This is a genomic window from Massilioclostridium coli (assembly GCF_900095865.1).
Lineage (GTDB): Bacteria > Bacillota > Clostridia > Oscillospirales > Ruminococcaceae > Massilioclostridium > Massilioclostridium facile.
The window spans coordinates 57,672-115,342 of record NZ_FMIZ01000005.1; the positions used below are offsets into that span (position 1 = coordinate 57,672).

The 57,671-nt window shown below is 46.5% G+C and carries 59 protein-coding genes and 3 pseudogenes (2 of these 62 cut by a window edge); 57 read left to right on the top strand and 5 right to left on the bottom strand.

The genetic code is table 11. The features are described from left to right. The 32 genes and pseudogenes from BQ2683_RS00785 to BQ2683_RS12780 all read left to right on the top strand — a co-directional run. A protein-coding gene (locus BQ2683_RS00785; RefSeq protein ID WP_069986841.1) for a DUF6017 domain-containing protein crosses the window boundary here: on the top strand, positions 1 to 776 show its 3' portion. Its footprint begins 208 nt before the window's first position; the window shows 776 of its 984 coding nt (coding positions 209-984); the start codon falls outside the window, past its left edge; the stop codon is at positions 774 to 776. Positions 777 to 799: 23 nt separating this feature from the next. After that, entirely contained in the window at positions 800 to 1,018 is a 219-nt protein-coding gene (locus tag BQ2683_RS00790; protein WP_005422968.1) for a DUF5348 domain-containing protein, read from the top strand. 94 nt (positions 1,019 to 1,112) lie between these two features. Then, complete coding sequence (locus BQ2683_RS00795) at positions 1,113 to 1,589, top strand: PcfB family protein (protein ID WP_069986842.1); 477 nt, start codon at positions 1,113 to 1,115, stop codon at positions 1,587 to 1,589. After that, positions 1,586 to 3,367: a VirD4-like conjugal transfer protein, CD1115 family gene (locus BQ2683_RS00800; RefSeq protein WP_069986843.1), complete on the top strand. Its 1,782-nt coding sequence runs from the start codon at positions 1,586 to 1,588 to the stop codon at positions 3,365 to 3,367. The genes BQ2683_RS00795 and BQ2683_RS00800 overlap by 4 nt, the downstream gene beginning before the upstream one ends. Beyond that, positions 3,364 to 3,576, top strand: a complete 213-nt coding sequence (locus tag BQ2683_RS00805) for a condensin complex subunit 2 (protein ID WP_069986844.1) — start codon at positions 3,364 to 3,366, stop codon at positions 3,574 to 3,576. Before BQ2683_RS00800 ends, BQ2683_RS00805 begins: the two co-directional genes overlap by 4 nt. 209 nt (positions 3,577 to 3,785) lie before the next feature. Beyond that, positions 3,786 to 3,914, top strand: a pseudogene (locus BQ2683_RS12760) (Maff2 family mobile element protein); the annotation flags it as partial. Positions 3,915 to 4,171: 257 nt separating this feature from the next. After that, the gene (locus BQ2683_RS00810) at positions 4,172 to 4,684 is read left to right on the top strand and encodes an RNA polymerase sigma factor (protein WP_003533443.1); all 513 of its coding nucleotides are present in this window, start codon (positions 4,172 to 4,174) and stop codon (positions 4,682 to 4,684) included. Continuing rightward, on the top strand, positions 4,677 to 5,381 hold the full coding sequence (locus BQ2683_RS00815) for a zf-HC2 domain-containing protein (RefSeq protein ID WP_005946129.1): 705 nt from the start codon (positions 4,677 to 4,679) through the stop codon (positions 5,379 to 5,381). Before BQ2683_RS00810 ends, BQ2683_RS00815 begins: the two co-directional genes overlap by 8 nt. Before the next feature lie 116 nt (positions 5,382 to 5,497). After that, positions 5,498 to 5,998, top strand: a complete 501-nt coding sequence (locus tag BQ2683_RS00820; RefSeq protein ID WP_004853592.1) for an RNA polymerase sigma factor — start codon at positions 5,498 to 5,500, stop codon at positions 5,996 to 5,998. Next, positions 5,976 to 6,173, top strand: coding sequence for a helix-turn-helix domain-containing protein (locus BQ2683_RS00825; RefSeq protein WP_005921293.1), 198 nt, complete (start codon positions 5,976 to 5,978; stop codon positions 6,171 to 6,173). Before BQ2683_RS00820 ends, BQ2683_RS00825 begins: the two co-directional genes overlap by 23 nt. A 42-nt stretch (positions 6,174 to 6,215) precedes the next feature. Then, positions 6,216 to 6,641 carry a hypothetical protein gene (locus BQ2683_RS00830; RefSeq protein WP_005921288.1) on the top strand — a complete coding sequence of 142 codons (426 nt, stop codon included), beginning with the start codon at positions 6,216 to 6,218 and terminating at the stop codon, positions 6,639 to 6,641. Between the two features lie 67 nt (positions 6,642 to 6,708). Further along, positions 6,709 to 7,011 (top strand): hypothetical protein, encoded by a 303-nt coding sequence (locus tag BQ2683_RS13530; protein ID WP_187118749.1) that lies wholly within the window; start codon positions 6,709 to 6,711, stop codon positions 7,009 to 7,011. Positions 7,012 to 7,080: 69 nt separating this feature from the next. Beyond that, positions 7,081 to 7,479 carry a plasmid mobilization protein gene (locus tag BQ2683_RS00835; protein ID WP_035394351.1) on the top strand — a complete coding sequence of 133 codons (399 nt, stop codon included), beginning with the start codon at positions 7,081 to 7,083 and terminating at the stop codon, positions 7,477 to 7,479. Further along, positions 7,451 to 9,070, top strand: a complete 1,620-nt coding sequence (locus BQ2683_RS00840; protein ID WP_162840610.1) for a relaxase/mobilization nuclease domain-containing protein — start codon at positions 7,451 to 7,453, stop codon at positions 9,068 to 9,070. Before BQ2683_RS00835 ends, BQ2683_RS00840 begins: the two co-directional genes overlap by 29 nt. A 173-nt stretch (positions 9,071 to 9,243) precedes the next feature. Then, positions 9,244 to 9,438, top strand: coding sequence for a hypothetical protein (locus tag BQ2683_RS12770; protein ID WP_006573562.1), 195 nt, complete (start codon positions 9,244 to 9,246; stop codon positions 9,436 to 9,438). Beyond that, a complete protein-coding gene (locus tag BQ2683_RS00850) occupies positions 9,428 to 10,168 on the top strand; it encodes a phage replisome organizer N-terminal domain-containing protein (protein WP_005933730.1) in 741 nt (246 codons plus the stop codon). The genes BQ2683_RS12770 and BQ2683_RS00850 overlap by 11 nt, the downstream gene beginning before the upstream one ends. Then, entirely contained in the window at positions 10,165 to 11,004 is an 840-nt protein-coding gene (locus BQ2683_RS00855; RefSeq protein WP_069986845.1) for an ATP-binding protein, read from the top strand. The genes BQ2683_RS00850 and BQ2683_RS00855 overlap by 4 nt, the downstream gene beginning before the upstream one ends. Positions 11,005 to 11,016: 12 nt before the next feature. Next, the gene (locus tag BQ2683_RS00860; protein WP_005946147.1) at positions 11,017 to 11,208 is read left to right on the top strand and encodes a transposon-encoded TnpW family protein; all 192 of its coding nucleotides are present in this window, start codon (positions 11,017 to 11,019) and stop codon (positions 11,206 to 11,208) included. Between the two features lie 134 nt (positions 11,209 to 11,342). Beyond that, positions 11,343 to 12,950 (top strand): recombinase family protein, encoded by a 1,608-nt coding sequence (locus tag BQ2683_RS00865; RefSeq protein ID WP_005933734.1) that lies wholly within the window; start codon positions 11,343 to 11,345, stop codon positions 12,948 to 12,950. Between the two features lie 87 nt (positions 12,951 to 13,037). Then, positions 13,038 to 13,133, top strand: a pseudogene (locus tag BQ2683_RS13595) (Maff2 family mobile element protein); the annotation flags it as partial. A gap of 16 nt (positions 13,134 to 13,149) precedes the next feature. Next, complete coding sequence (locus tag BQ2683_RS00870) at positions 13,150 to 14,019, top strand: VirB6/TrbL-like conjugal transfer protein, CD1112 family (RefSeq protein WP_069986846.1); 870 nt, start codon at positions 13,150 to 13,152, stop codon at positions 14,017 to 14,019. A gap of 21 nt (positions 14,020 to 14,040) precedes the next feature. Continuing rightward, a complete protein-coding gene (locus tag BQ2683_RS00875) occupies positions 14,041 to 14,451 on the top strand; it encodes a PrgI family protein (protein WP_069986847.1) in 411 nt (136 codons plus the stop codon). Further along, positions 14,399 to 16,828 (top strand): VirB4-like conjugal transfer ATPase, CD1110 family, encoded by a 2,430-nt coding sequence (locus tag BQ2683_RS00880; protein ID WP_069986848.1) that lies wholly within the window; start codon positions 14,399 to 14,401, stop codon positions 16,826 to 16,828. The genes BQ2683_RS00875 and BQ2683_RS00880 overlap by 53 nt, the downstream gene beginning before the upstream one ends. Continuing rightward, on the top strand, positions 16,825 to 17,706 hold the full coding sequence (locus tag BQ2683_RS00885; protein WP_069986849.1) for a DNA-methyltransferase: 882 nt from the start codon (positions 16,825 to 16,827) through the stop codon (positions 17,704 to 17,706). The genes BQ2683_RS00880 and BQ2683_RS00885 overlap by 4 nt, the downstream gene beginning before the upstream one ends. Before the next feature lie 38 nt (positions 17,707 to 17,744). Further along, on the top strand, positions 17,745 to 19,826 hold the full coding sequence (locus tag BQ2683_RS00890; RefSeq protein ID WP_069987135.1) for a CHAP domain-containing protein: 2,082 nt from the start codon (positions 17,745 to 17,747) through the stop codon (positions 19,824 to 19,826). Positions 19,827 to 19,868: 42 nt separating this feature from the next. After that, positions 19,869 to 20,126, top strand: a complete 258-nt coding sequence (locus BQ2683_RS00895; protein ID WP_069986850.1) for a DUF4315 family protein — start codon at positions 19,869 to 19,871, stop codon at positions 20,124 to 20,126. Then, on the top strand, positions 20,116 to 20,817 hold the full coding sequence (locus BQ2683_RS00900; RefSeq protein WP_069986851.1) for a DUF4366 domain-containing protein: 702 nt from the start codon (positions 20,116 to 20,118) through the stop codon (positions 20,815 to 20,817). Before BQ2683_RS00895 ends, BQ2683_RS00900 begins: the two co-directional genes overlap by 11 nt. Next, entirely contained in the window at positions 20,814 to 22,913 is a 2,100-nt protein-coding gene (locus BQ2683_RS00905; RefSeq protein WP_069986852.1) for a DNA topoisomerase 3, read from the top strand. The genes BQ2683_RS00900 and BQ2683_RS00905 overlap by 4 nt, the downstream gene beginning before the upstream one ends. A gap of 202 nt (positions 22,914 to 23,115) precedes the next feature. After that, positions 23,116 to 26,832, top strand: coding sequence for a YodL domain-containing protein (locus BQ2683_RS00910; RefSeq protein ID WP_083256316.1), 3,717 nt, complete (start codon positions 23,116 to 23,118; stop codon positions 26,830 to 26,832). 3 nt (positions 26,833 to 26,835) lie between these two features. Further along, positions 26,836 to 27,780, top strand: a complete 945-nt coding sequence (locus BQ2683_RS00915; RefSeq protein ID WP_069986853.1) for a hypothetical protein — start codon at positions 26,836 to 26,838, stop codon at positions 27,778 to 27,780. Positions 27,781 to 27,782: 2 nt separating this feature from the next. After that, positions 27,783 to 27,989 carry a transposon-transfer assisting family protein gene (locus tag BQ2683_RS00920; RefSeq protein WP_069986854.1) on the top strand — a complete coding sequence of 69 codons (207 nt, stop codon included), beginning with the start codon at positions 27,783 to 27,785 and terminating at the stop codon, positions 27,987 to 27,989. After that, the gene (locus tag BQ2683_RS12780) at positions 27,986 to 28,351 is read left to right on the top strand and encodes a cysteine-rich VLP domain-containing protein (protein WP_076939100.1); all 366 of its coding nucleotides are present in this window, start codon (positions 27,986 to 27,988) and stop codon (positions 28,349 to 28,351) included. The genes BQ2683_RS00920 and BQ2683_RS12780 overlap by 4 nt, the downstream gene beginning before the upstream one ends. Before the next feature lie 180 nt (positions 28,352 to 28,531). On the opposite strand, the gene BQ2683_RS00925 is transcribed toward BQ2683_RS12780, so the two are convergent. The 3 genes from BQ2683_RS00925 to BQ2683_RS00935 all read right to left on the bottom strand — a co-directional run bounded on the left by BQ2683_RS00925 (position 28,532) and on the right by BQ2683_RS00935 (position 30,767). After that, on the bottom strand, positions 28,532 to 29,881 hold the full coding sequence (locus BQ2683_RS00925) for a relaxase/mobilization nuclease domain-containing protein (protein WP_069986855.1): 1,350 nt from the start codon (positions 29,879 to 29,881) through the stop codon (positions 28,532 to 28,534). Next, complete coding sequence (locus BQ2683_RS00930; protein ID WP_069986856.1) at positions 29,842 to 30,171, bottom strand: plasmid mobilization protein; 330 nt, start codon at positions 30,169 to 30,171, stop codon at positions 29,842 to 29,844. Before BQ2683_RS00930 ends, BQ2683_RS00925 begins: the two co-directional genes overlap by 40 nt. Before the next feature lie 239 nt (positions 30,172 to 30,410). Next, positions 30,411 to 30,767, bottom strand: a complete 357-nt coding sequence (locus BQ2683_RS00935; RefSeq protein WP_069987137.1) for a helix-turn-helix transcriptional regulator — start codon at positions 30,765 to 30,767, stop codon at positions 30,411 to 30,413. A gap of 174 nt (positions 30,768 to 30,941) precedes the next feature. On the opposite strand from BQ2683_RS00935, the gene BQ2683_RS00940 reads away from it, so the two are divergent. From BQ2683_RS00940 to dnaJ, 17 genes and pseudogenes are all read left to right on the top strand, one after another. Continuing rightward, entirely contained in the window at positions 30,942 to 31,253 is a 312-nt protein-coding gene (locus BQ2683_RS00940; RefSeq protein ID WP_033120020.1) for an ArsR/SmtB family transcription factor, read from the top strand. Between the two features lie 84 nt (positions 31,254 to 31,337). Continuing rightward, positions 31,338 to 32,351 carry a permease gene (locus BQ2683_RS00945; protein ID WP_069986857.1) on the top strand — a complete coding sequence of 338 codons (1,014 nt, stop codon included), beginning with the start codon at positions 31,338 to 31,340 and terminating at the stop codon, positions 32,349 to 32,351. A gap of 104 nt (positions 32,352 to 32,455) precedes the next feature. Then, a complete protein-coding gene (locus BQ2683_RS00950; RefSeq protein ID WP_069986858.1) occupies positions 32,456 to 32,830 on the top strand; it encodes a thioredoxin family protein in 375 nt (124 codons plus the stop codon). A 55-nt stretch (positions 32,831 to 32,885) separates the two neighbouring features. Then, positions 32,886 to 33,299: pseudogene (locus BQ2683_RS00955) on the top strand (arsenic resistance protein); the annotation flags it as partial. Next, on the top strand, positions 33,296 to 33,505 hold the full coding sequence (locus BQ2683_RS00960; RefSeq protein WP_069986859.1) for a hypothetical protein: 210 nt from the start codon (positions 33,296 to 33,298) through the stop codon (positions 33,503 to 33,505). The pseudogene BQ2683_RS00955 and the gene BQ2683_RS00960, both read left to right, overlap by 4 nt. A 411-nt stretch (positions 33,506 to 33,916) precedes the next feature. Then, complete coding sequence (locus BQ2683_RS00965) at positions 33,917 to 34,357, top strand: RNA polymerase sigma factor (RefSeq protein ID WP_069986860.1); 441 nt, start codon at positions 33,917 to 33,919, stop codon at positions 34,355 to 34,357. Then, positions 34,338 to 34,589, top strand: a complete 252-nt coding sequence (locus BQ2683_RS00970) for a helix-turn-helix domain-containing protein (RefSeq protein ID WP_069986861.1) — start codon at positions 34,338 to 34,340, stop codon at positions 34,587 to 34,589. The genes BQ2683_RS00965 and BQ2683_RS00970 overlap by 20 nt, the downstream gene beginning before the upstream one ends. Before the next feature lie 431 nt (positions 34,590 to 35,020). Next, complete coding sequence (locus BQ2683_RS00975) at positions 35,021 to 35,281, top strand: excisionase (RefSeq protein ID WP_329735910.1); 261 nt, start codon at positions 35,021 to 35,023, stop codon at positions 35,279 to 35,281. 107 nt (positions 35,282 to 35,388) lie between these two features. After that, positions 35,389 to 36,609 (top strand): tyrosine-type recombinase/integrase, encoded by a 1,221-nt coding sequence (locus tag BQ2683_RS00980; protein ID WP_069986862.1) that lies wholly within the window; start codon positions 35,389 to 35,391, stop codon positions 36,607 to 36,609. Positions 36,610 to 36,662: 53 nt separating this feature from the next. Continuing rightward, on the top strand, positions 36,663 to 37,757 hold the full coding sequence (gene ychF / locus BQ2683_RS00985; protein ID WP_069986863.1) for a redox-regulated ATPase YchF: 1,095 nt from the start codon (positions 36,663 to 36,665) through the stop codon (positions 37,755 to 37,757). A gap of 134 nt (positions 37,758 to 37,891) precedes the next feature. Then, positions 37,892 to 38,692, top strand: coding sequence for a Cof-type HAD-IIB family hydrolase (locus BQ2683_RS00990; RefSeq protein WP_069986864.1), 801 nt, complete (start codon positions 37,892 to 37,894; stop codon positions 38,690 to 38,692). A 55-nt stretch (positions 38,693 to 38,747) separates the two neighbouring features. Continuing rightward, complete coding sequence (gene prmA / locus BQ2683_RS00995; protein WP_069986865.1) at positions 38,748 to 39,668, top strand: 50S ribosomal protein L11 methyltransferase; 921 nt, start codon at positions 38,748 to 38,750, stop codon at positions 39,666 to 39,668. 305 nt (positions 39,669 to 39,973) lie between these two features. Continuing rightward, positions 39,974 to 40,495 carry a methyltransferase family protein gene (locus BQ2683_RS01000; RefSeq protein WP_069986866.1) on the top strand — a complete coding sequence of 174 codons (522 nt, stop codon included), beginning with the start codon at positions 39,974 to 39,976 and terminating at the stop codon, positions 40,493 to 40,495. A gap of 457 nt (positions 40,496 to 40,952) precedes the next feature. After that, positions 40,953 to 42,002 (top strand): heat-inducible transcriptional repressor HrcA, encoded by a 1,050-nt coding sequence (hrcA, locus tag BQ2683_RS01005; protein WP_069986867.1) that lies wholly within the window; start codon positions 40,953 to 40,955, stop codon positions 42,000 to 42,002. Continuing rightward, complete coding sequence (gene grpE / locus BQ2683_RS01010) at positions 41,986 to 42,525, top strand: nucleotide exchange factor GrpE (RefSeq protein WP_069986868.1); 540 nt, start codon at positions 41,986 to 41,988, stop codon at positions 42,523 to 42,525. Before hrcA ends, grpE begins: the two co-directional genes overlap by 17 nt. A gap of 68 nt (positions 42,526 to 42,593) precedes the next feature. Next, entirely contained in the window at positions 42,594 to 44,453 is a 1,860-nt protein-coding gene (dnaK, locus tag BQ2683_RS01015) for a molecular chaperone DnaK (RefSeq protein ID WP_069986869.1), read from the top strand. A gap of 88 nt (positions 44,454 to 44,541) precedes the next feature. Then, positions 44,542 to 45,675, top strand: coding sequence for a molecular chaperone DnaJ (gene dnaJ / locus BQ2683_RS01020; RefSeq protein ID WP_069986870.1), 1,134 nt, complete (start codon positions 44,542 to 44,544; stop codon positions 45,673 to 45,675). Between the two features lie 411 nt (positions 45,676 to 46,086). Here dnaJ and BQ2683_RS01025 read toward each other — a convergent pair whose 3' ends face one another. Further along, entirely contained in the window at positions 46,087 to 47,154 is a 1,068-nt protein-coding gene (locus BQ2683_RS01025) for a hypothetical protein (RefSeq protein ID WP_069986871.1), read from the bottom strand. 318 nt (positions 47,155 to 47,472) lie between these two features. Between BQ2683_RS01025 and pduL the strand changes: the two genes are divergently transcribed. The 7 genes from pduL (at position 47,473) to BQ2683_RS01060 (ending at position 53,605) form a co-directional block, all read left to right on the top strand. Beyond that, positions 47,473 to 48,051 (top strand): phosphate propanoyltransferase, encoded by a 579-nt coding sequence (pduL, locus tag BQ2683_RS01030; RefSeq protein ID WP_069986872.1) that lies wholly within the window; start codon positions 47,473 to 47,475, stop codon positions 48,049 to 48,051. A 275-nt stretch (positions 48,052 to 48,326) separates the two neighbouring features. After that, positions 48,327 to 48,620, top strand: a complete 294-nt coding sequence (locus BQ2683_RS01035) for a hypothetical protein (RefSeq protein ID WP_069986873.1) — start codon at positions 48,327 to 48,329, stop codon at positions 48,618 to 48,620. A 288-nt stretch (positions 48,621 to 48,908) separates the two neighbouring features. Further along, the gene (locus tag BQ2683_RS01040; protein ID WP_069986874.1) at positions 48,909 to 49,535 is read left to right on the top strand and encodes an ECF transporter S component; all 627 of its coding nucleotides are present in this window, start codon (positions 48,909 to 48,911) and stop codon (positions 49,533 to 49,535) included. Positions 49,536 to 49,575: 40 nt separating this feature from the next. Beyond that, positions 49,576 to 50,553 (top strand): permease, encoded by a 978-nt coding sequence (locus tag BQ2683_RS01045; RefSeq protein WP_069986875.1) that lies wholly within the window; start codon positions 49,576 to 49,578, stop codon positions 50,551 to 50,553. 8 nt (positions 50,554 to 50,561) lie between these two features. Beyond that, complete coding sequence (gene mnmL / locus BQ2683_RS01050) at positions 50,562 to 51,506, top strand: tRNA modification radical SAM protein MnmL/YtqA (RefSeq protein WP_069986876.1); 945 nt, start codon at positions 50,562 to 50,564, stop codon at positions 51,504 to 51,506. Between the two features lie 17 nt (positions 51,507 to 51,523). Next, the gene (locus BQ2683_RS01055; protein WP_069986877.1) at positions 51,524 to 52,240 is read left to right on the top strand and encodes a DNA alkylation repair protein; all 717 of its coding nucleotides are present in this window, start codon (positions 51,524 to 51,526) and stop codon (positions 52,238 to 52,240) included. Between the two features lie 15 nt (positions 52,241 to 52,255). Then, entirely contained in the window at positions 52,256 to 53,605 is a 1,350-nt protein-coding gene (locus BQ2683_RS01060) for a CCA tRNA nucleotidyltransferase (RefSeq protein ID WP_069986878.1), read from the top strand. Positions 53,606 to 53,995: 390 nt separating this feature from the next. On the opposite strand, the gene BQ2683_RS01065 is transcribed toward BQ2683_RS01060, so the two are convergent. Beyond that, positions 53,996 to 57,148, bottom strand: a complete 3,153-nt coding sequence (locus BQ2683_RS01065) for a glycosyl hydrolase (protein ID WP_069986879.1) — start codon at positions 57,146 to 57,148, stop codon at positions 53,996 to 53,998. 395 nt (positions 57,149 to 57,543) lie between these two features. Here BQ2683_RS01065 and BQ2683_RS01070 point away from each other — a divergent pair, with 395 nt between their 5' ends. Beyond that, positions 57,544 to 57,671, top strand: partial view of an AraC family transcriptional regulator gene (locus BQ2683_RS01070; protein ID WP_069986880.1) — the beginning only. It continues 883 nt past the right edge of the window; only the first 128 of its 1,011 coding nucleotides appear in the window; the start codon lies at positions 57,544 to 57,546; its stop codon lies beyond the right edge, outside the window.

Consider the following 57,671-nt stretch of genomic DNA (forward strand, 5'->3'; position numbering starts at 1 on the left):
AAGCCGGATATATCACAAGGCGGCAGGGACGCGACGAGAAAGGCAAAATGACCGCTATCGAGTACACCATTTACGAACAGCCGCAGCCGCCGGAATTGGATTGCCCGGTATTGGAAAAACCAACAGCGGATAACCCGATATTGGAAAATCCGACAACGGATAATCCGACGTCGGAAAATCCAACGCAATTAAATAAAGATATATCAAGAACTAACTTACCAAAAAAAGAAAAATCAAATACGGATTTATCAATTACCCATTCCATTCCTATCCATTCCCTAAATCCCTTGCCTTATGACGGGGACGAAGCGGCAGAGCCGCCGGAACGGAAAAGAACGGAAAGGAACGACGCTTACCGAGTGTATGAGGAAATTATCAAAGACAATATCGCCTATGACATTCTCTTGCAGGACAGAAGCCTTGACCGCGACCGTCTGAATGAGATTGTTGACCTTATGCTTGAAACCGTCTGTACGGCACGAAAGAAAATCCGTATTGCCGGGGACGATTACCCCGCCGAGCTTGTGAAGTCAAAGTTTATGAAGCTGAACAGCGAACATATCCGCTTTGTGCTTGACTGTATGCAGGAGAATACAACAAAGATCCGCAACATCAAGCAGTACCTAAAGGCGGTGCTTTTCAATGCCCCGTCTACCATTGACAGCTACTATACTTCCCTTGTCGCTCACGATATGGCAAGCGGCGCACTTGCACCGAGGAAGCCGAAGTACGGCGACCCGGACTACTACACCTACAACGAGGGCGAAAGCCTGTAAACGAAAAAAGGAGGATTTACCACATGGCACAGAAAACAGGAGCTTTGATTTTTGACGAAACCGCTGACCGCTACGATATTCGCTTTGATATTGCCGACTATTACGGCGGCTTGCATTGCGGCGAGTGCATGGACGTATTCACAGGCGGCAAATGGAAGCCGACCCGGATTGAGTACGGGGACAACTGGTATCTTGTAGGTATCCGCGCCGAGGACTTGAACGGGCTGCGGGTACGGATTTAACGGGGCGGCGTGAAGAACGGACGCCCCTTTTTCACGCCCAAAAGCGGCGTGCCACCCTAACACTATCACTACCGGGAAAGGAGGACGGTAAACATTGCAGGACGAAATCAACGAAAAAGTGGTTGCGCTCTCTGTCAAGGGAGCAAAGCTGACCGCTGAAATGCTGCAAAAGGCAATCAAAGCCATGCTTGCACAGGCAAAAAAGCAGCAGGAAAAACAGCCCCACGGGAAGCAGACCCTAAAGCAGCTTGCGAAACAGAACGCGGGGCTATCCAACATTGAGATAACCGAGGGCAATATCAAAGCTTTTGAGCAGACGGCAAAAAAATACGGTATCGACTTTGCCCTAAAGAAAGACAGCACCGAAACGCCGCCCCGTTATCTCGTCTTTTTCAAGGGGCGGGACGCGGACGCTCTGACCGCAGCCTTTAAGGAGTTTTCCGCAAAGAAGCTGAACAAGGAGCAAAAGCCCTCTATCCGAAAGGCACTTGCCACATTCCGGGAAGCAGCAAAGCAGCTTAACGCGAACCGTCAAAAGACAAAACACAAGGACAGGGAGGTATCGCTATGAAGCCGAATATCAAGAAGCTGCTTATCCTAAACGCCCCCTATCTGCTCTTTGTGTATCTCTTTGATAAAGTCGGACAGGCGGTGCGGCTCTCGCCGGGGGCTGACCTCTCCGGCAAGCTGCTTTCCATTGGCAGTGGCTTTTCTGCCGCCTTTTCAAATGCCCTGCCGAGTTTTGCCCCTATGGATTTGCTTATCGGCATTGTCGGGGCTGTCGTTATCCGGCTTGCGGTCTATGTGAAAGGCAAGAACGCAAAGAAATACCGTAAGGGCATGGAGTACGGCTCTGCACGTTGGGGCAATGCCGAGGATATAAAGCCATATATCGACCCCATGTTTGAAAATAACGTGCTGCTGACGCAGACCGAAAGGCTGATGATGAGTAGCCGCCCGAAGCACCCGAAATATGCACGAAACAAAAACGTACTTGTAATCGGCGGCTCCGGCAGCGGCAAGACGAGGTTTTTTGTAAAGCCCAACTTAATGCAAATGCACAGCAGCTATGTTGTAACCGACCCAAAAGGAACGGTTTTAATCGAGTGCGGGAAGCTCTTGCAGCGGGGCGGGTACAAAATCAAGGTGCTAAACACCATCAATTTCAAGAAATCCATGCGGTACAATCCCTTTGCCTATCTGCGCAGCGAAAAGGATATTTTGAAACTGGTAAATACCATTATCGCCAACACCAAAGGCGACGGGGAAAAATCCGGCGAGGATTTTTGGGTGAAATCGGAACGGCTTTTTTACTGCGCCCTTATCGGCTACATCTGGTACGAAGCCCCGGAGAACGAGAAAAACTTTACGACGCTGCTTGAAATGATAAATGCGTCGGAAGCCCGCGAGGACGACCCGGAATTTCAATCCCCCGTTGACCTCATGTTTGAACGCTTGGAGGAAAAAGACCCGGAACATTTTGCGGTGCGCCAGTACAAGAAGTTTTTGCTGTCTGCCGGAAAAACAAGAAGCTCTATCCTCATTTCCTGCGGTGCGCGTCTTGCCCCCTTTGACATTCGGGAACTGCGCGAGCTGATGGAAACCGACGAAATGGAGCTTGACACCTTAGGCGACCGAAAGACCGCGCTTTTTGTTATTATCTCCGACACCGACGACACCTTTAACTTTGTTGTATCAATCCTTTACACACAGCTTTTCAATCTGCTTTGTGACAAGGCAGATGATGTGTACGGCGGGCGGCTACCTGTTCATGTGCGCTGTCTGCTTGACGAGTTTGCAAATATCGGGCAGATACCGAAGTTTGAAAAACTCATTGCCACGATAAGGAGCCGCGAAATCTCCGCGTCCATCATCTTGCAGAGCCAGTCGCAGCTAAAGGCTATCTACAAGGACAACGCCGATACCATTGTCGGCAACTGCGATACGACCCTGTTCTTGGGCGGCAAGGAGAAAACGACCCTTAAAGAAATGTCGGAAATCTTGGGGAAAGAAACGATTGACAGTTTTAACACTTCCGAAACGCGAGGACGGGAACTTTCCCACGGGCTGAACTATCAGAAGTTAGGCAAGCAGCTTATGAGCGAAGATGAAATTGCGGTCATGGACGGCGGGAAATGTATCTTGCAGCTACGCGGGGTGCGTCCGTTCTTCTCCGAAAAATACGATATTACCAAACACCCGAAGTACAAGTACCTTTCCGACTTTGACAAGAAAAATGCCTTTGACATGGAAAAGCACTTGCGCCGCCGTCCTGCAATCGTAAAGCCGGACGAGGTATTTGACTATTACGAAGTTGACGAAGCAGATTTGCAGGAGGATACAGAATGAATAAGCGTATCAGAAAGAAAAAGGCAAAACAGCAGCTAATCCGGGCTATCAGCGGGCTTGTGGAAGCAGCCGAGGAAATGCAGCGGGAACAGGAACGCAGGACAATACAGGCAGGTATTTCCTATATCAAGTATATCGAAGCTGTCCGGGAACGGCAGTACGGCATTATGCCTGTCTACACACCACTTTTTGAAAAGGAGGGAGCTTAAAGTAAAAACAATAAACACGGGCTACATGGTACGCGCCCCTACTCCTTGCGCGTATCGCGGCAGGAAGCCGCACCCTTACAACTGAATACCGCCGCGCCGCAGAAATTACGCAGCGCGGGGACTTATGACCGCGGCAGTTATCGAAAACTGACCGCCGTTTTTTATGCCCTTTTTCGGGCAGCCGCAAAGCGGCAGAAAGGAGTTTTATTATGGCATTTTTCAACAGCGCAGTAGGCGTTTTGCAGACACTTGTTATCGCTCTCGGAGCAGGTCTTGGCATTTGGGGCGTTATCAACCTCTTGGAGGGCTACGGAAACGACAATCCGGGCGCGAATGCTCATGTACGGTAGAGAAGCACAAAGCAAAACAAGGATAGCCAGCCCTGCCACTATTCCGAAGTCAGGGGAACGCAATAGAAAAATTCATAGCTGTATGCTATACTTAATTAGCATTTGAACATATCAAGCTGACACAGCAATCTCTTTACTTGCCGTTAATGCGCGTCTACCAATAGTCCGCACAAAGCAAGAGTAGCGTAAAGGTATAAAAATTTCAAACTTCTTTGTAACGAAATTCCGATTTCTCCGTCTAACCTATGAAGCTGAAGGAGGTGATGACAAGTATGGACTATGAAAAGCTCTATAAAGCCTACTATTTACAGGTATACTCGTATACTATTTCTCTTGCCAAAAATCGTGAGATAGCAGAGGAAATCACGCAGAACACATTCTATAAGGCTGTTTCTACAACATCACAATTCAAAGGTAAGTCAGATGAATTGACATGGCTCTGCTCCATAGCAAAAAACCTTTACCATGATGAAATGCGAAGCCGTCAGCGAGTAGCTGATGTGAGTGAAATCAATGACTTGCCATCAAATGAAAATGTTGAGAACTCAGTTGCAGATTCTGACATGGCGTTCCGCATACACCTCGTTCTTCACCGTTTGGAAGAACCATACAAAGAAGTCTTTCAGCTTCGCGTATTCGGGGAACTATCTTTTTCACAAATCGCTGCAATTTTTGGAAAAACAGAATCATGGGCGAGAGTTACTTATCATCGTGCAAAGCTAAAAATTCAAGAAAGGATGGATGAAAAGCATGAGTAAACAATGCGATATTGTTCGAGATATTCTTCCGCTGTATGTTGACGGTGCTTGCAGCGAAGCAAGCGCAGAGATGGTAAAAGAGCATTTGAACGCCTGTGCTGACTGTAACGCAATTTATCAAAAATTGCTTTCTCACACGAGCGAAGATGTTCTTCACGAAGAAAGCGAAAGCGTTATTATGCGCCATGAGGCAAAAGAAAAGCAGAGAGGCAGAAAAAAGATAACGATTGCTGTTCTCGTTTCCATCGCTCTTTGTATCATTGCAATTTTTACAGCTCTCTTTCTGTTACCTATAAACATTGCTTATGAGCCTGTCAAAATCGACTTCCCATTTGAGGTTGAAGATGTCGAAAACGTTGAAATGTACCACTATGACGGAGTGCCTGCATCAGCAGAAAAGAAAGTAGTTGTTGCTGAAAATGATATAAAGACCCTGTATGATAAGTTCAAGGGCTTATCCCTAAAAGACAAAACGACTGAGGAAACTGCCGGAGCAGATGTGACCAGCTTTAGATTTAACCTCTCAGATGGAACAAGCTACGATTTGATTTACGCCTGCTATGGGGTTAAAAACGGCGAATTGAAGTCAGCAGCAGGCGGTTTTAAGTATTTCACAAGTGCGGATATCGGCTCTTATTGGAACAATTTGAATACGGAACTTGAGGCAATTCCTATCAATGAGAGTGAATTGCCGTGAGCAGATAGCAAACCCAGCCGAGCCTGTCAACGGTCAAGATGAACGGCGCAAATGCGCCGCCGTTGACAGCCCCGCCCGTCTTTGCTGTTCGGTAATCAAGAGGGCGACAGCACAAGATGCTGCCGCCCTCTGCCATTATTCAGAAAGGGGGATTTTCCATGACCGAACACGAAAAGTATCAAGAACATATCCGGCATACACACGATGCCTTTTGCAAGACTGTTATTCGCCACGCTGCCATAGACGCAGCCCGGAGCATACGGAGCCGCCGCAAGCGGGAAATCTCGCTTGAATATCTGATAGAAGAAAAACACTATCCATTCAGTACCACAGATAAATACTTTGCGGAGCAATCCGGCATGACCAGCTATCCGCTTTTCGTCTGTGGTCAGATGGTGCTTTTGGAAAGTCCAGAGCTTGCCGCAGCCCTGTCCGCACTATCACAGATGGAACAGGAAATCATTTTCTTGTACTACTTCCAACGATTGACGCATAGGGAGATTGGACGGAGATATGGACGGGCTGGCAACACAACCGGGCGGCGTATTCAGATGATTTTACGGCGGCTACGGGCAGAGTTGGAGGGTTTGTCCTATGAGCCAGCTACTTCCCTATGAGACAATCGTTAAGGCAAGCGAGGGCGACCCGGAAGCTGTTGCCGCCGTCCTATCCCATTATGCGGGATATGTCCGCTCTTGTGCGAAAATGGACGGACAGATTAACACGGATATGCAGGAGCATATCGTCAGGCAACTGATAGAAAGCCTGTTGAAGTTCCGCTTTGACCGCTAAACAGAAAAGTTGTATAATTAGAGCCTGACAAATTAAACTTCAATGAGGGTAGAGCAAATGGAACAGATTATCAATTATAGAGACATACCCACAGATAAAAGGATTGACATATTAAATGCTCTTGAGCGAATAGGTTTTTTTCCGGCATACGGCGGCGTGAGAACAATGCAGCAAATTATGGAAAAGTCAGTTCCAGGTTCAGGCCCACAATTCTATTTCGTTTTCCGTGAAAATGAGTTGATAGGGTACAATTTTCTCATTGGGGACACTAAGAAATATAAAGCGTTCCCATGGCTTGCTATTAGCAATATGGATGAGCAGAAGTTGACTGTTTGTGAAGAACTGATGAAAATACAAATTGCCTTTTTTGAAGAACTCGGAATGCAAAAGATAGCAGATCATTGCGTTAGGATTATGGAAGATTACAGAAAAGGAATTGGAAAGCGGAAAGAAAGCGATTGCAGATAAATTCCATTTGAAAACGGCTGACAATTTAATACCGCCGCCCATCACAGCGGCAGATAAGCAGTAAATCTTGAAAAGGTTTACTGCTTTTTTTGCGCCCATTTTCAAAAATCTTTGGCAAACCACACCGCCGGATTGTTGTAGGGAGCAGACAGGAAAAACAAAAAAATTTCCGCTGCGTTTGCCAAAACGACCCCTTTTCACCGTTGTAGTGGTGAACAGCGGGCAGAACACGCCACCGCAATCGCTATATTGGTGGAGCAAGCCAGTATATCCGCAAACCAGAGCCGCCGAGGAAAGCGGTAGTTTTTTAGAGCAAGATTCTACCACGGTGCCAAAATCCGCATATCTGCGGTTTTGCCCCCTTTGGTAAATCTTGTTGGGGAGTGCCTTCCCCAAACCCTGCTCATGCGCCCTGTCGGGCGAGAAAGGAGGTCAACGCTTGAAGAAAAAATACAACACGCCCCACCGCTGCCATGTGGTCAAAACCCGCATGACCGAGGAAGAATACGCCGACTTTACCGAGCGGCTGAAACACTATGACATGAGCCAAGCCGAATTTATCCGGCAATCCATTACACGGGCGACTATTCGCCCCATCGTTACCGTTTCCCCGGTCAATGATGAACTGTTGTCCGCCGTTGGCAGGCTGACCGCTGAATACGGAAAAATCGGCAGCAACCTCAATCAGATTGCCCGCGCCCTCAACGAGTACGGCACACCATACAATGCCCTGTCCGTTGAAATACGCGCTGCCATTTCTGACCTTGCCGCCTTGAAGTTTGAAGTCTTGCGAAAGGTAGGTGACGCTGTTGGCAACATTCAAACATATCAGCTCTAAAAATGCGGACTATGGCGCTGCCGAGCAGTACCTCACCTTTGAACATGACGAGTTTACCATGAAGCCCACCCTTGATGAAAACGGGCGGCTCATACTCCGGGAGGACTACCGAATAGCAACGCTGAACTGCGGCGGCGAAGATTTTGCCGTTGCCTGTATGCGCTCCAATCTCCGCTATGGGAAGAACCAGAAGCGGGAAGATGTAAAAAGCCACCACTACATTATCAGCTTTGACCCACGGGACGCGGCAGACAACGGCTTGACCGTAGACCAGGCGCAGGTGTTGGGCGAGGAATTTTGCCGGAAGCAGTTTCCCGGACACCAAGCTATTGTTTGCACCCACCCGGACGGACACAACCACAGCGGCAATATCCATGTGCATATCGTTATCAATTCCCTGCGGATAGCGGAAGTTCCGTTCCTGCCCTACATGGACAGACCAGCAGACACCCGCGCCGGGTGTAAGCACCGCTGCACAGACGCAGCGATGGAATACTTCAAAGCCGAAGTCATGGAGCTGTGCCACCGGGAAAATCTCTATCAAATCGACCTTTTGCATGGCAGCAAGAACCGCATTACCGAGCGTGAGTATTGGGTGCAGCGGAAAGGACAGGAAAAGCTGGACAAGGAAGCCGCTGCCTTGCCAGCCGGAGAACAGCCCGCCAAGCCCACAAAGTTTGAAACGGACAAGGAAAAATTGCGGCAGATCATACGCGCCGCACTGTCCTCTGCCGCCAGCTATGACGAGTTTGCCGCCGTTCTCTTACAGCAGGGCGTGACCGTCAAGGAGAGCCGGGGGCGGCTGTCCTATCTCACGCCGGACAGGACAAAGCCCATTACCGCCCGCAAGCTGGGCGATGATTTTGACCGCGCCGCCGTTCTTGCCCTTTTGGAACAGAACACCCACAGAGCCACCGAGCAGACAGCAGCCATACCCGAATACCCCCGCAGCATAAAGGAGCGTTTGGAGAGCAAAAAAGCTGTCCAAACCACACCGGAAAAGGACGGTATTCAGCGCATGGTTGACCGGGCGGCAAAGCGAGCCGAGGGAAAAGGCGTGGGCTATGACCGCTGGGCGGCAATCCACAATCTGAAACAAATGGCGGCTACCGTTGCCGCCTACGGGCAGTACGGCTATTCGCCGGAGGAACTGGACGCAGCCCTTGTATCCGCCAATGCGGATTTACAGGACAGCACCGCCAAGCTGAAAGCCCTGGACGCTGCTATCCGGGAGAAAAAGGAGCTTCAGACACAGGTGCTTGCCTATGCCAAGACCAAGCCTGCCCGTGACGGTCTGAAAGCGCAGAAAACGGAGAAAGCCCGCAGCACCTACCGGGAACGGCACGAAAGCGATTTTATCATAGCGGACGCAGCCACCCGTTATTTCCGGGCGCATGGCGTTTCCAAGCTGCCAAGCCATAAAGCCCTGCAAGCGGAAATCGAGCTGCTTACCGCCGAAAAGAACGCCCACTACAACGAATACCGGGAGAAAAAAGCCCGTGTCAAGGAGCTGCATACCGTGAAAAGCAACCTTTCCCAAATCCTGCAAGGCGAGAAAGACAGGCAGAAAAAGCACGAACAGGAGCGTTAAAAACCGCCCCAAACGATACCAAAACGGGGATATGCCCTGCACCCTATCCGCAATACTACCCACCTTTGAAACGGGGCATACAGCGCAGGAAATCCCCGAAAATGACACCGAGAAACTACATTTTTACCGACCTATCCGCTTATACCAGCGGAAACGGCAGAAAGGAGCGAGAAATGCCACGCATGAGCAAAAAGCGGCGGTTGGAATGGAGCTTTTTCCTCAACCACCGAAACCGTATTACCTACAATGACCTTTGCCGGGGCTGCACACACGGCTGCAAGCAGAGCTTCCGGGCGATTATCGTCCTCTGCCCCCGGTATTTCTCTAAGAGATGGAAACACAGGGAGGACACCGCCAATGGCAGATAACCGCAAATATTACTACCTCAAACTGAAAGAAAACTTCTTCGACAGCGATTCCATTGTGCTGTTGGAGGACATGAAAGACGGGATTTTGTATTCCAATATCCTCTTGAAGCTGTACTTAAAATCGCTGAAAAATGGCGGCAGATTGCAGCTTGACGAGCATATCCCCTATACCGCCCAGATGATAGCCACGCTGACCCGTCACCAAATCGGGACGGTGGAACGGGCATTAGCCATCTTCCAGCAGTTAGGGCTTGTGGAGCAGCTTGACTGCGGGCTGCTTTATATGACCGACATCGAGCTGATGATCGGTCAATCCTCTACCGAAGCGGAACGGAAACGCGCCGCAAGGCTTGAAAATAAGGCACTTTTGCCGCCGCGGACAAATGGCGGACATTTGTCCGACATTCGTCCACCAGAGATAGAGATAAAGAAAGAGATAGATATAGAGTTAGAAAAAGAGGAAGAGTTAAAGGGACAAGCCCTCGCCCGCAGCTATGGCAGATATGAGAATGTATTTCTGACTGATACGGAGCTTTCCGAACTGCAAGCGGAGCTGCCCGAAAAATGGGCGTACTATATTGAGCGGCTTTCCGGCTATATCGCGTCCACGGGCAAGAAATATAAAAACCACGCCGCCACTATTCGCAGATGGGCGGCAGACGATACCGCAAAGGCTGCCCCGAAACAGGGCATACCCGAATACACCTGCAAGGAGGGCGAGAGCTTATGAGTAATCTGTTTACAGAACGAGTTTTGAATATGACGGCTGTTACCCCACAGCCGGAGGACTACATGGGCGAGGACGGACTGCTTTACTGCGGCAAGTGTCACACTCCGAAAGAAGCCTACTTCCCGGAAAAGCAAGCCGCCTTGTTTGGGCGTGACCGCCACCCGGCAGAATGTGACTGCCAGAAAGCCCAGCGTTTGGAGCGTGAAGCCGCCGAACAGCGCAGAAAGCACCTTGACACCGTGGAGGACTTGAAACGCCGGGGATTTACCAATCCCACCATGCAGGAATGGACTTTTGCCAATGACAACGGGAAATGCCCGCAAATGGAGATTGCACACTTCTATGTGGAGCATTGGGAAACCATGCGCGAGGAAAATATCGGCTATCTGCTATGGGGCAAAGTTGGCACAGGAAAAAGCTATTTTGCCGGGTGTATCGCCAATGCCCTCATGGAGCAGGAAGTCGCTGTCCGCATGACGAACTTTTCTGCGATTTTGAATGACCTGACCGCCAGCTTTGAGGGGCGCAACGAGTATATCGAGCGTCTTTGCCGTTTTCCTCTGCTTATCATTGATGATTTTGGAATGGAGCGCGGCACAGAGTACGGTTTAGAACAGGTCTACAATGTGATTGACAGCCGCTACCGTAGCCGCAAGCCCTTAATCGTTACCACCAATCTGACATTGGACAGCCTGCAAAATCCGCTGGACACCGCCCATGCCCGGATTTATGACCGCCTTTTGGAAATGTGCGCCCCTATCCTCTTTACGGGAGAGAACTTCCGCCGTGAAACGGCGCAAGCCAAGCTGAACAGACTAAAAGAATTGATGAAATGAAAGGAGTTGCCTATGGCAGAGAACAAGCAGAACACCACCCCGGAACGCCGCCCGGACTGCGTGACAGAGATCCGCATGGGCAACACCGTCCTTGTCGTTTCCGGCTTTTTCAAAAAAGATACCACCGACACCGCAGCCGATAAGATGATGAAAGTGCTGGAGGCGGAAGCCGCCGCAGGACACAAAGCCCAGCTTTCGCCCTAACGCTACAAGCCGCACAGAAAAATCGTCATTTTACCGGGCGGTAAAGAAGCAGAAGCCGCTATACAGACAGCCGCCCCATGTGGTATAATCGAAATACGGAATAGTGGGGCTGGCTGTCGGAAACGGAGGATTTTATGTTAAGACAGACCACCCAGAAAATCACTGCCCTTTATCCAAGACTATCCCATGAGGACGAGCTGCAAGGCGAAAGCAATTCCATTTCCAACCAGAAGCGTATTCTTGAAACCTACGCAAAGCAGAACGGTTTTTCCAATCTGCGCTGGTACACGGACGATGGTTATTCTGGTGCGAACTTCCAAAGACCGGGCTTTCAATCCATGCTTGCGGATATTGAAGCCGGGAAAGTGGCTACTGTTATCGTAAAGGATATGTCACGGTTAGGGCGAAACTACTTGCAGGTGGGAATGTATACCGAGATGATTTTCCCACAAAAAGGCGTCCGCTTTATCGCCATCAACGATGGAGTAGACAGCGCACAGGGCGACAATGATTTTGCCCCTCTGCGGAACATTTTCAACGAATGGCTGGTGAGAGATACGAGTAAGAAAATCAAAGCTGTAAAACGGTCAAAAGGCATGAGCGGCAAGCCTGTTACGAGCAAACCCGTGTACGGCTACCTCATGGACGAGGACGAAAACTTCATCATTGACGAGGAAGCCGCACCCGTGGTCAAGCAGATATACCGTCTGTGCCTTGCCGGGAACGGTCCGACCAAGATAGCCCGTATGCTGACCGAGCAGGAAATCCCAACGCCGGGAACGCTGGAATACCGCAGGACGGGCAGCACACGCCGCTATCACCCCGGCTATGAGTGCAAATGGGCGACAAATACCGTGGTGCATATCCTTGAAAACCGGGAGTACATGGGCTGTTTGGTGAACTTCAAGACGGAGAAACCGTCCTACAAGACCAAGCACAGCATAGAAAATCCCATTGAGAAACAGGCAATTTTCGAGAACCACCATGAGCCTATCATCGACACCCAGACATGGGAGCGTGTGCAGGAATTACGCAAACAGCGCAAGCGTCCGAACCGCTATGATGAAGTGGGCTTGTTCTCTGGTATGCTCTTTTGCGCGGACTGCGGCAGCGTCATGTATCAGCAGCGTTACCAGACCGATAAGCGGAAACAGGACTGCTATATCTGCGGGAACTACAAGAAGCGCACCCATGACTGCACCGCACATTTTATCCGCACCGACCTTTTGACTGCGGGCGTTCTCTCCAATCTACGGAAAGTGACGAGCTATGCGGCAAAGCATGAAGCCCGGTTTATGAAGCTGCTGATCGAGCAGAACGAGGACGGCGGCAAACGCCGGAACGCCGCCAAGAAAAAGGAACTGGAAGCTGCCGAAAAGCGTATCGGTGAACTTTCCGCTATTTTCAAGCGGCTGTATGAGGACAGCGTAAGCGGTCGCATTTCTGACGAGCGTTTCACGGAGCTTTCGGCAGACTATGAAGCCGAACAGCAGGAATTGAAAGAGCGTGTTGCCAGAATACAGGCGGAGCTTTCCAAAGCACAGGAAGCTACCGTAAACGCAGAAAAGTTTATGAACATTGTCCGCAAGCACATGAACTTTGAAGAACTGACCCACACCCTCTTGCGTGAGTTTGTAGAGAAAATCGTTGTGCATGAGTGCAGCTACGATGAAAACGGCACACGCAGACAGGATATTGAGATTTACTATTCTTTCGTCGGCAAAGTGGACTTGCCCGAATGACCGCCCGCCCTATCCGATATCAAAGGCAAGTATCGGATAGGAAAGGCAAAATTTTTTACGCTTCTATTACTTCTTTATCACACATAAGCAAAAAGCCAGGGCATGAAACAGCTCATGGCGGGCGGCGGCGTTGCCCTTATCGGCGGCACCCTTGTACCTCTGCTTTCCGGCCTGTTCGGTTAAGCGGCGGGGTTAGCTTATGCAGAGCATACTTGACGCGATTAACGAATGGATAAAGGAAATCCTCATTGGAGCCATTAACGGTAATCTGTCAACTATGTTCGGGGACGTAAACGAAAAAGTCGGAACTATCGCCGCAGAGGTAGGACAAACCCCGCAGGGGTGGAACGCAGGCATATTTTCCATGATACAGAGCTTGTCGGAAAATGTGATTGTACCCATTGCGGGGCTTGTCATTACCTACGTTCTATGCGTGGAGCTTATCAGCATGGTAACGGAAAAGAACAATATGCACGATATTGACACGTTCATGTTCTTTAAGTGGTTTTTCAAGGCGTGGGTAGCGGTGTATCTCGTTACCCACACCTTTACTATCACTATGGCGGTGTTCGATATGGCGCAACACGTTGTTTCCGGCGCGGCGGGCGTGATCGGCGGCGATACGAATATCGACGTTGACGCCGCCCTCTCGTCCATGCAAGCCGGACTTGACGCTATGGAAATCCCCGAACTGTTACTGCTCGTTATGGAAACAAGCCTTGTGAGCCTTTGCATGAAAATCATGTCGGTGCTTATCACGGTTATCCTGTACGGCAGAATGATAGAGATTTACCTTTACTGTTCGGTATCGCCTATCCCGTTTGCAACTATGACTAACAGAGAGTGGGGACAGATAGGAAACAACTACTTAAAAGCCCTGTTCGCCCTCGGTTTTCAAGGCTTCCTCATTATGATATGCGTCGGCATTTATGCGGTTTTGGTTGGCAGCATGATTGTAGCGGACAACCTGCACAGCGCGATTTTCTCCCTTGCAGCCTACACCGTGATTTTGTGCTTCTCCCTATTCAAAACAGGCGCACTTGCGAAGTCAATCTTTAACGCACATTAAAGACCGAAAGGAGGTTTTCACTTGGCGTATGTACCCGTACCCAAAGACTTATCAAAAATCAAAACGAAAGTCGCTTTTAATCTGACAAAGCGGCAGATTATATGTTTTGCGGCAGCCCTCGCTATGGGACTACCGCTTTTCTTTTTACTCAAAGACAGCGCGGGAACAAGCATGGCGGCATTTGCAATGATTATCGTTATGCTTCCCTGCTTCCTCTTGGCAATGTATGAAAAACACGGGCAGCCCCTTGAAGTCGTGATAAAGAACGTCATTCAGACAAAGTTTATCCGACCAAAGGAACGCCCCTATCAGACGGAAAATTTTTATGTCGTCATAGAAAAACAACGAAAACTGGAAAAGGAGGTATCGGCTATTGTCAATGGCAGAACGAAAAATCATGACCCGCGCGGTAAAAAATCCCGTGAAGCGTAAGCTGACCCGCGCAGAAAAGAAAGAAATCGCCGCCGTGATACAGGCAGCAAAGGGCGACGGGAAGCCCCACACCGCGCAGCAGACCATTCCCTACTTGCAGATGTACCCGGACGGGATTTGCAGGGTAACGGAAAAGAAATACTCGAAAAGCCTTGTCTTTGAAGATATTAACTATCAGCTTGCACAGGCAGATGATAAGACCGCTATTTTTGAAAACTGGTGCGATTTTCTCAACTACTTTGGCGCTTCCGTTTCGGTGCAGCTCTCTTTCATCAATCAGGGCGCAAGAAAGGAAAAGGCACAGGCAGCTATCGAAATTCCGGCGCAAGACGACGCTTTTAACTCTATCCGCAAAGAGTACGCGGATATGCTGAAAAATCAGCTTGAAAAAGGCAACAACGGACTGGAAAAGTGCAAGTACATTACCTTTTCCATTGAAGCGGACAATCTCGCAGCCGCAAAAGCCCGCCTTTCCCGTATCGAAACCGACGTACTCAATAATTTTAAGGTGCTTGGCGCGGCTGCCCGCCCCATGAACGGGCAGGAACGCTTGAACGTGCTGCATGGGATTTTCCACCCGGAGGGCGAGCCGTTCCGTTTCTCTTGGGACTGGCTCGTACCGTCCGGGCTTACCACAAAGGACTTTATCGCCCCGTCCTCGTTCCGCTTTGGCGACGGCAGGACGTTTCGCATGGGGCGTAAGCTCGGCGCGGTTAGCTTCCTTGAAATCCTTGCGCCGGAGCTGAACGACCGTATGCTTTCGGACATTCTCGACCTTGAAAACGGAATTATCGTCAATCTGCATATCCGCAGTATCGACCAGAGCGAAGCAATCAAGACTATCAAGCGCAAAATTACCGACCTCGACAAGATGAAGATTGAGGAACAGAAAAAAGCGGTACGCAGCGGGTACGACATGGATATAATCCCGTCCGACCTTGCCACCTTTGGCAGCGAAGCAAAGAACCTGTTGCAGGATTTACAGAGCAGAAATGAAAGAATGTTTCTGCTGACGTTCCTTGTGGTAAACATGGCAGACACGAAGCGGAAACTGGATAATGACATCTTTGCTACGGCGGGCTTTGCACAGAAAAACAACTGCGCTCTGACCCGCCTTGACTATTTGCAGGAAGCGGGCTTTATGTCCTCTATCCCACTTGGGGAGAACCTTATCCCCATTCAAAGAGGGCTTACCACATCAAGCACCGCTATTTTTATCCCGTTTATCACGCAGGAGCTTTTTCAGCGGGGCGCAGCCCTGTATTACGGCTTAAATGCGCTGTCAAACAACATGATACTCTGCGACCGCAAGCAACTGAAAAACCCAAACGGGCTTATTCTTGGAACACCGGGAAGCGGTAAATCCTTTGCGGCAAAACGGGAAATGACAAACGCCTTTCTCATTACCGACGACGATATTATTATCTGCGACCCGGAAGCAGAATATTTTTCCCTTGTGCAGCGTTTGGGCGGGCAAGTGATACGCCTGTCGCCTGCCGGAAAAGGCATGGACGGTAAGCCCCAGTATGTGAACCCTATGGATATTAACCTCAACTACTCCGAGGACGACAACCCACTTGCCTTGAAATCCGACTTTATCCTTTCCCTTTGTGAGCTTGTTATCGGCGGCAAAGAGGGCTTGCAGCCCGTGGAAAAGACCGTCATTGACCGCGCCGTTAGGAATGTGTACCGACCTTTCCTTGCAGACCCCGACCCGGAAAAAATGCCGATTTTGGGCGACCTTTACAACGAGCTTTTGAAGCAGCCGGAGCCGGAAGCTGCCCGCATTGCGGCGGCATTGGAGCTTTATGTTTCCGGCTCTCTGAACGTCTTTAACCACCGTACCAACGTGGAGCTTTCTAACCGCCTTGTCTGCTTTGATATTAAACAGCTTGGAAAGCAGCTCAAAAAGTTAGGTATGCTCATTGTGCAAGACCAGGTATGGAACCGCGTTACCGTAAACCGCGCCGAGAAAAAGGCGACCCGTTACTATATGGACGAGTTTCATTTGCTTTTGAAAGAGGAACAGACCGCAGCCTATTCCGTGGAGATTTGGAAGCGTTTTCGTAAATGGGGCGGCATACCGACGGCAATCACACAGAACGTCAAAGACCTTTTATCAAGCCGCGAAGTCGAGAATATCTTTGAAAACTCCGATTTTGTCCTCATGCTCAATCAGGCACAGGGCGACCGGGCTATCCTTGCAAAGCAGCTCAATATCTCCCCGCAGCAGATGAAGTATGTGACCCATACCGAAGCGGGCGAGGGGCTTATCTTTTACGGAAACGTGGTGCTGCCATTCATTGACCGCTTCCCGACGGACACCGAGCTTTACCGTCTGCTTACGACAAAGCCGGAGGAAGTGAGCAAGCCATGAAAACGGACGTAATCATCAACCGTGAAGCCCTCTATGCCCTGCGGGAGCTGCCGAGCGAAAGCGTGAACTGCTGCGTCACAAGCCCGCCCTACTATGGACTTAGGGATTACGGGCTTGATATGCAGATTGGACGGGAGGACACGCCGGAGCAGTACATTGACAGGCTTGTAGAAGTATTCCGGGAACTGCGCCGGGTACTGAAAGACGACGGGACGTTTTGGCTGAATATCGCAGATACCTACTGCGGCACAGGCATGAAAGCGGGCTGCAAGCAAAAGGACTTAATCGGTATTCCGTGGCTTTTAGCTTTTGCCCTGCGCTCTGACGGGTGGTATTTACGCAGCGATATTATCTGGCTGAAAGAAAATCCTATGCCGGAGAGCTGCCGCGACCGACCGAGCCGCTGCTATGAGCATATCTTTTTACTGACGAAATCAAAGAAATATTACTATGACGCTGCCGCCATTGCAGAGCCGATCGCGCCGGGAACGGCTGCGCGGTACCGACAAGGGCGCGGCGCAGGACACAAATACGCCGAGGAAGTACCGGGACAGGGCAAGGTACAGGGTATCAATAAAACCCGCAGCGGCGGCTATTATGACGACGCCCTTATGCCGACCACAAGAAACAAGAGGGACGTTTGGCTTATCAATACCGTACCGTATAAGGGCGGGCATTTTGCCGCCTATCCCCCGAAGCTCGCGGAAACGTGCATACTGGCGGGCTGTCCGGCAGGCGGCGTTGTCCTTGACCCGTTTTTTGGAAGCGGCACCACCGGGCTTGCAGCGAAAAGCCTTGACCGACGCTATATCGGCATTGAACTGAACGCCGAGTATTGCGCCCTTGCAGGGGCGCGGATTGGAGGTGGGAACACTTGAAAGACCCCTTAAAGCCCCGCGATAAAATCACGCAGAAAATGACCCGCGACGGGGCTATCGCAGAAAATCAGACCACGGGAGACACGGAACGTATCAGCAAGCGGACGCAGGACGCGGATTTTCAGAAATCCCCGGAGCAACAGACAGCACAGGACGCGGCGGCACAGCTTAACCCGGTATCTGATACAATCCCGCTTCCCCATGCGCCGGGAGCTGCCCCCAAAGCGGACACAGGCAAAACGGAGCGCGTCATGGAATATCTTGACGCTGCCCACACCCGCAAGGCAAGTAAAAAGGCAGTACGTAGGGCGCAGGAGGAAGCCACCGCACAAACGAAATCTTCCCGCTTGCAGTTTACTGAGGAAGAACTTAACACCCCGGAACTTGAAAAATACATCAGGAAATCCAACAAAGCCGCTGACCGCTTGGATAAGGCAAAGGCAGCTATCCCCAAAGAAAAGAAACTTGTAAAAGAGCGCACCTTTGACGAAGCTGCCGGGAAAGGCAAGACCCGCCTGCACTTTGAGGAAAAGGACAAGCCGCCCGGATTTAAGGAGAAACACAGCCCCTTATCCCGCCCCGCACAGGAAGCCGGGATTTTGGTACATAACAAAATCCATTCTGTCGAAAAGGATAATTCCGGCGTGGAGGGCGCACACAAGAGCGAGGAAGCCGCAGAACGGGGATTGAAGTACGGGGCGCGGAAAATCAAACAGGGCTACCGCAGCCATAAGCTGAAACCCTACCGGGAAGCGGCAAAGGCAGAAAAAGCGGCTTTCAAGGCAAACGTGGATTTTCAGTATCACAAGACCCTGCATGAGAACCCGCAGCTTACCTCTAACCCCATTTCCCGGTTTTGGCAGAAGCAGAAAATCAAGCGGCAGTATGCAAAGGAAGCCCGCAATACCGCAAAGGGTATCAAGGGCGCGGCAGAACGCACCCGCAAGGCGGCAGCCAAAGCCGCCGAGAAAACAAAACAGACCGCAGCATTTGTGGCAAGGCACCCGGCGGGTGTGGCAATCGCTGTCGGAGTGCTGCTGCTCTTTATCATGGTTATGTCCGGGCTGTCCTCCTGCGGAGCTATGTTTTCCGGCGCGTTAAACGGGGTGCTTGGAACGTCCTATACCTCCGAGGACAGCGACCTTGTGGAAGTAGAAAACAGCTACGCCGGATTGGAAAACGAGCTGCAAAGCAGGATTGACAATATCGAGCGCGACAATCCGGGCTATGACGAGTACCGCTATGACCTTGCGAATATCGGGCATAACCCCCACGAATTAGCGTCCTATCTGACCGCAAAATACCAAAGCTACACCCGCGCCGACGTACAGGCAGAATTGCAGCGGATTTTTGAGCAGCAATACAAGCTGACCTTGACCGAAGAAATCGAGGTACGCTATCGGACGGAAACGCGGACAGGCACAACCACCGTTACCGACCCGGAAACGGGAGAAACGACCACTGAAACCTACGAATATGAGGTGGAAGTACCTTACAACTATTACATTCTCAATATCAAGCTGACGAACACACCGCTATCTGCGATTGCGGAAAACAACCTGACCCCGGAACAACTGGAAATGTACCGGGTGTACTTACAGACAAGCGGGAACAAGCCCCTTATCTTTGGTGGCGGCTCTCCCGACACTTCCGCGTCCGAGGATTTAAGTGGCGTGGATTTTGTGAACGGAACGCGCCCCGGCAATACCGCTATCGTTGACCTTGCAAAACGGCAAGTCGGAAATGTGGGCGGCTATCCGTATTGGAGCTGGTACGGCTTTAACAGCCGCGTGGAATGGTGCGCCTGTTTTGTGTCCTGGTGCTACGGGCAAATGGGACTTTCCGAGCCGCGTTTTGCCGCCTGCCAGTCGCAGGGTATTCCGTGGTTTACCTCTCACGGACAATGGGGAGCGCGGGGCTATGAAAACATTGCCCCCGGTGACGCTATCTTTTTTGACTGGGACTTAGACGGCAGCGCAGACCATGTTGGGCTTGTTATCGGCAGGGACGAGGGCCGCGTTTATACCGTGGAGGGCAATTCCGGCGACGCCTGCAAGATTAAGAGCTATCCCCTTGACTATGCCTGTATCAAAGGGTACGGGCTGATGAACTGGAACTGACATACAACAACACATTTGAAAATCGAAAGGAGAAAAATCATTATGGCTATGAGTAAAATCGAAAGAATTGAAAAGGAAATCCAAAAGACCCGTGAGAAAATCACGGAGTATCAGAACAGGCTGCGCGGACTGGAAGCACAGAAAACCGAAGCGGAAAATCTGCAAATCGTTCAGCTCGTGCGCTCCATGCGTCTGACCCCGCAGGAGCTTACCGCCATGCTTGCGGGCGGCGGTATTCCGGGCATTGCCCCTATCCCCGCAGACTATGAGGAACAGGAGGAAACCGAGAATGAAGAATAAAATCCTTGCAAGCATTACCGCACTTTGCGCCGCCCTTGTCCTTGTGGGCGGCTTTTCCGTTACCGCCTATGCACAGACCCCGACGGAAGAAACCAACGACAGCGGCGTAATCGTGGAAACCGAACCGCAGCCCCTTACCCCGGAGGGCAACATGACCCTTGTGGACGACATTGACGGGGACGCTGCCGAGGATAAGCAGTTTATCGTCGTGAAAAGCAAAGGCGGCAACTATTTTTACATTATCGTTGACCGGGCAGCCGAGGGGGAAAATTCCGTCCACTTCTTAAATCAAGTAGACGAAAGCGACCTTATGGCGATTATCGGGGAGGAACAGACCGAGCAGCCCCCGGCTGTCTGCAACTGTACCGAGAAATGCAAGGCGGGCGAAGTCAACACCGCCTGTCCTGTCTGCTCTGTCAACATGGATAGCTGCACAGGCAAGGAAGCCGCGCCGGAGGAACCTACCGAGCAGGAGCAGCCCCAAAACGGCATGGGCGGGCTTTTGATTTTCCTTGTTGTGGGACTTCTTGGCGGCGGTGCAGCCCTCTACTACTTTAAGTTTATGAAACCGAAGCAGAACGTAAAAGGCAGCACCGACCTTGACGAGTTCGATTTTGACGAATACGACGAGGACGAGCCGGAGGAAGAAACTGACATCGCAGACACCGAACAGGAGGACGAGGAAGAATGAAACTTGTGATTTGTGAGAAACCCAGCGTCGGGGCGGCGGTTGCCGCCGCCCTTGGCGTAAGGGAAAAGAAAGACGGATATATCGAGGGGAACGGTTATGTTATCTCTTGGTGTATCGGGCATTTAGTAGGACTTGCGGAAGCTGCCGCCTATGGGGAACAGTACAAAAAGTGGAGCTATGACAGCTTACCCATTCTGCCGCAGGAATGGCAGTACACCGTAGCTGCCGACAAGGGAAAGCAATTCAAAATCTTAAAAGACCTCATGCACCGCGCCGACGTTTCCGAGGTTGTCAACGCCTGCGACGCAGGGCGCGAGGGCGAGCTGATTTTCCGCTTTGTCTATCATCAAGCGGGCTGCAAGAAGCCCTTTACCCGTCTTTGGATTTCCTCAATGGAAAACGAAGCAATCCGAAGCGGCTTTGACAATCTGAAGGACGGGCGGGAATACGACGCCCTCTACCATTCCGCACTATGCAGGGCAAAGGCTGACTGGCTTATCGGTATCAATGCGACCCGCCTTTTCTCCTGCCTGTATGGAAAGACCTTGAACGTGGGACGTGTGCAGACCCCGACCTTAAAAATGCTTGTAGACCGGGACGCTGCCATTATGAACTTCAAGAAAGAAAAATATTACCATGTGTGCCTTATGCTTTCCGGCGCGGAAGCGGCAAGCGCGAAGATCCGCGCCGCTGATGAAGCAAGCGAACTGAAAGCGGCCTGCGAAGCGTCGGCGGCTGTCTGCACTTCCTTGACCCGTGAAAAGAAAACCGTTGCCCCGCCGAAGCTCTTTGACCTTACCTCTCTGCAACGGGAAGCAAACCGTATCTACGGGTACACGGCAAAGCAGACCCTTGACCTTGCACAGACCTTGTATGAAAAGAAGCTGCTTACTTATCCGAGAACGGACAGCAACTATCTGACCGACGACATGGGCGACACGGCAAAAAGCATGGTAACGCTTCTCTGCGGCAAGCTGCCCTTTATGGCGGGCGTTTCCTTTACGCCGGAGCTTGTAAAGGTACTGAACAGCAAAAAAGTATCCGACCACCACGCCATTATCCCCACAATAGAGCTTGCAAAAGCTGACCTTTCCGCGCTGCCGGAAAGTGAAAGAAATATCCTTACCCTTACCGGGGCGCGGCTGCTTATGGCGACCGCAGCGCCGCACGTTTACGAAGCGGTAACGTCGGTTTTCTCCTGCGCCGACCATGACTTTACGGCAAGGGGAAAAATGGTAATCGCTGCCGGGTGGAAAGACATTGACCGTCGCTTTCGGGCGACCATCAAAAAGAAGCCCGACAGCGACGACGAGGAAAACGAACTTGCGTTAGATGTGCCGGATTATACCGAGGGGCAGACCTTTGAAAATCCTGCCGCAGCGGTTACGGAGCATGACACCACGCCCCCGAAGCCTCACAATGAAGCAAGCCTGTTGTCGGCTATGGAACGCGCCGGGAATGAGGACACCGACCCGGACGCAGAACGCCGGGGGCTTGGTACGCCTGCCACCCGCGCCGCCGTCATTGAGAAGTTAGTCAAAGGCGGCTTTATCGAGCGCAAGGGCAAGCAGCTATTTCCCACCAAAGACGGCACAAACCTTGTCTGCGTCCTGCCGGACAGCTTAACTTCTCCGCAGCTTACGGCGGCATGGGAAAACAATCTAACGCAGATTGCAAAGGGCAACGCCGACCCTGCCGCTTTCATGCAGGATATCGAAGCTATGGCGCAGGAGCTTGTAAAAACCTATGCTTCCGTATTGGGCGAAAAGCCGGAGCTTTTCAAGACAGAGAAAACAGAACTTGGGAAGTGTCCCCGCTGCAAATCCCCGGTTTATGAGGGAAAGAAAAACTACTACTGTTCCAACAAAGATTGTGGCTTTATCATGTGGAAAAATGACCGCTTCTTTGAGGAACGAAAGACCGCCTTTACACCGAAGATTGCCGCAGCACTCTTAAAATCCGGCAAGGTAAAAGTCAAAAAGCTGTACTCTCCGAAAGCGGGCAAAACCTACGATGGAACGGTACTTTTAGCCGACACGGGCGGCAAGTATGTGAATTACAAAGTAACCATTTCAAAGGACAAACAACTTGAATAGCAAGCATAGGAAGCGGGTACCCACTTCCGTAAAATCCCTGCCACTCTTACCGAGCTTGGCGGGGATTTTGCTTGTTGGGAAGTTTCCCAAACCCTCTAAAAATCCTCAAAAATCTTTGGCAGAAATGCGGGCGCACCGTAGTAGGACTATGTAACCACAAACGCAGCGTCCGCGCTGCCATACGCGAAAGGAGGTTTTACACATGGCAAGTTTGCGCGACAGCGTAAAGGACTATCAAGAGGAACTTAGGGACGGTATCGCATGGGTGGCGTTTTGGAAAGAGGGGCGTTCATGGAACGCCGAGCTGTTTCATCTCGAAGTGGACGGCACTTTAGAACCGTTTGACAGGAGCCGGTTAGAGGAAATCAAAGCGGCTGACCCCGCCGCTGTAATCCTAAACGGCTACTACTGCGGGCATTTAGGCGAGGATATGAGCCTTGACGAGCTGACCGCCGGAGTGCGCTATCACTATGAAAACAGCATGAATGACCTTGACGGTTTTATCGGGGCGCATGACGACAGACTTCCCCCGGAGGTTATCAAAGAAGCAAGAGCCGCCGCCCATGCAGTGGGGCTTCCCTTTTCCGAAAAGCCCTACCGGGACGGGGAAGATTTTGACCCTTATGTATTTGACGGGAGCATGAGCATTGAGGACTACGAGCTTATGCACCGCATGATTGAAAAAGAAAGGAGCGAGCAAATGGACGAATGGAAAACAGGTTATTCCTCATATGACCGCGACAGACTGGACGCCGCCGACAAAATGAAGATTGAGCGCGGTATCTATTTTGAAACGAAAGACGCGGATATTTCCCCGCTGACCGCCTTACCCCTTGCCGAGCTTATGAAGCTGCGAGAGGAAAGCGCGGCTGCGGAGCAGACCGTATTTGAAAATCTAAAAGTACAGGCTTCCGCATGGGAGGAACAGGCAGCTAAGACCCTGCTATTTGACAAGGCGATTGAGTATGCGAGAATACCCGAAGTGAAGCACACTGCGAACAAATGGCAGGACGAGGGCAACGACCGCCACACTATCAGCAATCGGGTATATAAAATGAGCTACCATGTTTACGAAAATACCCGTTACGACAAGGCAGCACAGAAGTCTATCCCGTATTCCTATACGCTGTCTTGGAACGTCTACACCAACAGCCCCCACGGATACGGACAGGCGAAAATCGCCGGACAGGACAGAAAGGTATTTGCTGACCGGGCGGCTATGGAAAAATATCTGAATGGGCGTATCAAGGCGTATGAAAAACTTTTTACGGAAATATCCCCGGTTATCCCGCCGGAATACGCGGAACAGTTTAGGGTAAACGGGCAGCTCTTACCGGGCTACACCGTAGAGGGAGAGGAAATCAAGCAGCCCGCCGCCGACATTCCCGCCGCTGCACCGAGAACCGAACCGGGACAGGAAACGGAACAGTTTGCAATCCTGATTGACAGCCGCACCCGTTTTGAAACGGGAGAACCGGGTGGCTACTGGCTTTCCATGCCCGCCACCAAAGAGCAGCTTCACGAAGCCATGCGAAGCGTCGGCATTACCGCAGACAACCCGCAGGAATTTTTCATTCACGGCTACTCTGACCGGGAGGACAGGCACATTGCCCTGCCTTATGACATGGTATGCGCGGCACAGGTGGACGAGCTGAATTTTCTTGCGGCACGACTGGAAACCCTTGACGCTTCCGGGATTGCCGCGCTGAACGCCGCCACACAGCGAAAGAACGGTTTTGAGAATATCGGGCAGATAATCGACCTAACCTATAACCCGGACTTTTTCGTGCATATTCCCGAAGTACATAATCCCCGCGAATTAGGCGATTATTACCTTAACAAATCCGGCATGGTGCAAATGCCCGCTGAATGGAAAAACAGCATTGACCTTATCGCCTTTGGACGAAACGCCGCCGCACAGGAAAAAGGCAGCTTTACGGAATACGGCTACCTTGTGGAAAGCGGCGACGCATGGGAGAAACACTTTGAGGGGCGCGATGTGCCGGAGGACTACCGCATTATGAGCTACCCGCAGCCGACCGTCGAACTGGACGCAGCCCCGGCATTACAGGCGGCTGTTCCCGAAGCAACGCCGCAGGAGCCACGCCCGGTTATCCCCATTGTCTTAACGTCCGAGAAACCCGCCGAAAAGCTCAAAGAAATAACTGACCGCTTGGAGCAGGGTATTACGGAGCTGTTCGACAGCGAGCGTTACAAGGAATATCTGCGCGTTATGTCAAAATTTCATAATTACAGCTTTAACAATACGCTGCTGATCGCCATGCAGAAGCCCGACGCTTCTCTTATCGCCGGATTTTCCGCATGGAAAAATAACTTTGGGCGAAATGTGATGAAAGGACAAAAGGGTATCAAAATCCTTGCACCGTCGCCCTTTAAGATTAAAAAAGAAATGGAGAAAATCGACCCGCAGACACAGAAAGTCATTATCGGTAAGGACGGAAAGCCCGTAACCGAAGAAAAGGAAATCACAATCCCCGCCTTTAAGGTGGTATCTGTCTTTGATGTATCGCAGACCGAGGGCAAGGAAATCCCCGACATTGCCGTAAATATGCTGACTGGAGATGTGGAGCATTACAAGGACGTTTTCGCTGCCCTTGAAAAGACTTCCCCTGTTCCCGTTGCTTTTGAGAAAATCGAGGGCGGCGCACACGGATACTACCATTTGGAGGACAAACGTATTGCCCTTGATGAGGGCATGAGCGAGCTGCAAACATTAAAAACCCTTATCCATGAAATCGCCCATGCGAAGCTCCATGACATTGACCTTAACGCCCCTTTGGAGGACTTGGAGAACAGACCCGACCGCCGCACCCGCGAGGTACAGGCAGAAAGTATCGCCTATACCGTGTGCCAGCATTACGGGCTTGATACTTCTGACTATTCCTTTGGGTACGTTGCAGGGTGGAGTGCCGGACGAGAGCTTGCCGAACTGAAAAGCTCTCTTGAAACAATCCGCAGCACCGCCGCCGAGATTATCAATTCCATTGACGGACATATCGCAGAGCTGCAAAAGGCACAGGAACAGGCGCAGGACGCGCCGAGGGAGAAAGCCGCCATGCCGGAGTACATTTATAAGATTGAAGCCAACCCCCGCACAACGGGCGACAACGACCGCTTTTTCCTGCAAGCCTATCTCCCGCAGGAAAACGGCAGGGCAAAAATCGGGGACGTGCTGTATATCGGCAGCCTTGCAAAATGCCGGGAACTCATGGGCGGGCTGAACGCCGGAGAGCTGACGCAGGGAGAAGTAAAGGAGCTATATGCAAAGGCGCAGGAAGCCGAAGCCGACAAAGACACCTTTTCCATTTATCAGCTAAAGCAAGGGGACGAAACGCGGGACTTCCGCTTTGAGCCTTACGACCGCCTGCAGGCGGCGGGAAATGTGGTTGATAAGGCAAACTATGAGCTTGTCTATTCCGCAGAGCTTACGCCGGGTACTTCCCTTGAAGATATTTACACCCGTTTCAATATCGACCACCCGAAAGATTTTAAGGGACACAGCCTTTCTGTTTCCGACGTGGTAGTGCTTCATCAGAACGGACAGGACGCGGCGCATTATGTTGATAGTTTCGGCTACAAGGAAGTGCCGGAGTTTTTGCAGGAGCAGACACAACAGCCGGAAAAGATAAACCCGCTAAAGCACGTTGAGGACACAATCGAGCAGAATGACAACAGCTTTGACGGTATCATCAACAACACCCCTACTGTTGACGAACTGGAAGCAAAGGTAAAAGCCGGGGAACAAATTTCCCTTGTTGACCTTGCGGAAGCGATTAAGGCAGACAAAGAACGCGGCAAAGAGAAGCCCTCTATCCGGGCGCAGCTCAAAGCGGATAAGGAACGGGCGGGAAAGAAGAAACCCACGAAGCAAAAATCGCAGGACTTGGAAAGGAGCTGACCTATGAATAAGTTTGAAGATGTGGACGTTATCACTTCCCTTGAAGCGATTATGAAACAGAATACCGCTTTTTATCAGAATGATTTTGACCTTGATAGAAACATTTTACAGAAAGCGGCGGCAAGCCCCACAGCCGAGGACAGGCGGCTTTTATGGTTTTCCCGCCCGTCCGGGACGAGCTGCTTCCGGGAGCGCGACGTTTTTCTAAAAGGCACAAGACAGCATAACACATGGCGGTTTTACGGGGAACAGACGCGCGATAAAGTCCTTGCCTATGCGGTGGAGCTGACCGGGATTGTAAACGGAAAAATCAAAGGCAATCTCTATGAGCTTGACTATCCGCAGCATTTCCGGCACGTTAAGGAACAGGCATTACCCGCAGATAATTACACGCTGCTCTATGAGCATGGAGAACGGGTGCAGCCCGCCGGACAGTATCTTGACGGCAATCCCGACCCGCAGCTTGGGAAGTTTGAACGCTTTGAAGCGCAGCCTAATGACCCGGAAGCATTGCATTTTCTCATGCGGGAGGAAAAGCGCAGCTATGACCGCTTAAAGCCGGGGGATTTCAAGGCGCATATTACCGCATTGCATGACAGCCGGATTGAAGCCGAAGCACAGCGCATTGTAGCGGAAATGAAGCGGCAGGACAGCCCTAACAGCCCCAACAAAACACATTTCATGGTGGAGCTTTCGCCTTACTTTATGCAGTTAGCCTCTACAAAGGACACCGACCGTCTGTTTGCTATGCTGCCATACAAAACACTTTCTTTTTCTAAGATTGAGGGCAGACATGGCACTTTTGCATTTTTAGACAAAAGCGAGGACAGAAGCCGGAATATCCGAAAAGCGCGCCCCTCTGTCCGGGCGCAGCTTACCGCAGACAAGAAAACAGCCGCCCCGAAAAAGGCAGCGGCAAAAAGAAAAAATCACGATTTGGAGGTATGAGCATGAATAGATTTACTGTTGAGGAAACAAACCTTTTGAGCATTTACCATGAGGGAAGCAAGGCGCAGCTTATAGAGGACATGACCGCTGCGCTGCCTTACATGGACGCGGGATTACGGGAGCTTGCAAAGCGCACCCTTTCCAAAGTAGGCGCGCTGACCGAAGCCGAGTACAGGGAGCTTGCCGTTTATCCTGCTGATGAAGTATGACCGGGATTAAGCGGCTGTCGCCGCGACAAAGCCGCAAGGTAAACACCCTTGTGAAAAAGGAGTGCTGCAACTGCGAGAATGGCAACTGTATTTTACTAGACGACGGGGACACTTGCGTATGCCCGCAGCTCATTTCCTATTCGCTGCTCTGTAAGTGGTTTCGGATTGCCGTACTTCCTCTTGATAAGCTGCTCTTTGCGGAGCTTTACCATACCGACGATATGCGAAAGTGTATCGTGTGCGGTGCGTCCTTTGCGTCGAAGTCAAACAGCGTCAAATACTGCCCGGATTGCCGCAAGCGCATTACCCGCAGACAGGCAGCCGAGCGCATGAGAAAAAAGCGTACTCTTGTTACGCAGTAGGGGCGAAAAAAGCCTTTGCTTGCAGGGTTTTTCGGACACAAAAACAAAGAGGTAAAGGATTGATACCTTTACCCCTAAAATCGCGGTTCTACTGCGTAACATTTCAAAAGCTGCACCTATGAGAAAACGGGCGCGGTGGCCAACATATCGGCTGCCGCGTCCGTTCTTTTTTATGCTTATTTATCCGCGCTCGGTTTCTTTTGCCCGTTCCGGCTGACGTTCCACTTTCAAAATACTGTCGATGTTCTGCTTGATAACGTCGTATTCCTTGACTTGCTTTTTCAGTTTTCCATAGTCGGCATACAGGGCTTCTTTTTGTTTTTGAAGTGCTGCGTACTCTACTTGCAGGGCGGTAATGCTTGGGAGCTTGGAGATACCCGCTGCCTTGATTGTCTTTGCCGCTGCTTCATGGAGAATTATATCGCTCTCATGGGCTGCCCGGTATTTATCCTTATCCTTTGCCTTGCGGTATGCAGCATAGGCAGGCTTTGTCTTTTGATAGGTAGTGATATGCTTGATAAGCAGCGTCATATCGGTAAGTCGCTTTTCAACCTCTTTTAAGCTGTCCGCTGCCTGTTCGCTTGCTGCGGTAACTTCCGCGATTTTCGCTGTCAGCTCTGCGTACTGCTCAATCTTGTGTTCCGTCAAGAAATTCATGGTTTTAGCTGCCTGTTTCAGATTATGGATTTTTGCCCATTGCTCATAGCCCCGGCTTTCCTGCGCCTTGATACTGTTCTGAATATCAATGAGCAGACTAACGCCGCCGCGATCTGCGCGGGGAGCTTTCGCAGCGTGGGCGCGTTTGCCGCTTATCCGTTCACTGATAGCTTCCTCTGTATAATCTGCGCCGAGGGTTTTCAATCGGGTAAACCGTTCCTGTCCGGGAGCGCGGCAGGAGATATATTTTCCCGGCTTTATCTCATAGCCCGCCGCCTGTAATTTTGAAAGCAATTCCTCAAAATCTGATACTTGGGGAATAAGCGCGTCCACGGCAATTTTTAGCTTGCCTTTATAGCTTGTACCCGTTTTCTCCGCTTGATACTCTGCATAGCTTTTTCCCTTGCTACCTCTGCTCGGAGTGATAACAGACAAGCCGTGTTCCCGGCACAGCTTATCGCTCATGTTCCGTATGCCGTAATAGCTGCGCTTGTTGGAATTGTACTTGTGGTGGTCTACGAAATTGACCGCGCAGAAAATCACATGATTATGGATATGTCCTTTGTCAATGTGAGTAGTCAAAACATATTCGTGCTGCCCTTTGGTTACTGCGTCTGCAAGCTGCCGTCCGATTTCATGGGCGGTCTGATAATCGACCTCTCCCGGCTCAAAGGATTGTATCAGATGGTGGGCTAAATTGTTTCCTTTATCCAACGCCTGCGACAGGGTAAAACCAAACTCAATGTCTGCCGTTTCATAGGCGCAGCCAAACGAGGACACAAGTATTTTTTCATCAGTCTTTGCGGGATTTTGGATATAGTCAAGGGCTTTGTTCAGCGTTCCTTTAATAGGCTTAATCTTTGTAACCGCCATATTTCCGCAAGCACCCCCTTTATTTCTTCTATGTCCTCTTGGTAGACGCTGCCTGTACTGTTCACACGCTTTGCAATCTGATTGACGTTGACACCGATTTTCTGTATCTCCGCTGTCATAGCTTTTATGTCGGTGTGGTCTACTTGCAGGATATACCCGTCAATGGCAATCTTCCGCAGATACGCCGCCATGTTCCGGGTGGGTATCAGCTTCATTTTTTCTTCTATTAAATCCCGTTCTGCTTCCGTTACTCTGAACTTGATTTGTACTGTTCTTTTTCGTCCGTCCATGCTTTGACGCTCCTTTCCATTCCGAGGGTTTGGGACACTTCCCAACAAGCAATTTTGCCGACGCTGCCGCAGAGCAGGGCAGGCAAAATACGGAAGTGGGTACCCGCTTCCTATGCTTGCTATTCATCTTTTCGCTTTCTTCCACGATAAAGACGGGATTTTGCCAAAGACACCCGCAGGAAAAGAAAAACGCCATAGAAACACAGCGTTTCCATAGCGTTCTTAGTGCATATTCAGTTTTAGTCATTGTCTTTTTCGACTTCCGTTATTTCCTTTGCCGTAGCCGCAACGATACGCAAACCGTTATCGCTCATGCTGTCAAGCAGAGTATCAAGCTGCCGCCGCTGCGTGGACTTCTCGGCGTTATCATTCGGAAAGAAAAACTGGTCTACCGAAATATGATAACGAGTAACAAGGTCATAGAAAACTTGCAGGCTCGGCTGTTGTCCCTTGTTCTCGATATTCGCAAGATAGCGCGGGGATATATAGAGCGCGTCGCTTACCGTTTTGCGGCTCTCTCCGTATTCTTTTCTCGCGGCTTTTATGGCTGCCCCGAACGCCTTAAAGTCATATAGTGGTACTGGTCGTTTAGCCATTTTCATTCACCCTCTTACATTTTACTGTTCCCCTTTCTTTTTGAATATGTCTACACAGTTCATAGTGTTAGCTTAAATAATGCCGATTATACAAAAGCGGTTGTAAACTTTCCAAAAACGCATTGACAAACTTCGATATGATTGGTATAATACAAGAGCAAGGAGGTGAATTGCTTGACAGAGAATGAGAAACGCGCAAGGATTTTCAAGTCCTTTTGCGATGCGAATAGATTAACGATTTTAGGGCTACTCAAAGGCGGGGAAAAATGCGCTTGCGAATTGCTTGACGAGTTGCATATAGGGCAGCCGACGCTATCACATCACATGAAAATACTTTGCGACGCAGGAATTGTCCGGGGACGTAAAGAGGGCAAATGGACGCATTATTCCTTTGACCCGCAAGGAGTACAAAAAGCAAAAGAGTTGTTGGACGAAATAACGGAGTTCTCTCCCGGTTGTTCGGATAATTGTTCCTGTAAACAATAAGCCGCTTGTAGGCAGCAAGCGGCTTATACAAAAACTAATATATCGACAAATTGCAATGTGTCAATTTTAAGGAGGTCTATGTTTATGCAAACTGTAAAGTCAATTTGGGATTTCTTCCAAACCGAACTTTTGGGTATGAGTTGGCTCAATCGTTTGATAGGTGATTTATTGAATGCTTGCGGATTAGATACCGCCGGGAAAGTCGGCGGCAGCGTTCAGTTTTTCATCTACGACACAATCAAAATCATGGTGCTGCTCGGCGTGGTGATTTTGATTATATCCTACATACAAAGCTACTTCCCGCCGGAAAGAACAAAAAAGATACTTGGTAGATTTCATGGTGTGGGTGCAAACTGTATCGCCGCGCTGCTCGGAACAGTAACGCCGTTTTGTTCCTGTTCTTCCATTCCGCTATTTATCGGATTTACAAGCGCGGGATTGCCGCTTGGGGTTACGTTCTCATTTCTGATTTCTTCCCCTATGGTAGACTTCGGCTCTCTTGTGCTTCTTATGAGCATTTTCGGTTGGAAAGTCGCTGTCCTTTATGTAGTGCTTGGATTAGTGATTGCCGTTGTGGGCGGCACGTTGATTGAGAAATTACATCTTGAAAACTACGTTGAGGGTTTTATCCGCAATGCAAATACCCTTGATGTTCCGCAGGAAGAACTACACTTCAAAGACCGTATCAAATACGCATGGGAGCAGGTTTTAGCAACAGCAAAAAAGGTTGCCCCCTATGTACTGATTGGCGTAGGTATCGGTGCATTTATCCATGATTGGATACCCGAAGATTTTATTGTCAAAGTGCTTGGTACGGGTAATCCCTTTGGCGTAATCCTTGCGACGATTGCGGGCGTTCCCATGTATGCGGATATTTTCGGCACAATTCCGATTGCAGAAGCCCTACTTGCAAAGGGCGCACAGCTTGGCGTTGCCCTGTCCTTTATGATGGGCGTTACCACGCTTTCGCTCCCGTCCGTAATCATGTTGCGAAAGGCAGTTAAGCCGAAGTTGCTCGGTATCTTCATTGCAATATGTACCGTTGGCATTATCATTGTGGGATATTTCTTTAATGCAATACAATATCTAATTGTGTGAGGGAGACGGTCTTAAAAGTGATAATGGGTACGGCTATTTTACTCATTGGATTTTATATGTTTTGGCTTGCATTTTAACAAAAATAATATTTGGAGGTAAAGAAAATGGCATTATTTGGTTTTGGTAAGAAGAAAGACGAAGAAAAAAACATTCCCGCTTGCGCTTGTCAAAGTGATTGTGCGACTTTTGAAGCGACAGAAGAGGACGCAAACAAGGTAAAAATTGAGGATGGGGCAATGAGCGTCAAAGTTCTTGGCGTGGGTTGCGCTTCCTGCCATGAACAATACGAACAGGCAAAGGCGGCGGTTAAAAGCATGGGACTTGATGTAGAAGTGGAGTATATAACTGATTTGCAAAAGGTCGTGGGGTACGGTGCAATGAGTATGCCCGCCCTCGTCGTTAATGAAAAAGTAGTTGCAATGGGTAAGGTACTTAAAGCTGCTGATGTTGAAAAGCTGCTGCACAAATTGGGGTTCTAAAGGGGGTGGCTCTCATGAGCAAAGAGAAAAGTGCAATAAACGTATTTCAAAAGTATCTAAGGGAAAAGACTATTTTGAAAACGTCTTTATTCACAAGTTTGACAGTATTACGACAATCGGGTTGCTGTTGACACTTGTTATGATTTTCTCTTTTCAAGGCAATGTCATTTTGGAAAATCCCTTGCACATTGTTTTGATAGCTATACCGCTTATTCTACAAACTTTCTTGATTTTTGCAATCGCCTATGTCGCTTGCCGGGTCTTAAAGCTACCCTATAAAATCGCGGCTCCCGCAGGAATGATAGGTGCGTCAAACTTCTTTGAGTTAGCCGTAGCGGTTGCAATCGCGCTATTTGGTACGACTTCGCCCGCCGCCCTTGCAACAACGGTAGGAGTATTAACGGAAGTACCCGTTATGCTCTTGCTTGTAAGGATTGCAAACAAAACAAAGGGGAGGTTCCCGGCATGAGTTGTCCGAATGTAAAAGAGTGCGCTTGTCCTAAAAAAACTTGCCCGAATAATGGGCGATGTTGTGCTTGCGTGATTAAGCATAGAGAAACAGACAGCTTGCCTTATTGCCTGTTTCTCGATAATGACGGTGATAAAAGTGTTAAGAACTATTATCAAAAATTGAAAATGCGTTTTGAAAACGAAAGCGAAACTGCCGAACATTAAGGGCAGCAGTACGGCGGTTTTGAAATAACAAACAAGACCGCCGTTTCCTTTTTTGAAAAATTGAGTTACGGAGGGGGTATTAAAGTCGCCCTTTTTTAGGATACGGCGGTATCTATGGAGGTAGCGTCGTGTCCATTTTTATTTACACTAACCCACCGAATAATCTACGGTCAAAAAAAGCTATCACCCGCCGTCGGGGTATTCCGGCTACGAATATGAACTGTCAAATCACCTAAATACTGCATACATTTCCTTTGCGCCCGTCCGCGTCTTGCGGACGGGCGCATTTTGTGTTTTTCAAAACTTTTTTGAAAAACTTTTCTATTCCGTTTGGCAAATCTGCGGTGCGTCCGTGGAAGGCAGCCGAAAGGGGATAAATAACCCGCCCCCGGGACGAAAGGGGGTGAGAACATGGATTACCCTAATCGGTTGGAATGGCAGACAAGATGTGAGTTTAATGCGTACTGCAAACGCACGCTACGCAACGAACTGATTGACGCCTGCCGGGAAAGCAGAAGTCGGCAAAAGCACGAAGTCAACTTTTCAGACCTTGCCCCGCATGAGGAAAAGCAGCTTTATACCGTTGACAGATATTTTGTCAATGAGGACGAGGACGCTTTTTGTGCAGGCGGTTTGAAGATTACGGCGAAGCTGCTTGCCGAAGCAATGCGCTCCCTGCCGGAAGAAAAGCGGCAAGCCGTTTTACTGTACTACTTTTTCAGCATGACCGACACTGAAATCGCGGAGCTTATGAAAGTCCCCCGCAGCACAGTACAGTATAGACGGACAAGCTCTTTTGAACTGCTAAAACGATATTTGGAGGAACGCGCTGATGAATGGAACGAATTGTAATGAAAATGAGCGCGGCTTGTTACCCTACCCGGTCATTTTAGCCGCGACAAAGGGCGACCCCGACGCCATGAAAATTGTAATGCAGCACTACCAAAGCTACATAGCCCATTTGTCTATGAAGAAAATCCGCGACGAAAGCGGCAATACCTATTACGGCGTAGACGAGGACTTGCGGGAACGGCTGCAAGCAAAGCTCATGCGGGCTGTCCTATCCTTTAAGACAGATAAGTAAAAACGCGAAGTGTTCCACCCCTTTCCGCTTTGCGTATTCCTGTCTTTTGTACCTTGACAAAGAAAGCGACGCAAGATAACGGCGGCGCAGCATAGGGCAAATCAGATACGTTCCTTTTGTGCCGAGCCATGCGGCGGGTGCGCCATGACGTTATCCCGGCGGGACTTTCCCGCCCGGGATAACCGAGCGACCAACACCGACGCCGGAAAACAGGCATAGCAGCCTGTCGGCGACGAAGCGCAAAATACATAATGATACTCCCTTATCGCCATAGTCCGAGCGTTCAAAGCGTCGCAGGCAATGGGTAGGGCTGCGCGAGAACCGCGCAGGGGTGCAATTCCCGTGAGGTTGAGAAGCGAATCGATCGTCTGATTAAAGCCCCTTTACTGATGTTTTTAATTGTTTCAACCATTGAAAGGGGAAATGTTCTTATGAATGAAGAAAAAATGAACGCCCCTTGTGCGATAGGCACTAAAGGAGCAGTTACAACTGGCAGCGAACAAAGAGTACCGATACATCTTAAACTGACATTGACCATAAAAGAAGCTGCCGAATATAGCAATATTGGAATTAACAAGATTGACACCATGCTAAAGCAACCTAATTGTCCATTTGTACTATATGTGGGGACAAGAAAATTAGTCAAACGTCGTGAATTTGAAGAATATATCCGGCGTGAGCTGACAATATGAATATCTAATCGACAATTCTTGTTATTGAGATTGAAAAAACAGAGTCTTTATGCTATAATATATGCTTGCATTGGACTCTCTTTTGAGATACGAAAGGAGTCCGATATATGGGAAAAAATCTAAAAGGTAAAGAGTGCGGCAAAGGCATTTACCAAAGAAAGGACGGTTTATTCTCCGCAAGATACTACGCAAAAGACGGCAAACGCAAAGAGAAGTATTTTGAAACATTGCCGGAAGCGAAAAACTGGCTTGCTGACGCAAGATATGAGGAACGGCATAACCTTATCGTCACTTCTCCCGATATGACGGTAGACAAGTGGTTTACTTACTGGATTGAAAATATCGTTTGTGACCTTGCTCCGAATACCATAAGAAATTATAAAGAGCGTTACAAATGGAATATCCAACCCGTAATTGGAGCCATGTGCATAGCTGATGTAAAGCCCATGCACTGTAAAGCTGTTCTGAACCGAATGGAAACTACCTATGCAGGCTCGACCATTCGACAGGCTTATATCACAATGGGAACCATGCTGAAATCAGCAGTTATGAATGATATTATCGCAAAGCACCCGATGAATGGTGTCCGCTACACAAAACCCGTTCGTGCGGTAGATGATATTAAATACTTAACCGTTGAGGAACAGGAGAAGTTCTTGGAAGCAGCGGAACGCTCTCATAATTACAGGCAATACGCCTTGTTACTGGAAACAGGATTGAGAACGGCTGAATTGATTGGTCTGACTTGGGACGCTATTGATTGGAAAAAGCGGACATTGACAGTAAACAAAAGTTTAGAGTATCGACACAGCCAGGGATATTGGCGTGCGGGACCACCTAAGACGCAAAAAAGTTATCGTACCATTCCTCTCACAGATAAGGCATATTCCATTCTCAAAAGCTGCTATGATGAAAAAGACCAACGAAAACAGTCTGAAACATTGTCACAGGTTTTAGAGTATATCGACAGCAGGACAGGCGAAAATAAATGCCTTGTTATGCGAGATTTGGTTTTTGTCAACTGGAGAACAGGAGAACCCGCAAAAAACAGTTCCTATGACACACACTTATACAAATTGTGTGATGAAGCAGGTATTAAACGCTTTTGTATGCACGCCTTGCGACATACTTATGCCACACGCGCCATTGAGCGCGGCGTACAGCCTAAAGTGCTGCAACAGCTTTTAGGACACGCAAGCATTAAAACAACAATGGACAGATATGTTCATGTTACGGACGAATCACTGGTAAACGCCATACGCCAATTTCAACAGGCTACGCCGCCAATTTCAAAAAAAGGGCGTAAAAAGGGCGTACAAGAAATTTAAGGAAAGGCGAAAAGCCTTATAAATCAAGGCTTTTCGGATAGGTATAAACAATTATGAAATTAGGTATGGTTGGTTTGCCTAATGTAGGCAAAAGTACATTGTTTAACGCGCTTACAAACGCAGGTGCAGAATCCGCGAACTATCCATTTTGTACGATTGAACCAAACGTAGGCGTTGTATCCGTTCCAGATGACCGTTTGGATAAACTGGCCGAAATGTATGACCCGGATAAATTTACACCTGCTATTTTGGAATTCGTGGATATTGCTGGTCTGGTAAAAGGCGCTTCCAAAGGGGAAGGTTTGGGAAATAAATTTTTGTCCAATATCCGTGAAGTGGATGCGATTGTACATGTAGTACGGTGTTTTGAGGATGATAATATCATCCATGTAGATGGAAAAATTGGTCCAGAACGGGATATTGAAACCATTAACCTGGAATTGATTTTTTCTGATATTGAGATGCTGGACCGCCGCTTGGATAAAACAAAACGTGCATTAAAAGGAGATAAAAAATTACAATCCGAAGTGGATTTACTGGAAGCCCTCCGTTCCCATTTGGAATCCGGCTTGCCAGTCCGCAGTTTTGAATGTAATGAGGATCAGCAAGCAATCATCAATACTATTGATTTCCTTTCCAACAAGCCGGTAATTTACGCCGCAAATTTAAGTGAAAATGACTTTATCAATAACATTGAAACCAACCCTTATTATTTGCAGGTTTGTGAAATCGCAAAACGGGAAAACGCAGCAGTGCTTCCTATCTGCGCAAAAATTGAGGAAGAAATCTCCGACATGGAACTGGAAGATAAAAAAATGTTCTTAGGGGAATTGGGGCTAGAACGTTCTGGGCTGGACCGTATTATTCAGGAAAGTTATTCTCTGCTGGGGTTGATTTCCTTCCTGACAGCAGGAAAACAGGAAGTGCGGGCTTGGACAATTAAAAAAGGCACCAAAGCACCACAAGCTGCCGGAAAAATCCACACTGATTTTGAACGTGGGTTTATTCGCGCGGAGGTCATCAGCTTTGACGACTTGATGGAATGTGGGACAATGGTAGTGGCAAAAGAAAAAGGCCTAGTACGCCTAGAAGGAAAAGAATACGTTATGCAGGATGGCGATATTGTTGTATTCCGCTTTAATGTGTAAAATGGATTATAGAAAAAATCCGGTTGGTAATACAGCCGGATTTTTTTAGCCTGTTGGGATAATTGTAACCAGAATTATCTTTATTTGTGATATAATAAATTTTATAAAACAATGGAAAGGTTTTCAGTATCATTATGATTAAATTAATTGCGGCGGATATGGATGGAACTTTATTAAATAGTCAAAAAGAATTGTCCCCTAATTTGTTTCCACTATTAGAGGAATTAAAAAACAGGGGCATATTATTTGCGGTAGCCAGTGGACGACAATACTATAATTTAACCAAGGAGTTTGCAGGGGTAAACGGACTAAGCTATATTTCGGAAAATGGCGGGATGGTATTCCATCAGGGAAACTGTATTTTTACTGATGAAATTCCATGGGAGGATTTAAAACGGCCTGTGGAGCTAATCCAGAAAATACCCAACGCAAAACCAATTTTATGTGGAGTAAAATCCGCTTATCTTTCCAAACTAGACGCCAGCGACCCAGAGGTGCTGCGGAATGCAAAAATGTATTATGAACGGCTGAAACTGGTTCCAGATATATTGGAGGCGGCAAAGCAGGACCATATCTGTAAAATTGCCATCTTTGATGTAACAAAGGCGGAACAGAACACTTATCCTGCATTGCAGGAATTAAATAGAAAGTTCCGTGTGCTGCTTTCTGGAGAACAGTGGGTGGATGTAATGAATCCAGAAGTGAACAAAGGCAAAGCATTAAAGGCATTGATGGCGGCAATCCAAGCAACACCTGAAGAAACCATGGCGTTTGGGGATTATTTGAATGACTATGAAATGATGCAATCCTGTTATTATAGCTATGCTATGGCAAATGCTCATCCTGATCTAAAGGCTGTGAGCAATTTTCAAGCAAAATCCAATGATGAGGATGGGGTAGTAAAGGCAATCCAACAGATGTTGCAGAAAAATTGACAATCCCTTTCTGGATACGGTATAATCAAAGAAAACGGACGGAGGTATTTTATAAATGGAAAACTGGACAGCGATTCATATTCAAATTCCTTGTGAACTGGTAGATCAGGCGGCAGCAATTACTCAAATGGTCGTACCTTATGGCATTTATATTGAAGATTATACAAATTTGGAAGAACAAGTGGAGCAGATTGCCCATATTGATTTAATTGATGAGGACTTATTAAAAAAAGACCGAACAAAAGCAATTATCCACGTTTATATCGACCCAACCCAGAATCCAATGGAAGCAGTTAGCTTTTTACGGGAACGGTTTGAAAGTGAGGCCATTCCTTATCAAATTGACACCGAAGGGGTAAAAGAAGAGGATTGGGCGACAGCTTGGCAAAAATATTACCATCCAATTCGGGTTGGTAACCATCTTGTGGTATGTCCGGAATGGGAAGAATGTGACTTACAGCAAGGCGATGTAAAGGTCACCTTAAACCCTGGTATGGCGTTCGGGACAGGGACCCATGAAACGACCCGTTTATGTATGGAACTGTTGGAACAGCATATAACGCCAGATTCTAAAATGTTGGATATCGGTTGTGGAAGCGGTATTTTGGCAATTACCGCAATGCTGTTGGGGGCAAAATCCGCAGTTGGGGTTGATATTGACGAATTAGCGGTAAAAGTAGCTTATGAAAATGCCGACTTAAATGGAATAAAGGATCAAGTTACCTTTGTATGTGGAGATTTGACCGATAAAATTTCCGGCACCTATGATGTTATCTGTGCTAACATCGTTGCGGATGTGATTATTAAACTGTGCGATACTGTAACCGACTTTATGCATCAGGATACTGTATTGCTGTGTTCCGGTATCATTGACCAGAGAGAAGATGATGTAGTTATGGCACTACAACAGGCAAACCTGCAAATTTTAGAGATTAAGCGTGAAAATGGCTGGGTAGCCATTAGTTGTAAAAAATAGGGTTCCTACAAATAGAACAGTTTGTAGGAACAGGATATGTTTATGCGTACGAATGGTGTAACACAATAAAAAACGGAAAGTTGTAGAGCGTAGTAGAGAATTTTTACGATGGCTTTATTCAAAGAGAAATTCCAGATACTCCTTTTTTGCTGTTTAACTAATTGAAAAGGTGCTTTGTAATGGGCTGGGAATTGGCGAGTGGTGGATTGCACCGAGAATCCGCCAAATGATCGCCAATTGGACAACTAAATGTAATACAGGAAAAGCCGGCTTTTTATCAAACTATTTTCATACGGAGTTGAAAAATGAATGGTTTTCTTTTATTGGTTCCATTTTTACTGGTAAGATTTATATTACTTACCGTTTTAAATAAAACAGCTTTGCGGCGAGCAGCTTATTTTGTGCCAGTACAGGGAAAAGAGAAAATAGCCTATTTGATTTATCAGGTATCCATGGCTGGTATCTTACTATATCCACTGTTCCTGACGGTAAAGATAGATTTATCGTGGCAGCTTTTTCTGGGGTTATTTTGTTATGTATTGGGTTTATGCTTATGTGCTGTTACAATGGTCTGTTTTGCTTTTCCCAGCGATACAGGATTAAACAAAAATGGAATTTACCGTTTCTCCCGGAATCCTATGTATTTAGCTTATTTCATTTGCTTTATAGGCATGGCTTTTTTAACGCGTTCTCTCGTACTGTTTGGGATAGTTCTATTTTTTCAAATCTTTGCACATTGGATTATCTTATCAGAAGAAAGATGGTGCATTGAAACATTTGGGACAGCCTATCAGGAATATATGAAAAAAGTACGGCGATATATTTAACTTAAATCTTTTATTCGATTGGCTCGTTTTCTATAACAGGGATTCTGGATGAAAAACAGCTTGTTTGTGGTAAAAATTCAATCTGGGTTTTTGGTTTGTTTGCAATCAAATCATAATTTTAGCATAAATTTCAGGTAATCTAAGGGCAGGTTCAAAAACCTGCCTTTTATCTTGTTGTATTTTTAGCACTCTACGAATAACATTTCTAAAAACCAAGCTATTTTTCATGTTTTTACTGGTATATAGATGGATTCTTTGGGAACGCTTTGATTGTTAGCATTTGTATAACATGCACGATCACATAAGCAGTTATTATGTAAATTTGAACGAAATTTAAATCATTCTTCAATTTTTCTCCTTGCCCTTGACATTCCGAAAAGAGGGTGCTATATTATATTTAGCACTCAGATAGATGGAGTGCTAAAAGCGAGATTTGTCACACCCAGAGGTGAAATCAATGAAAAGTGATGACAGACGGCTGAAAATATTACAAATTGTTGTGGATTCTTATATCCGTACCGGTGAGCCGATTGGTTCCAAAACAGTGGCTGCGTTAATGAACAATGAGGTTTCCTCCGCCACCATACGGAACGACATGGCAATGCTGGAACGGCTGGGCTTTTTAGAGCAGCCCCACACATCGGCTGGAAGGATTCCAACTTATCTGGGTTACCGGATTTATATCAATAAATTGATGCGCCCCAGCGGCCTGTCAGAGGAAGAAAAACATCGGATTGACACCATGTTGCAGCGGGAAAAAACATCCCCTCACGCAGTGGTGGAAAACGCGTTGGAAGCCCTGGCGGAAGTTACAGGATGCGCGGCGGTCAACACCAGCAACCTTCCTAAATTTTCAGTCATCACAAAGGTAGAGGTGGTACCTGCAGGTAGAAAATTATACGCCCTGTTGATGATTACATCTACCGGAGAGATTAAAAATAAAATATGCCGTTTGGAATTTGATTTAAATCAAGAACAGCTTAGCTTTTTTGAGAACCTAGTAAAACACGAATTATTAGGTAAAAATGTGGAGCAGCTTACCCCAGTCACAATGCAAAACATGGCAGTTGCCCTTGGCAGTTACATGCTTTCCCTTTCCCCATTGTTATATGCAATCTACGAACTGTCAGATGAAATTTCCCGTCAGCAAGTAGAAATGAAAGGGGAACGAAACCTGTTGCGTTGCAGGGATTTTGATGCAGGGGAACTAATCCATTTTATCAATACCAAAAATGAGATTGGAAAAATCCTTTCCTCGGCTTTTGATGGCATAAATGTTGTATTTGGTAAAGAAACTGATACCTTTACCATTACCAATTCCAGCTTGATCCTTTCCAAATATGGAAGCGACCATCCTATGGGGTCATTTGGAGTGATTGGGCCAATCCGGTTGGATTATTCCAAGATTATCCCTTATATGGAGTATTTTTCTGAGAGTGTATCAAGGATCATTGACAATATGATGGAAGAGCAGAAAGGAGCATTGACCGATGGCGAAAAAAAATAACGATGAAAAGGAAAACCTGGATGAAGTAGTGGAAGAAACTACTCAGCAGGAAGATAGCCAGACAGAACAGGATGCTGCGGACCAGGAAATGGAGCAGCTAAAACAGCAGGTGCAGGAATTAAAAGACCAGAATTTACGGCAGTATGCGGAATTTGATAATTTCCGTAAACGTACCCAACGTGAAAAATTAGAAAGTTATAAAAATGCTACTGCAGATTGTGTGTTACAATTTATTACTGTGTTGGATAATCTGGAGCGTGCGCTGGATGCAGAAAAAGAGGATAGCAGCATGAAAAAAGGTGTGGAGATGATCGCCACACAGTTTAAAGAAGTCATGGCAAAAATGGATGTACACGAAATCAATGCGTTGAACCAGCCATTTGACCCTGAACTGCACAATGCGGTAAACCAAGTACAAGATGAAAATTATGGAGAAAACACCATTTGTCAAGTATTCCAAAAAGGGTACCAGATGGGGGATAAAGTGATCCGCCACGCAATGGTGGTTGTAGCAAATCCATAATAGTTCAGATAAAAGCAAACCAATTTATATTACTATAGAAATGAAATTCATTTTAGGAGGAATTTATCATGGGAAAAACCATTGGAATCGACTTAGGTACTACAAACTCTTGTGTTGCTGTTATGGAAGGCGGCGAAGCTGTTGTTATCGCCAACGCGGAAGGCGCTAGAACAACACCTTCTGTGGTTGCGTTTTCCAAAACAGGGGAAAGAATGGTAGGGCAGGTAGCAAAACGCCAAGCAATTACCAACCCAGAAAGAACGATCATTTCCATCAAACGTCATATGGGTAGTGATTATAAAGTAAACATTGACGGCAAAAATTACACTCCACAGGAAATTTCCGCAATGACATTACAAAAATTAAAAGCAGATGCGGAAGCTTACCTGGGCGAACCAGTAACCGAGGCGGTTATTACTGTACCTGCATATTTCTCTGACTCCCAACGTCAGGCAACCAAAGACGCTGGTAAAATCGCTGGCTTGGATGTAAAACGTATCATCAACGAACCAACAGCAGCTGCTCTGGCTTATGGTGCGGATAAAGAAGACGACCAGAAAATTATGGTATACGACTTAGGCGGCGGTACTTTCGATGTATCCATCATCGAAATGGGCGATGGCGTACAGGAAGTTTTAGCAACTGCTGGTAACAACCGCTTGGGCGGTGATGACTTTGATGAAAGAATCATCAAATGGATTATTGAAGAATTTAAAAAAGCGGAAGGAATTGACCTTTCCGGCGATAAAATGGCAATGCAGCGTTTGAAAGAAGCTGCTGAAAAAGCAAAAATTGAACTGTCCAGCATGAGCCAGGTTCAAATCAACCAGCCATTTATCACTGCTGACGCAAACGGCCCAAAACACCTGGATATGACATTGTCTAGAGCAAAATTTAATGAATTGACTGCTGACCTGGTAGAAGCTACTATGGGTCCAGTACGCCAGGCGTTGTCCGATGCTGGTTTGACTGCAAATGACCTGGATAAAATCCTGATGGTTGGTGGTTCTACCCGTATTCCAGCCGTTGTGGAAGCAGTTCAGAAACAGTTGAACAAAGAGCCATTCAAAGGTATTAACCCAGATGAATGTGTGGCAATTGGTGCTGCTATCCAGGGCGGTGTTTTGTCTGGTGATGTAAAAGGTTTGGTATTGCTCGATGTTACCCCATTGACCTTAGGTTTGGAAACCCAAGGCGGCATTATGGCTAGAATGATTGAAAGAAACACCACAATTCCAACGAAGAAAACCCAAATCTTCACCACAGCTGCGGATGGCCAGACTTCCGTTGACGTTAGCATTTACCAAGGAGAACGTGATTTCTGCCGTGACAACAAACAATTAGGTATGTTCCGTTTGGACGGTATCCCAGCAGCTCCAAGAGGGGTTCCACAAATTGAAGTTACTTTTGATATTGATGCCAACGGCATCGTTCATGTATCCGCGAAAGATCTGGGTACAGGGAAAGCGCAGAACATCACCATTACTTCTTCTACTAATATGAGCAGTGAAGAAATTGACAAAGCGGTAAAAGAAGCGGAAAAATTTGCGGCTGAAGACAAAAAACGCAAAGAAGAAATTGAAATCCGCAACCAAGCTGACCAATTGGTATATCAGAGTGAAAAAACATTGAATGAAATGGGAGATAAAGTTTCTGCAGATGAAAAATCTTCTATCCAAGCAAAAGTAGATGCTTTGAAAGAAGCTTTAAAAGGCGACAATATCGACGATATTAAAGCAAAACAGGAAGAATTACAAAAACTGGTATATGATATGTCCGCTAAGATGTATCAGCAGGCACAGGCACAACAACAAGCAGCTGACCCAAATGCGGCAGCAGGAGCAGCAAACAACAATACAAATTCCGCTCCTCAAGATGATGTTGTAGATGTAGATTACACAGAAGTAGACGACAATAACAATAAATAAAAAATTGCAGATGCCGGATTGCGCCGAATATCATTCGGTGCAATCGGTATGCTTTTTTCAGCAACATTAGGGAAAGGTGGCTCTCGGTTTGGCAGAAAAACGAGATTATTACGAGGTTCTTGGCATCCAAAAAGGAGCATCCGAGGACGAAATTAAAAAAGCCTACCGCAAACAGGCAAAAAAATATCATCCTGACTTGCATCCAGGGGATAAAGAGGCAGAGGAAAAATTCAAAGAAGTCAATGAGGCTTATGAAGTACTGTCCAACAGCCAAAAACGTGCGAAATATGACCAGTATGGCCATGCCGGTGTTGACCCGAACTTTGGCGCTGGCGGTGGAGCTGGAGCAGGCGACTTTGGCTTTGATATTGGCGATATTTTTGAAGGGTTTTTTGGCGGATTTGGCGGAGGAAGGCGGTCCAACCCAAATGCCCCCAGACAGGGAGAAGACGCTTTTGCCAGCGTGACCATTTCTTTTATGGAAGCATGTAAAGGGGTGGAGAAAGAAATCAGCGTCTCCCGTCAGGAGCAATGCGACCATTGTCACGGTACTGGATGTGCTCCAGGTTCTTCCCCACAAACTTGTCCGGACTGCGGCGGCGCTGGCCAGGTAAAAGTTCAGCAGCGCACACCGTTTGGTGTTATGTCTTCTACCCGTACCTGTAGCCGATGCGGTGGGAAAGGTAAAATTATTAGCAACCCTTGTCCATCCTGCCGTGGAACTGGTCGGAAGAATGTAAGCAAAAAGATCAAAATTAATATTCCAGCCGGAATTGATGATGGTCAGACGTTGATGCTTCGTGGTTCTGGCAGCGCTGGTGCGAATGGTGGGCCAAGCGGCGATTTAAACGTAGCGGTAACCGTGCGCCCGGACCCATTATTTAAACGCAGAGGGTTTGATATTCTGTGTGAAATCCCTGTTACCTATACTCAGGCAGTAATGGGGGATGAGATTACCGTACCTACGATTGATGGACAGGTGCGCTATAAGATTGGGGAAGGTACACAGCCAGGTACAACTTTCCGTTTGCGAGGAAAAGGTGTTACCAAGCTGCGTGGTAGCGGACGTGGAGACCAGTTGGTCACTGTGAATATTGAGGTGCCACGAAATCTGAGCAAATCACAGAAGGATGCCCTGCGCAGCTTTGAATCCCAATTATCCGAAAAGAACTACGCAAAACGCAGTGGATTCTTTGATAAATTGAAAAAGATGTTTGAATAATAATCACAGGCAGTTTGATTAAACTGCCTGTAATTTTTTGTGCCGTTTTCACATGATGATATTTTTCGGTTCTATTGGAGATTAGCAAAAATGTTTGTGTAGATTTTCAAAAAGGAAATGGGGTTTTACTACACAACATATAATGCATGGTATTATTTCTGTTTATAATCATTTGGTTGCAGTATGATAATAACAAGATAAAATTTACTGTACTTTAAAAGGCAAAATAATTATTCATCCATTCTAAAAGATGTGTAGTGTCTGTTCCTTTTTTCTTGGATTGGAATAGCGAACGATCCATATTTCTGTGGCTTTATGAAAACAGAAATCTTTTTGCTTTATTGGTGTTCTTTCTATATGAGAACGAACCCATAAAATAGGCTAAGCGGATTTTTTTATAAAACATATATTTTAAAGTAAGCGTGCTAGCCGATTCATTAATCCAGCTGTGATTAGGTCAATTTGATTAAAGTCGGTTGCATGGGTATAGATATTTTCCAGTTGGTTGTGGCATTCCCTTTGAGCATCTAACAGGGAAACCCCTTGCTTGAGCAATTCATTGGCAGCTTTTTTTCGGAAGCAGATGGTTTGACGGTGTTTTTTCAATTCTTCTGTATTGGTAAAACGTGCTGAAGTAATGACCCTGCAAGGAGTGAAAAATTCCTCATGATATCGGTTTGCGGTAAAAAACCCCACTCCTAACTGTGGGAAAAATAAATGTTCTATCTGGTCGGGGAAAAGAGGATTTAAACAGGTATAACATTCATGACCATTTTCCAGGGCGTATTCCCGAACCTCTTTCAAAAATTTTTCAGACGCTACCCCATATTCGTCCCGAAGCAGATAAATCCTCTCACAAAGCTGTTTGGGTGTATCTCCATATGTAAGGTAGCCTTCTGGAGTCAATGCGGAAAGAAATCGCAGATGTTCTATGTGGGAAGTATTCTGACGTGGAAATTCTTTGGGACAAATCCGCTTTACCAGACGTTCTATTTTTATGCTATCTGTCTGCTCTGCTACTAGGGCGCGATTATCCGCCAAAAGGGAACAAGCTGCCTGCAAGAAGTTGTAACAGCGGATGGATAAGAGCTGATTTCGGTTGACCAGTTGTACAATATCATTGCGGTATGGCTTGATTTTTCCATAACTGGTACAAGGATACAGGCTGATTTCTGTTTCAACTGCTATTGGATAAATAGAAGAAAGGACATGGGGTGCGGTGGCATCTAAAATAGCGGTTTTTGTTTTTTGGTAGATTACGCCATCCAATGAATCTGGATTTCCCGCACAATGGATTCGTTCTACAATGTGACGATGGTCTGTAAAAGTAGAACAAATCCGGTTTAAAATAGTGGATTTTCCGCTACCAGGAGTACCTTTTAGTAAAAAACTAGTTGCTGGGGGACGAACAGCCGGCTCAAATAAAGAAAGGAATCCAGCGGGGGTGGAACTTCCTAGGAAAAAATCAACAGTAGCCATAGTATAACCTCCATTTGGAAAAATCAAAATTGCCTGTAAAATTTGTAGGAATGGGAGAGTTTAAAGGGAAAAAGTCGTTTTTTATTTTTCTGCCAGGGGGGAGCAGATACAAAAGGAAAAGCTTTTTCCGCTTAAACGAACTTTTACAATAACTTATGATAGAATTTCAGGCATTTTTTTATTGTTACCCTATTCTATGGGAAACAAAGAAAAAAGGTGAAGCGAAGCAATTGACCTTTTTTACAAGATGTATTATAATAAAATGGATATGTGCAGATAGTTGCACAGGATTTATAATTTGATAAAGAGGGAACAACTATGGCTAAAAATTTTATTGTAGAAACTTCCGCGCGTCATATCCATGTATCAAAAGAAGATCTGGCTGTTTTATTTGGGCCAGACGCAACCTTAACCAATAAAAAAGATCTTTCCCAACCAGGTCAATTCGCTTGTGAAGAGAAAGTAGAAGTGATTGGACCAAAGGGAAAATTGAGAATGTCCATTTTAGGACCAGAACGTGCGGAAACTCAAATCGAAGTTTCTGCTACTGATGCAAGAACTTTGGGTGTAAACCCTCCAGTAAGGGAATCTGGTGATATTGAAGGAACTCCAGGCTGCAAAGTAGTAGGTCCAGCTGGTGAGATCGAACTGACAAAAGGCATTATTATTGCAAAACGTCATATCCATATGACTCCTGCTGATGCTGCTGAATTTGGCGTACAGGACAAACAGATTGTTTGGGTAAAAGTAAATACCCCTGAAAGAAAAGTAGTGTTTGGCGATACTGTAGTGCGTGTATCTGATAAATTTGCTTTGGCAATGCACATTGATACAGACGAAGCGAATGCTGCACGTTGTGCTGGCGAAGTATTCGGGGAAATTGTAACAATCGATTAATCTGTTGTGATCATTGCTTTTGAAGCCAAAATTGCGCATCCAAAGTGGTGCGCAATTTTTGTTATCTCCTGGAAAAATTTTAATTGGGCCCATAAGCTAATTCATCTCTTTTTTTACAGAAAGCAACAGGGAGTTTTCAGATCATTCACATTCTAGTTATTTACACTTTGTATATAAAATGGTATAATTTTAATAATGTAAAACAAGGGGCTTAAAAAAGCGGGCTTTCGCTTTTAGATGGGTACTACCGGCATGAGCCGGGGAAAGGAGACTTTATGGAAAAACAAAAATTTTTTACCTATAAAGGGCGTCCTCTGGTAAGGAACGGAAACACCCTTTATTACGGAAATATGTGGGAAGATTTTGTCGTCATGTTGATGATTAAAGATACCACAAAACAAAATGATTTAGAGCTAGCAAACCATGTTTTAGTCCAGTTAATGGCAACTGATCCCAATATTAATCCGAAGGATTGTATCACCAAAAAAAGTGAAAAAGTTGGGCTATACAATGCGTTAGATATTGCGGATATTTGGTTGAATAGGGCGTTAAATCCAAAAAAATCGTAATCTTAAAACACAACACATATTGGATGTGTTGTGTTTTTGTTTGCAAAAGATTTATGCTAATATGTTCATTTGTGAATAAGTTAGTCATACAATTTAACAACAAGGTTTTATTGTATTTTATACTGTTTTCGTGTATAATGAATTTGGTCTGCTTTGGAATATTACAATCACACAGGGACGGTTCATCTAAATAGAGAGCTAGTTGCTGCAATCGGATTATAACGATTCTAAAACGGATACATTTGCGCGATATCTGCATATAGCAGAATTGCAGCAGGAGGAATTATCATGGAAAGCGAAACAAACAAACGAACAAAAACCTTGGTACAAATTGCCCTATTGGTAGCGGTAATGATTGTGTTAAACTTTACAAATTTAGGTTTAATACCCATCCCGTTTTCTCCACTAAAAGTTACCACATTACATATACCGGTAATTATAGGGGCTTGTTTATTGGGACCAAAGATAGGTGGAATACTGGGGTTCTTGTTTGGATTACTCAGTTTTATCAATAACAGTTTTGTCGCACCAATAGTCACTTCTTTTGTGTTTACCCCTCTTTATAGCTTAGGGGATTACCACGGAAATTTTGGCAGTTTAATCATCTGTTTTGTACCGCGTATTTTAGTTGGTGTATTTGCAGGGCTGATTTTCCAATGGATGGCAAGCAAAAAATGCCGCACTTATCTTTCTGGCTTCGTAGCTGGTTTGGTTGGTTCCATGACCAATACCATATTGGTCATGGGGGGGATCGCTCTATTTTTTGGAAGTGAATATGCCAGTGCGAAATCCAGTACCTTATTAGCTGTCATTGGTACCGCAGTTGGAGTGAATGGGGTACCAGAAGCGATTGTGGCGGCAATCCTTACAGCGGCAATTGTTACTCCACTACTTAAAATATTAAAACGAGGATAATTTTAGATCTTCTTGAATTGATTTGGAAAGGAATTATGGAATGAATGTAGTACAAGCTCATCACCATGAACACGGGATCATCCAGGAGTGGATTGAACAGTTTTACAGTTGGCTGTTCCATCTTACAGAAGGAGACAAACTACTGGAGGTAATTTCCCATTTTACTTATGACTTAATCCGGACTTTTTTCATTTTTGTGGTGGTGCTGGTAGCTGTTTCTTGGCTAAAAACATACATTCCAATTGAAAAGGTGCGGTGTGCCATGGCAAAACTGAATCCTTTTGCGGCGCTGATGTTAGCGGCGCTCTCTGGATTTGTAGCTTCTGCATGTATCTGTACCAATATCCCATTATTTTTTGGCTTTATAGCGTTTGGAATTCCGTTGCATTTAGCGATGACTTATTTGATTTCCGCTTCCCTGATTAATGCGGCGTCTTTATTACCAATGTTTGCGATGGCGGGATGGAAATTTACTTTGGTTTATCTGGTATGCTGTCTGATAATAGCAGTTGTTACAGGATTCTGTCTTTCCTTTGTAGGCGGGGAAAAATATTTGTATCAGGATAGTTTATCCCTGGCACCGCCAAACCAGGACGCTGCCTGGTCCCAGCGGAGAAGGTGGGGCTATGCGGTACATGAGTTAAAGCACACTATGGGGGAACAATGGGCTTATATTGTCCTGGGTGTTCTGATTTCCGCGTTAATCAATGGGTTTATGGATTTTGAGTTGGCACAAAAAATTTCTGATACCGGATTTTTAGGAGTCTTTTTGGTAACTGTATTGGGTATTATCCCTCATACGGATGTGGTTTCTTTATTGCCAGTAATTTCTAGTTTATTGCAATTGAATGTCACTTATGGGATTATTTTTTCCCTGGTGGTTTCTTTGGCGTTTTTCTCCCTGCCGATGCTGGTCATGGTAAAACGTACCATGAAATTGCGGTATATTTGGTATACCTGGGGGATCATGTTTGTATTAACCTTGGTATCAGGCGGATTACTTTTGGTGCTTTTCTGAGGTGAATTATGACAAACTCATTTCCATATTCAGACGACAACAAACGTTATCATACTTGGAATTATCACTTGCGCCATAAATTTGGCGAAAAGGTATTTAAAGTTTCGTTAAATGGAGGATTTACCTGCCCCAACATTGATGGAACAAAAGGGGTAGGAGGCTGTACCTACTGTTCCCATTATGGCAGTGGAGATTTTGCTGGAAATCCGCTGGAAAGCCTGCCGGAACAGTTTGAACAGGTCAAACAAAAGATGCACCAAAAATGGCCGGATGCCAGCTATATTGGCTATTTTCAGGCATATACCAATACATATGCCCCATTGGAGGAATTAAAACAAAAATACGAATCCATTCTCCAACTTCCAAAAGTAGTTGGGCTGAGCATTTCGACCCGCCCGGATGTCCTGCCAGATGATGTAGTCGATTACTTGGCAGAAATTAACCAGCGCACTTACCTGATTGTAGAACTGGGATTGCAGACCATCCACGATGAGACGGGCAAGCGGATCAACCGGCACCATACCTATCAGGACTTTTTGGAGGGCTACGAAAAACTACACCAAAAAGGGATTCCAGTTTGTGCCCACATCATAGATGGGCTGCCTGGAGAATCCCATCAGGATATGCTGGAGACAGCACAGGCATTATCTCAATTAGATTTGCATTGTATTAAAATTCACTTGCTGCATGTGTTAAAGCATACAGTGATGGCGGAACAATATCAAAATGGAGAATTCCCTTTGCTTCGTTTGGAAGAATATGTCCAGATTATCTGTGATCAATTGGAGGTGCTTCCACCAGAACTCATCATTCAACGTCTGACGGGAGATGGCGCAAAAGAAGATTTGATTGGGCCGCTATGGAGTCTGAAAAAATTTGTCGTGCTCAATGAGATTGACAAAGAGTTGGTACGGCGGGATAGCTGGCAGGGAAAATATTATCAAAAACCATAGGACAGGCGGTGAATAGGATGGGTTGGAAAAAAGAAAACTGGACAGCTCAGGATTATACGGAACTGCTGCAATATTTGCGAGAATCATCTGAATCAAAATTCCAGCAGTTTCAGCAGCGTTTAATACCGGATACAGCAATTTTAGGTATCCGCACGCCAGAGTTGCGGTCGATTGCCAAGGAAATTGCCAAAGGGAATGTGCCCGGGTTTTTACAGGTAGCCCAGCGAGATTGGCATGAGGAGCGGTTACTGCAAGGTTTGGTAATCGGTTATTGGAACGTTCCGTTTTCAGAACGTCTGGAGTATTTAACCAGCTATTTGCCCCTGATTGACAACTGGGCAATCTGTGATATGGTGTGTAATACATTAACCTGTTTTCAAAAAGATGCGCCGGAGGGGTTCCACTATTTGCTGGACCTGCTACAACAGGATAACCCCTGGATCATCCGCTTTGTATTGATTATGTTTTTATCCCACTATTTACAGGATGATTATATTGATAAAGTTTTGGAAGCCAGCGCTTCGGTTACAAATGACCATTATTATGTCCGTATGGGGAACGCCTGGCTGTTATCGGTTGCTTTTGTAAAATACCGTGATAAAACGGTGAATCTGTTAAAGAGCAGCCGGCTGGACGATTGGACCTATCATAAAACACTGCAAAAGATTATGGAATCTAACCGGGTAGACCAGGTAACAAAGGAATGGATTTCTACCATGAAAGCATTAAGATAAAAAGGAGGGGCAGGCATGCTGCTGCCAAAACCGGTACAAACCGCGTTGCAATTATTAGAACAAAATGGATTTGAAGCCTATGTAGTAGGGGGCTGTGTTCGGGATTTACTGTTGGGTTTACAGCCAACCGATTATGATATTACTACCAACGCATTGCCAGGACAAACTCAACAGGTGTTCCAGCAGATGCGGGTCATTGAAACAGGGAAAAAACACGGGACAATTACCGTGTGGATCGATAATATGCCGTTGGAAATTACAACTTATCGGATTGATGGGGATTACAGCGACAACAGGCGTCCTGATGCTGTAAGGTTTACTAGAAATCTGGAGGAAGATTTGGCACGCCGTGATTTTACTATCAATGCCATGGCGTACCATCCTGCCAAAGGAGTTGTCGACTATTACCATGGCCAGAAAGATTTAAAAAACCATTGTATCCGATGTGTGGGGGATCCCGAAACACGCTTTGCTGAGGATGCTTTACGAATTATGCGTGGGGTGCGTTTTTGTTCCACATTGGGGTTCCAATTAGAAGAACGGACGAAACAGGCATTATATGCAAAGCGCGGATTACTGGTACATGTTTCTCGGGAACGATTACGTGATGAGCTGAATAAGCTGTTGTGTGGTGATAATGTAAAACAGGTATTACTGGAATACACAGATATTATCGCTGAAATTATCCCTGAGATCATCCCCTGCCAGAATTTTGGACAGCATACCAAGTACCATATGTACGATGTTTGGGAACACACTGTCCATGCCTTGGCGAGCACAAAACCGGATTTAACTTTGCGTTTAACCATGTTGTTGCATGATTTGGCAAAGCCCCTATGCTTTAGCGTTTACGATGGGGTGGGGCATTTTTACGGCCATCAAGGAAAAAGCGCGGATTTGGCAGAACAGATTTTAAAGCGCCTGCATTATAGCAACGATTTTTCCCAGCTTGTTGTCACCTTAATTCGTTGGCATAGTGCGGAATTTGATGGAACAGCCCGTTCAGTGAAAAAATGGCTTCATAAATTAGGGGAATCTACTTTGCGTTATCTGTTCCAGGTACAGCGGGCGGATGTGATGGGAAAAGACCCGAATTATTGGTATGAAGCCAGGGAGATTGACCAGTTAGAACAATTACTGGAACAGATTATTCGTGAAGGTCAGTGCTTTCAAATAAAACAGCTTGCGGTCAATGGCAATGATATGCAACAGATTGGTATCCAACAGGGACGTATGGTTGGAAAAACGCTGGAATATTTATTGGATTTGGTAATTCAAGAAAAAATCCCAAATCAAAAACAGGTTTTATTGGATACCGCAAAAGAATATCTGGTAAGACAAACGGCGAGTAACAGTGAGAATTAAGGAATTAGTATCCTCGAGTATAAAGTGTAACACGGGCAAGAGATTTATTCTAGGTTTAGCACTGTGTTACGTCTTTAGTAGCTCGTACACAAAACAGGTATTATTAACTACTAAAGTTTGCCGACTAGAATTATATTTCCATTAAAGTTTATTCTGCCTTTATTGTGTTGGTTTGTCAGTGATTAAACAATCATGGAAATAGAAGCTGAATAAACCAATTGGAATAAATATATACTAATCACTTTACTATCATTTTTTGATCCTTTAGGATGTCCTATAGAAAAATCCTGTGCAAAGTTTTGTTTTAATGGAAGATAAAAGAAATAGCAAAAAACTCCTGTGCATGTAGCGCAGGAGTTTTTTCTATATGAGAAGAAAGAGAAAAGAAATTTATTTTTTGCGTTTGGTGATTACAAGAGCAGCACCAGTTGTACCGAATAAGGTAAGGATACCAATAAATGGGGCAACATCACCGGTTTGAGGAAGGTTATCTGCTGGATTGGAAGAAGTAGAAGAATTGCTAGAAGTATCGGATGGTGTGGATGGTTCAGAGGTGGATCCAGAGGAAGTGTCGTCAACTACCCGGTCTGTTTGTATCTGGATCAGTTGGGCTGGTTCTACCATCCCCAGTTTTACTGGTGTTGCGGAAGCGAATTGCAAATATGCCTGTTGGTTCTGTCCGTTTCCGTCTTCCCCTTCTAATCCGTACTTGATCAGACGGTTGCGGATGCCAACTACTAATTGAATGGAAATTGTGTTTTCACCTGGTTTTAAGTATTGGGAAATATCTAGCTGATATGGTGCCATTGGTACAGCGATTGCTTCGCTTCCATTTACTGAAATTTCAGGTACGCCATATAGTGTGCCAAGCTGTAGGATATAATCCTGGGTTGGGTCTACTTTGTCCAGATTAAATGTTGTCGTATAAACGCCTGGGTCAGCGTTGTATTTTAAGGTTGGGTTGTCCCTCCAATTGGTGAGGGCTTGTTCACCTGTTGCGGTATAGGTACCATTTACATCCTGTCCAGTAACAGTCAATGTCCATTGGTCAAGATTGGTTGTAGCAACTGGCTCATCTGATGCAATAGGGTTGCCTTCGGATAAATCTGCTTTGGTAAATACTTCGGAGGAAGCGCCGATCAATACAATGGATCCTTTTGCGGTTACTTCACCCTGTACAGTGCCGTTTACAACAGGAACTTCGTAAATTTCGCCTGTTTGGGCATCCAGTACATAAGCTGTAGTTAAGCTGGAATCCAGTTGGAAGGTAACAGGAGTTGTTTCATCGCTGTCATTGGTTACAAAAATCATCTGCCCATTATCGCCTAAGTCACGGCGCATGGAAGCCAGGTGTTCGTTGGTTTCAAAAGAAATTTCTGGGCAGGAATTTTCTTTTACAAAGGCAGCCATTTGAGTTGCGTCGGTAATGTTAGGGCTGTTTTCACGGGTAATCATAGTTTGTGCCAGGTTTGCAACAATTGCATCCTGTGCTGCGTAATCGCCAGCGCAGTAAGAAGGCTGCATAGAAGGTACTGTCCCGTATACCGCGATAGGAGCACCTGCTGTAGATAACTGGTCGATTGCAGTCATTGTAGATACCGGGATGGAGGACACATCAGGGATTACCAATGCGTCATAGGTTTTTCCGTTCACTACAATGCCATTATCATAGGTAGCGGATTCAATCAGCTCTTCATTGATCCAATCCCATGCCAAACCTGCGTCATCCAGAGCATTAATTACTGGGGCGAATTGGGCGCTGGTCTCATCTGAGAACAATGGCAGGTATACCAGGACATCAGCGGTGGATTTTCCTTCACGGAACAAGTATTGTAACCGTGCTACATAGTCATTTAAAGAATCAATATAATTGAAATATGGGTCTACTTCAGAAATCGTAGTGGAAATATCATATCCACTGTAATTGGAGCAGAAAGCGGACCAGTTTTGGATCCCGTAACTGTTGTTTTCATCGTTGTATACATAAGGGAAACCGTGGTAGATCATTTCGTTTACACCGGATAATAAAATCTGGTCAGCCTGTTGGCGGTATACTTCCGGAGTCATTTTAAAGTTTCCAGCACCATCTTCATCTACATAGAATACCATGGACTCACAGCTTACCATGTTTTTATCGTAGAAATGGGCGCCAGAGCTAACTACTTTATTGTTCGCGACATTGCTTTGTTCGGTTTCTGGAATATCTTCCATACTGGTAGCTTTAATAATATCAATTGGTGGATTGTATCCCTGCTGACGGAACAGCAAGCCGGTATCTTCCAGTGCTTTTTGGCTTTCCGCATACCATCCGTCATAAAAGCCGTTCGCAATGGCTCTGTTGTAGTCGTAATTCAACCGGTCATTGATGCCGGCGTTTTCGGCATCTTCAAAGGCGAATTCTGGTGCTGTAGCACCGGCAGCCCAGGAAGCGATCTGGTCTTTTCCAGGTGTTAAAAGGGCAGGGATGTATTCGGTAATGTCGTATCCATTGATTTCCTCAAAATCTTCTAGAATGGTATCACTGTAAATCCTCTGCGCAAAGAACTCGTAGCTGTCGTTAAACGCTGCCCGTAAAGTTCCATCTTCTGTATAAGGAAGCAATGTTTTGATCTGTTCCAGCCAGTTGTCGTAATAGCGTGCAACAGCGTCTGCGTCCAATACATTTACCATGTAGGATTCTTCCCCTGGAGCTCCTACTTCTACAGAGCCGATTGGATTGCTTCCAACATACATGGAGTATACTGCGATAATCTGCCATTGTGCGGATGGGTCTGGGCATGTCCAGTTAAAAGTTCCGCTTTCCTTATCAAAATCAGTGATTTTTTCTACACTGGTCATGTCGATTGTTACGGTGTCGTTGAGTACCTTGTAGTCAGGATTCCGTTCCCCATCCATTACTTTGGCGGCCAATAAGGTAACCAGTTCAGCAGTTTCTGGATGATAGTTCATGGTGCGCCATCCTGGACCAACGGTTGATTCGTTGTTATTAGGGTCAAGCAACTCATACATATAGTTTTTGTCACTTAATGTAGGGATAGTAGCGTTTACCTGATCGCTGTTTACTGTGACATCAGCGGACATTAATGTCTGTTCATTGTCCTCCAAAGGAACAAAGTCAGCACCGGCACAATAACCGCTGCCCATATTCAGGTCTACTACCATCCCTTTTTCCTGGGCAAAATCTAATACAGCCCGCACTTTTTCAAAAAATTCTTCTGTACCAAAGTCTTTGACAGGGCTGTTTGGGTCTGAAGTAGCTTCTGGTTTTAAGGAATAGTCGAATGGTTGGATTTCTACCCCACCAAAACCATTGTCGTATAATACCTGCATTTCCCGCAACAGTTCGTCTACCTGGACATCTCCACCAGGCCACCACCAACGTACTTTTGGACGGTTTTCACGGCTCGGGTTTTTAAAATTTTCTGCCAAGCTGGAAGATTGGCTATCGGTTGCCATAGCTGGAAAGCTCGCAATTGTAGCAGTAGCCGCTAAAGCCGCAGCCATACCAACTGCAAGTATCCTTTTTTTCCAAGAATATCTCATAATTTTCCTCCCTGTAATGATTTGTGTGTTCTTTGTAACAATTTCATTATAGCAAAACAAAAATAAATAAAAAATATAAAAAATAGAATAGATTCGTTCAAAAATATTAAAAAGTAGAACAAAAAATATGGTGTGATATACAATTGTTTTGTGTAAAATGAAGTGAAAAAATTAGTGTTTTCATCTAAAAATTTACTTTTTAATTTGATTGTTTTGAATAAATTCAAAAGGTTAATTTGTGGAAATATGATAATCGAAAAAGAAAAAAACTATTATATTTTACAGTTTTTTTAGGAGCTAACTTGAATCAGGTATATTGAAATATTGAAAAAAAGTGAATATAATGAAAATAGCCAGAAAAGAAAAAATGATTAGAACGATAAGGGAGGAATAGGATGTCAGAGATTCAAACATTAGAGCAGTTTATCATGTCCTATGCCAAAGACAATGTGACGGGTAGCAAGGAGTTTTCCCAATTTACCAATTCTCATAATGGGTATTGTGTTCATAAGCAGGATGGGAC

Coding starts and splice junctions, on each gene's coding strand:
- BQ2683_RS00920 (WP_069986854.1), top strand. CDS start 27,783: ATGAATAGATTTACTGTTGAGGAAACAAACCTTTTGAGCATTTACCAT.
- BQ2683_RS01000 (WP_069986866.1), top strand. CDS start 39,974: ATGAATGGTTTTCTTTTATTGGTTCCATTTTTACTGGTAAGATTTATA.
- BQ2683_RS00820 (WP_004853592.1), top strand. CDS start 5,498: ATGCTGCCGCCCTCTGCCATTATTCAGAAAGGGGGATTTTCCATGACC.
- BQ2683_RS01035 (WP_069986873.1), top strand. CDS start 48,327: ATGGAAAAACAAAAATTTTTTACCTATAAAGGGCGTCCTCTGGTAAGG.
- BQ2683_RS00980 (WP_069986862.1), top strand. CDS start 35,389: ATGGGAAAAAATCTAAAAGGTAAAGAGTGCGGCAAAGGCATTTACCAA.
- BQ2683_RS00865 (WP_005933734.1), top strand. CDS start 11,343: ATGTTAAGACAGACCACCCAGAAAATCACTGCCCTTTATCCAAGACTA.
- BQ2683_RS00815 (WP_005946129.1), top strand. CDS start 4,677: ATGAGTAAACAATGCGATATTGTTCGAGATATTCTTCCGCTGTATGTT.
- BQ2683_RS00945 (WP_069986857.1), top strand. CDS start 31,338: ATGCAAACTGTAAAGTCAATTTGGGATTTCTTCCAAACCGAACTTTTG.
- hrcA (WP_069986867.1), top strand. CDS start 40,953: ATGAAAAGTGATGACAGACGGCTGAAAATATTACAAATTGTTGTGGAT.
- BQ2683_RS00950 (WP_069986858.1), top strand. CDS start 32,456: ATGGCATTATTTGGTTTTGGTAAGAAGAAAGACGAAGAAAAAAACATT.
- BQ2683_RS00965 (WP_069986860.1), top strand. CDS start 33,917: ATGGATTACCCTAATCGGTTGGAATGGCAGACAAGATGTGAGTTTAAT.
- BQ2683_RS00855 (WP_069986845.1), top strand. CDS start 10,165: ATGAGTAATCTGTTTACAGAACGAGTTTTGAATATGACGGCTGTTACC.
- BQ2683_RS01025 (WP_069986871.1), bottom strand. CDS start 47,154: ATGGCTACTGTTGATTTTTTCCTAGGAAGTTCCACCCCCGCTGGATTC.
- BQ2683_RS00885 (WP_069986849.1), top strand. CDS start 16,825: ATGAAAACGGACGTAATCATCAACCGTGAAGCCCTCTATGCCCTGCGG.
- BQ2683_RS00890 (WP_069987135.1), top strand. CDS start 17,745: ATGACCCGCGACGGGGCTATCGCAGAAAATCAGACCACGGGAGACACG.
- BQ2683_RS01045 (WP_069986875.1), top strand. CDS start 49,576: ATGAATGTAGTACAAGCTCATCACCATGAACACGGGATCATCCAGGAG.
- BQ2683_RS00975 (WP_329735910.1), top strand. CDS start 35,021: ATGAATGAAGAAAAAATGAACGCCCCTTGTGCGATAGGCACTAAAGGA.
- BQ2683_RS01060 (WP_069986878.1), top strand. CDS start 52,256: ATGCTGCTGCCAAAACCGGTACAAACCGCGTTGCAATTATTAGAACAA.
- BQ2683_RS00805 (WP_069986844.1), top strand. CDS start 3,364: ATGAATAAGCGTATCAGAAAGAAAAAGGCAAAACAGCAGCTAATCCGG.
- BQ2683_RS00900 (WP_069986851.1), top strand. CDS start 20,116: ATGAAGAATAAAATCCTTGCAAGCATTACCGCACTTTGCGCCGCCCTT.
- BQ2683_RS12780 (WP_076939100.1), top strand. CDS start 27,986: ATGACCGGGATTAAGCGGCTGTCGCCGCGACAAAGCCGCAAGGTAAAC.
- BQ2683_RS00810 (WP_003533443.1), top strand. CDS start 4,172: ATGAAGCTGAAGGAGGTGATGACAAGTATGGACTATGAAAAGCTCTAT.
- mnmL (WP_069986876.1), top strand. CDS start 50,562: ATGACAAACTCATTTCCATATTCAGACGACAACAAACGTTATCATACT.
- ychF (WP_069986863.1), top strand. CDS start 36,663: ATGAAATTAGGTATGGTTGGTTTGCCTAATGTAGGCAAAAGTACATTG.
- BQ2683_RS01040 (WP_069986874.1), top strand. CDS start 48,909: ATGGAAAGCGAAACAAACAAACGAACAAAAACCTTGGTACAAATTGCC.
- BQ2683_RS12770 (WP_006573562.1), top strand. CDS start 9,244: ATGCCACGCATGAGCAAAAAGCGGCGGTTGGAATGGAGCTTTTTCCTC.
- BQ2683_RS00960 (WP_069986859.1), top strand. CDS start 33,296: ATGAGTTGTCCGAATGTAAAAGAGTGCGCTTGTCCTAAAAAAACTTGC.
- pduL (WP_069986872.1), top strand. CDS start 47,473: ATGGCTAAAAATTTTATTGTAGAAACTTCCGCGCGTCATATCCATGTA.
- BQ2683_RS00825 (WP_005921293.1), top strand. CDS start 5,976: ATGAGCCAGCTACTTCCCTATGAGACAATCGTTAAGGCAAGCGAGGGC.
- BQ2683_RS00970 (WP_069986861.1), top strand. CDS start 34,338: ATGAATGGAACGAATTGTAATGAAAATGAGCGCGGCTTGTTACCCTAC.
- BQ2683_RS00990 (WP_069986864.1), top strand. CDS start 37,892: ATGATTAAATTAATTGCGGCGGATATGGATGGAACTTTATTAAATAGT.
- BQ2683_RS00895 (WP_069986850.1), top strand. CDS start 19,869: ATGGCTATGAGTAAAATCGAAAGAATTGAAAAGGAAATCCAAAAGACC.
- BQ2683_RS00850 (WP_005933730.1), top strand. CDS start 9,428: ATGGCAGATAACCGCAAATATTACTACCTCAAACTGAAAGAAAACTTC.
- BQ2683_RS00870 (WP_069986846.1), top strand. CDS start 13,150: ATGCAGAGCATACTTGACGCGATTAACGAATGGATAAAGGAAATCCTC.
- BQ2683_RS00935 (WP_069987137.1), bottom strand. CDS start 30,767: ATGGCTAAACGACCAGTACCACTATATGACTTTAAGGCGTTCGGGGCA.
- BQ2683_RS00830 (WP_005921288.1), top strand. CDS start 6,216: ATGAGGGTAGAGCAAATGGAACAGATTATCAATTATAGAGACATACCC.
- BQ2683_RS00800 (WP_069986843.1), top strand. CDS start 1,586: ATGAAGCCGAATATCAAGAAGCTGCTTATCCTAAACGCCCCCTATCTG.
- BQ2683_RS00910 (WP_083256316.1), top strand. CDS start 23,116: ATGGCAAGTTTGCGCGACAGCGTAAAGGACTATCAAGAGGAACTTAGG.
- dnaK (WP_069986869.1), top strand. CDS start 42,594: ATGGGAAAAACCATTGGAATCGACTTAGGTACTACAAACTCTTGTGTT.
- BQ2683_RS00915 (WP_069986853.1), top strand. CDS start 26,836: ATGAATAAGTTTGAAGATGTGGACGTTATCACTTCCCTTGAAGCGATT.
- BQ2683_RS00930 (WP_069986856.1), bottom strand. CDS start 30,171: ATGGACGGACGAAAAAGAACAGTACAAATCAAGTTCAGAGTAACGGAA.
- BQ2683_RS00925 (WP_069986855.1), bottom strand. CDS start 29,881: ATGGCGGTTACAAAGATTAAGCCTATTAAAGGAACGCTGAACAAAGCC.
- BQ2683_RS00905 (WP_069986852.1), top strand. CDS start 20,814: ATGAAACTTGTGATTTGTGAGAAACCCAGCGTCGGGGCGGCGGTTGCC.
- prmA (WP_069986865.1), top strand. CDS start 38,748: ATGGAAAACTGGACAGCGATTCATATTCAAATTCCTTGTGAACTGGTA.
- BQ2683_RS00790 (WP_005422968.1), top strand. CDS start 800: ATGGCACAGAAAACAGGAGCTTTGATTTTTGACGAAACCGCTGACCGC.
- BQ2683_RS00880 (WP_069986848.1), top strand. CDS start 14,399: ATGGCAGAACGAAAAATCATGACCCGCGCGGTAAAAAATCCCGTGAAG.
- grpE (WP_069986868.1), top strand. CDS start 41,986: ATGGCGAAAAAAAATAACGATGAAAAGGAAAACCTGGATGAAGTAGTG.
- BQ2683_RS01055 (WP_069986877.1), top strand. CDS start 51,524: ATGGGTTGGAAAAAAGAAAACTGGACAGCTCAGGATTATACGGAACTG.
- BQ2683_RS01065 (WP_069986879.1), bottom strand. CDS start 57,148: ATGAGATATTCTTGGAAAAAAAGGATACTTGCAGTTGGTATGGCTGCG.
- BQ2683_RS00860 (WP_005946147.1), top strand. CDS start 11,017: ATGGCAGAGAACAAGCAGAACACCACCCCGGAACGCCGCCCGGACTGC.